Below are 56597 nucleotides of genomic sequence, written 5' to 3'. Positions count from 1 at the left end.
AGTGACTGCGGCGAGCGCGGTGAACACGGTGTTCACCAACTGCACCTTGGTGCCGGAGATACGAGCCAGCAAAGGATCGACCACCATATCTTGCAGGCTGCCGTAGAACACCACGCTGGCGGCGACGACGAGCACAAAGACGATAGAGGTGGCCCACACATCGAATTGGGTGACGGCGGTAATCGAGCCGAAGAGATAGGACTCGAAGCTACGGCCACTCGGCGCCAAGTCGGCGAGGATCACGGCCACACCAAGACCGGCACTGAGGGTCACGGCCGTGGCCATGTCGCCGTACTGCGGGAACTTCTTACGCATCAGCTCGATGCCGAAGGCACCGATAACGGCGACCACAATAGCGCCGACGACGGGGCTGAAGCCCGCGATCAGGCCGAGGGCCACGCCGGCAAGCGAGGTGTGGGAGAGCGCATCGCCCATCATCGCGGTGCGACGTGCCACCATCACGATGCCGATCAAGGGAATGGATATCGAGAGCAGCAGGCCCACCAGCAGGGTGCGGCGGACGAACTCGAATTCGAAGAAAAGCTCAAGCATCGATCAACTGTCCTTCCTCGATGCGCCGGATGCGATCAATGGTGACATGGCGGCGGATTTCGTCGAGATCGTGCGTAACCATGAGCACGGTGAGGCCATGCTCCTTACGCAGCTGCTCAATGAGAGTGAGGAACTCGACACGAGAGCCGGCGTCGACGCCAGAGATCGGCTCATCCAGGATGAGTAGATCGGGCTGGGTAATGAGCGCGCGAGAGATGAGCACCCGCTGCTGCAAACCACCGGACAGCTCTGAGAAAGGTACATCGACGATCTTCTCCAGCCCCATAGAGCGGAGAGTCTCCTCGGCCTTGGCCCGTTGCTTCTTCCGAGCGAAGGTGAACATTCCCATTTCCCGAGTCAGGCCTTGGGCCACCAACTCGCGGGAGGTGATGGGAAAGGAGATCTTCTCGGTGGTGGTGGCCTGCGGCACATACCCGACGCGGTGGAGCTGATCCCCCTTCGCCGAGGGCGCGCCGAACAACGTCGAGGTGCCCTGGGTAGGCTTATAGGCGCCGATGAAGATCTTCAGGGCGGTGGACTTGCCGCAGCCGTTCTCGCCGGTGAGACACACAGCCTCGCCATTATTGAGGGTGAAGTTCACCCCTTTGAGGACGGGAAAACGGCCGAAAGAAAAGTGCAGGTCCTTGGTTTCGATAACTGCGGTGCTCACTGCTTTTCCCCCAATGATTCGTAGAGGTTTTCTAGGTTCATGCGCATATAACCCGTGTAGCCTTCGTCGCCTCCGCCGTACTCCATGGAATTCAGCGGCAGCGCCCGACCATCGACTTCTTCGGCCACCACATTCGCGGTCTTGGGGTCTGTGCCGTCTTCGTAATACACAACGTCGATGCCTTGCGCACGGGCGAAGCGAATGGAATCGGTGAGCACTCGGAGGCTCGGAGCCGAGTTCGTCGTCAGCCCCTGCAGCGGATGCTGGGTGAGTTGATAATCACGTGCGAGGTACGCGAAAGCATTGTGGGCGGTCACGAAGTCGCGCCGCGGGGCGTCGAGCAGCTTCTCCTTGAACTGTGCCTCCATGGTGGTGAGTTCACGCACTAGGTTGGACTTGTTCTTCTCGATCTCTTTTTCATGATCGGGGATCAGCTTGCCTAGTTCCACGTTGATGGCATTCGCATAACGCTTGGCGTTGACCACCGATAGCCACGAGTGCGGGTCGAAGCTCACGGTGTCCGTTTCGGAGGAACCACCGTCGACTACATCGATGAGCTCAAGTTCACGCCCGTCATCGTCTACGAAGCTGTACTCCAGCAGGGACTCTGACACACGATCGGATACAAACACCCACTCCCCCGAGTCGGGAAAGTTGAAGGTGACCTCGCCGGATTGATGCCCCATCTGAATGTCGTAGACCTGGCCGGGGATGACGTCGGTGGCAGCCCGCTGCTCCAGCGACGCCCCCTTATCGTTCATCACCTCGCGGCCTTTGTCGATGTAGTCCTGCTTGCTCAGGCCTTCCTCGAAGGGGAAGAAGGCACCGCGCAGCGAGCGCTCGTGGGTGTGACCAAAGACCATGGTGTAGTTCCTCGAACTATCGATGGTGCCGCGGCCCATGTACTGGAACTCGCCGAGAGCAGCTGCACCTTTGTAGTTAATGAGGTCTACGTAATCGGACAATCTCAACACTGGCAGGTTAGGCAGAATGTCGCGAATCTGCGGTAACCACGGCTCCATATTGGCACCGTTAACCACCAGCATGTCGGCCTCAGAGAGGGCTTTGATATTTTTCGGTGTGGGCTCCCAGAGATGCGGGTCTTGGCCTTGGGGCAAAAAGCTACGCACCTCGGCGTGATCGCCGGCGATCTCGGAAACGAGGCTGTATATGGGATAAAACGACGCGTAGATCAGCGGAGTATCGCCTGAAAGGCCTGAAGACGACTCGTCGCCCCCGCCGTTCGTTGCACTAGGCGAAGCCGCGCAACCAGCGAGAGCGACAAGCAAACTGAGGAGCAGAAGGATTCTTTTCATCACTTCAATGCGTGCCTAAACGGCACAACCTCCATCAATTTTAGTGAGCGTGCTCCAGAAGCTCTTCTTGGATCTGTGCTTGGGTAGCGCTGTCTGGGTTCACGAAGGTCGGGAAGTTCTCGGAGTCGAGAAGGGCATCCTTGTCATCGCCGAAACGAGCGTGGAAGTGCTCGAGGGTCTCCTCACCGTGCTTCGGCATGAGCAGAACGTACTTGTTCTCGGCGTCACCCTTGGCCTCGAAAACGTACCAAGTGAAGTCTTTACCGTTGAAGCTCTTATCCACGGACTCGAGGAACTCGTACTCGACCGGCTCCTCGGAGGGGTTGTCCAGTTCGTCCTTGGTCTTGACGAAGGTCATGGTGTCGCCATCGACAACTAGGCCCTCGTAAGGCAGACCATAGGACTCCTGCAGCTCTTTCTTGAGCTCGTCGACGCTCTCGCCGTGCTCTTCAGCAGCCTTGGCGAAGCCTTCCTCCATGTCGGGGTCCTCGATGTAGCTGCCGAGGCTGCGGTAGGTGCCATCCCAGTCAGCGAGGGTGGCCTTGGCGGCCTCGGTGGCATCCGAGGCCGCCTCGGAGGCGGTCTCGCTAGCCTCGGAGACGGCGGAGGTAGCGGATTCGGTTGCGGACGACACAGTGTCCTTCGCCTCCTCGCTGGAGCAGCCAGCGAGCGCCAGGGAACCGGCGGCGGCGATTGCGAGGATGGAGCGGGAAAGCTTCATGAGAGCCCTTTCCTTTTTGTGCACAATTACGGTTTACATCGCGCCACTGTCCAAAAAATCACTTTTTGGACGCGGCTCGAGACAAGGTTCAATTGATTGAACCAAGCTGAGCTTAGGCTAAAGCTACATGGAGAAGAGTGTCAATAGATTACCCCCTAGTGGGGCGCTACCCCGCCTATCCTCGAATTTTATTCGTGATCTAGCTCGCCTTGCCGGTGAATTCACCCGAGCTTAAGCTGTGAACGTCCACCCACCGCGGCGGGTAGGAAGAATGGCTAGGCATACACTATCTATTGCGGCCTTCGGCACACCCAATAAGAGAAAGGCGTCCCCCGTGGAACCCTCCACAATAACGGTCCACAGCACTCGTGCTTATCGCGGCGAGCGACCGCGGGGGCGCGGCTGGGTACACGCCGTGGCCACCGTGCTGGGAATCATTGCCGCCAGTGTGTTGGCTACCTATAGCTGGATCATGCTCACCCCAGCCCAAGCGAGCGGCGTGATGATTTATGGGGCGGGCATGGTGGCCCTGTTTAGTGTGTCGGCGACCTACCATCTTGGGCCGTGGCGACGCCCAGGCACCGTGATGTGGTGGCGCCGTGCCGATCATTCCACTATCGCCGTCTTTATCGCCGCCACCTACACCCCCATGTTGTTGTTGAGTGTCGACTCCCCTCTCGCTGAGTGGATGCTCGTGGCCGCGTGGGCCGGCGCCGCCGCCGCGGTGGCACTGAATATGGTGTGGATCAACCATCCCCGCTGGCTGGATGTGGCAGTGTATCTCGTCTTAGGCTGGCTCGTGGTTCCTATCCTCCCGCAACTTCTTGCGGGCACGGGATGGACTGTGGTGTGGCTTCTTGCCGCCGGTGGCGTGATCTATTCCGCGGGGGCTGTCATCTATGGGCTCAAACGCCCAGGCCGCAACGCCCGCTATATCGGCTATCACGAGTATTTTCACGCCGCTACAGTGGTGGCCGCGGCGCTGCACTATGCGGCGGTGTGGCTGGTGGTCATGAACCACGCTGCCGCACTCTGCGCTTAACGCTGCGGGCGCAGGGTGAAAAAGGCCATCGTCGCGGTAGCGCCCATGAGCACCACGGCGATCGCGGAGGTCACCACCACGCCGGAATCGAAGGCGGCCCGCGCCGAGACAGCGAGCGCCTCCCCCGCCTCACCGCCGATGGACTCTGCGGTGGCAATAGCGCCGCCGAGAGTATCGCGGGCGGTAGCGGCCGCGGAGCCGGAGATGGCGTCGGGCACATCCACATTGCTGCGATAGACAGCATTGACCACCGAGCCGAGCACCGCGGTACCAAGCACGGCCCCCACCTCATAGGCGGTTTCCGAGATCGCGGATGCCGCCCCGGACTTCTCCGGCGGCACAGCGGAGAGAATGAGGTCATTGGAAATAGTCTCCGCCACGCCCACGCCGATGCCGATCACCATGAAGGCGAGCACGAGCCCCAGGTCGGAGTGAGAGTGGCCCGAGAAAAGCACCATGAGATAGCCGACCGCGTTCATCAGCAGTCCGAAGGTCACCAGCAGATGAGCGTCGATACGCATGGATGCCCTCACCACCAGTAGGCCGGCGATGATCGTCGCGATCATTCCCGGCACAAGCAAGAGCCCGGCCACCATGGGGCTGTGCCCACTCACCAGCTGGAAGTGCTGGGAGATGAAGTACAACAGCCCCACCAGCGACAGAATGGCAAAGAGGTTGGCCAGCACGGCGCCGGAAAATTGACCCAATCGGAACAGACGCATGTCGAGCATCGGACTCGAGCTGCCCAGCTGTCGGCGCACAAAGAGCACACCGCAGAGCACGCCGGTGGTGGCGAAGAGGATTGGTTGCCAGCTGAAGCCGGAGGTGCCGATGTTTTTGATCGCCAACACGATCGGCCCCATGGTGAAAAACGCCAGCACAATGGAGACAACATCCAGCGCCCCCGGATTCGGGTTGCGAGATTCGGGGATCCACAGTGGCCCCAGCACGATCAACGGCACGAGCACTGGGATTGCCATCAAAAAGACGGAGCCCCAGTAGAAGTGCTCGAGCAACACGCCACCCACAACTGGGCCGATGGCGGCGCCACCGGAAAACCCCGCGGCCCAAATCGCAATGGCGAGGCGACGCTCCGTGGGATCACTAAAGATATTACGAATTAAGGAGAGCGTGGCCGGCATGATCATCGCGCCGAATAGCCCCATGCCCGCGCGAGATGCCACCAAGAGGGCGGCGCTCGGGGCGAGGGCGGCCACCACGGAGATCAGCGCGAAGCCGGAGCAGCCGATCAACAGCATGAGGCGCCGACCGACGCGATCGCCGATACTGCCCATGGGGATGAGCAGTCCAGCCAATACCAGCGGGTAGATATCCACCAACCACAGCAGCTGGGTGCCCGTGGGCGTCAGCTGCTCGGAAATATTTGGCAGGGCGAAGCTGAGGACCGTGTTATCGATGGAGACAAGCAGCACTGGCAGCATGAGCACCGCCAGCGCCTTCCATCTATCTCTCTGTTCTGGAGTCATAGCGCTACACAATCTAACAGACCCAGACTAAACCGTCCAGCCGGTACAGTTTTGCTGGTAAAGAGCACCTTACTGCGCTAGTATGACGGCATGTCCGCACGCGAAGCTGTTCTCGACGCCTATGAAACGCTGCTCATTGAACGCGATGATCAGGCCGCCACAATCAAGGCCATCGCGCAGGCCGCCGGCTGTTCCAAGGGCGGGCTGCTCTACCACTTTCCCAGCAAGCAGGCGCTCGCAGACGGTCTCATCGACAGGCTGAAACGCCGCACCAGCAATGATATTGAGACGATGCGCACCGCCGAGGAGGGCGCGGTGAACTATTACCTGCGCACCTCCGCCGTCACCAATGACCATTTCGGCCGCACGCTCATGGCCGTCACGAAGATCGGCGCGAGCCACAGCGGCACCGTGGAGAATGCACTATCGCTGGTGCAAGAACGCTTCCTCGCCGAGCTGCGGCACTACTGCCCCAACGAGACTGTGGCCATCGCCGTGCTGCTGCTGGGCGATGGCCTGTACTACAACGAAATCAACTCCGGATTCTGCTGCACGGCGAAACGCGACGTGACACCTGAGGTTCTCGCGGCTGCCGCTACGCTTATCGACGCCACCTCGCCGGATTAATCCTCGTTTAGGCGGGGGCGTTGATGTAGATATTCTCCAGCAGCTGGTCCCGTAGCTCTGGCTGCACCGGCTCGCCTGATTCATCGATCACGGTGGCCACGAGGCTAATCGAGCGCTCCCCGAGCGGCACCACGATCATCTTCGCCTCCTGCACGACCTGCACATCCAACATGGCGGTGTTGTAGGTCATGTTCTTCGCAGGATAGCCGCAGACCTCGGGGGCGTCAGCGACCTGGAGGTCACCATCCTGGGAGAGCATGTTCAGGGTGTCGGTGTATTGCTGGAAGGCCTCCTCTGGGCCGACCTCGACGGTGCCGCCCACAATGCTGGCGGTGACCGAGCCAGAGCTCATGGACAGCAGAATGGAATCGGCCTCGGCCTCTGGGTGGCGCTCCCAGCCCTCGGGCAGGGGCATCGCCACGGTATAGCCGGTATCGCCGACGGTAACCTCGGCGCTCGGCCCCTCGATCGGGGCGCATGTGCCGGCGGTGTCTGCGGGCACATCCGCCGCGGCGGGAGCCTCCTCGCTGGCGGAGCTAGAGGCCGCGGCGGGGGACTCCGCGGCAGAATTATCGGCATCCGAGCCGCAGGCGGCGAGCGGCATGATGAGTGCGGTGGTGGCTAGAGCGGCGAGGGAGATTTTGAGGCAACGCATAGTTGAGTATCGTAGCGTGCCGAGCGGACACGGACAGGGCCAAGCCCCGCCCACGGTGGCTATGAGTGCGAATGCACACCGTGAACGGGGCTTGTATCTATCCCCTCACACACTGTCCCGTGCGGAGATTAATCCTCCTCGGGGACCTCCCAGTTATAGGAGCGTTCCACAGCACGGTTCCAATCGCTGTAGAGACGATCAACCTCTTCTTGCGGCATGGAGGGGCTCCATGTCTTCGCCTCAGAGGACTGGTCCTTCAATGCGGCCAGGTCTTCCCAGAAGCCGACCCCCAGGCCGGCAGCGTAGGCCGCGCCGGTAGCGGTGGTTTCCACGTTCTTCGGGCGCACCACCTTGGTGCCCAGAATGTCGGACTGGAACTGCATGAGCAGCTCGTTCATGGTCATGCCGCCGTCGACGCGCAGGTTGGTGATCTCCACTCCGGAGTCGGCCACCATGGCGTCGGCCACCTCACGGGTCTGGTAGGCAGTGGCCTCCAGCACGGCGCGGGCGATGTGCTTGCGGTTGGTGAAGCGGGTCAGGCCCACGATCACGCCGCGGGCATCGGAGCGCCAGCGCGGGGCGAATAGCCCCGAGAAGGCGGGCACGATGTACACGCCGCCATTGTCCTTGGCCTCGCGAGCGAGATTCTCCACGGAGGGCGAGTTGGGGATCAGCTGCAGGTTGTCCCGCAGCCACTGCACCAGGGAGCCACCCATGGATACCGAGCCCTCCAGCGCGTAGACGGGCTTTTCGCCCTCGAGCTGGTAGCAGACGGTGGTGAGCAGGCCGTTTTCGCTCAGCTGCGGCTTGGTGCCGGTGTTGAGCAGCAGGAACAGGCCGGTGCCATAGGTGTTCTTGGCATCGCCGGCGCGGAAGCAGCCCTGGCCGAACATGGCAGCCTGCTGGTCGCCCAAGATGGCCTTAATCGGCACCCCGGAGAGCGAGCCGCGGGCACGGATGGAGCGGAAGTCGCCCACGGAGGGACGGATCTCGGGAAGCATGGACAACGGAATACCCATAGCCTCACACAGCTCCTCGTCCCACTCCAAGGTTTCCAGGTCCATGAGCAAGGTACGGGAGGCGTTGGTGACATCGGTGGCGTGCAGTGCCTCTGCCCCATCGTCGCCCTCGGCGCCGCCGGTCATGTTCCACAGCAGCCAGGTGTCGATGGTGCCGAAGAGTAGCTCGCCCTTCTCGGCACGCTCGCGGGCACCCTCGACGTTGTCGAGAATCCACTTCACCTTCGGGCCGGCCGGATAGGAGTTGATGAGCAGGCCGGTGCGCTTCTGCCACTTATCGGCAGTGTCCTCACCGATCAGCTTGCGGCAGATCTCGGTGGTGCGGGTGTCCTGCCAGACGATGGCGTTGTAGATGGGCTCACCGGTGTTCTTGTCCCAGACAACGGTGGTCTCGCGCTGGTTGGTGATACCGACGGCCAGCACGTCCTGGACAGAGATGTCCTGGTTCGCCAGGGCGCGGCCGACGGCGCGGCGGGTGTTGTCCCAAATCTCCTTGGGGTCGTGCTCCACCCAGCCCTTCTGCGGGAAGTACTGCTTGTGCTCGTACTGGCCTACAGAGACCTGGTTGGCGTCGTGATCGAAAATGATGCAGCGAGTCGAGGTCGTACCTTGATCAATCGCGGCAATGTATTTGGTGGACATAGTGTTCTCCAGGGGTGATGGGGGGAAGGTGGACTACATGACGGTGGCCATGAGGCCAACGACGACGGCTGCAATCATCGGGGCGACAACAGGAACCCAGGCGTAGCCCCAGTTCGCGTCGGCCTTGCCCTTGATGGGCAGGAGGAAGGCGTAGGCGATACGAGGACCAAGGTCACGAGCCGGGTTGATGGCATAACCGGTGGGGGTACCAAGGGACATACCGATGGAGACCACCACGAAGGCCACGGCGAAGTAGGTCATCGGGCCGAGCTCGCCACCGGTGGGACCCCAGGCGATGAAGGCCAAGAGCACGAAGGTTGCCATGAACTCGGTGAATGCGTTCCAGCCGTTCTTCGGATGGGCGGGGCCGGTGAAGAAGATGCCACCGGTCACGCTGTTCGCATCGGTGTTCTCGCCGTTGTCGTCCAGCGAGTTGGCGTCGAAAAGCTGCTTGAAGGTGAGGTAGCAGAGCACTGCTCCGAAGAGACCGCCGAGCATCTGACCGACGATGTAATAAGGAACGAGCTCCCACGGGGTGGCACCATTGAGCGCAAGCATCACAGTGACGGCCGGGTTCAGGTGGCCTCCGGAGACATTGGCCACGGAGGCACCGATAAACACGGCCATACCCCAACCGAGGGCAATGAGAAGCCAGCCAGTGTTCCGGGCGCCGGAGGTGCGCAGCGTATTGACGGCGCACACTCCATTACCGAGGAGCAGGAGCAGTGTGGTGCCGAGGAATTCCCAGCCCAGCGCTTGGGTTGCTGTGATCATTAGATATCTACGCTTTCGTCGATGTTGGTTCGGGGATCGCCGGCCTTGATCATGTAGTCGGTGGCAGCGGCATCGGTGAGAGCCTTTTCGGCGTTGAGCTCGGCATCGACGCGGCCACGGAAGCTCTCCAGCTCTGCTTCCACAGTTGCGTCATCCCAGCCAAGGTGCGGGGCGATGAAGGTGGCAACAGCCTCGGCCGCGACGGTGCCGCGGTCGTCGTATTCCATGGCCACGCGCAGGCGGCGGTTGAGCACGTCCTCCAGGTGCAGCGCACCCTCGTGGGTGACGGCGTAGAGCACCTCTGCCCAGATATAGCCCTCTGCACCCTCGATGGGCGTGAGCAGGTCCTTATCCTCGGCGGCCGGGGCCAGCACTTCTTCATAGAGGGAGCCATAGCGGCCGAGCAGGTGCTCGATGGTCGCGGCGGGCAGCCCGTGGCGAGCGGCCAGAGCGTCCACTTGGTTGACGAGCGCATGGTAGCCATCGGCGCCCAGGATCGGGGTCTGATCGGTGATGGACTCCGGAACCTGCTTCGGGATGTCGCCGATCGCGAGATCCACGGCATCCTTACCGATCACACGGTAGGTGGTGTACTTACCGCCGGCCACGGAAATCAGGCCTGGCAGGTCGCGGGCAACAGCGTGGTTGCGGGAGAGCTTGGTGGTGGTATCGGAGGAGCCGGCCACCAGCGGGCGCAAACCGGAGTAGACACCCACGATATCGCCGTGGGTGATCGGGGTGCGCACCCGCTCGTTGAGCTCGCCCAAGATGTAGTCGATGTCTTCCTTAGTGGGGGCCGGGTCCGGGCGGCCCTCAGTGTACTCAGTGTCGGTGGTGCCGACGATCCAGTACTCGCCCCACGGGATCACGAAGAGCACCGACTTCTCGGTGACGAAGCAGAGTGCAGCGTCGGATTCGATCTTGTCCTTCGGCACCACAATGTGCACGCCCTTGGATGCGTGCACGGAGAACTTACCCTCCACCCCGGCCATCTTGTGGATGTCGTCATTCCACACGCCCGTGGCGTTGATGAATACGGAGCCGTGGACGCTGGTCTCACGGCCAGTGTCGGTGTCACGCAGGGTAGCGCCAACGACGCGGCCGTGCTTCTTCTCGAAACCGACCACCTGGGTGGAGGTGCGGATGGTGGCGCCGTACTCGGCGGCGGTGCGCAGCACCGTCATGGTGTGGCGGGCGTCGTCGACAAGCGTGTCGTAGTAGCGGATACCGCCGACAACAGCATCTTCCTTCAGCGCCGGGACCACCTTGAGGGCGCCCTTGCGGGTGTAGTGCTTCTGCATGGGGACGGTCTTGGCGCCACCCATGAGGTCATAGAGGGTGAAGCCGCCGAACATCATGACCCGCTCCCACACGCGGTTGGTCAGTGGGAAGAGGAACTTCAGCGGCTTGACCTGGTGCGGAGCCAGAGTGGACATATTCAGCTCGCGCTCGCGGAGGGATTCTGCCACGAGGCGGAAGTCCAGCATCGCGAGATAACGCAAACCGCCGTGGAACATCTTGGAGGAACGAGAGGAGGTGCCAGAGGCAAAGTCGCGGGTCTCGATCACCGCGACCTTGAGACCACGGGTGGCGGCGTCGAGGGCAGCACCTGCACCCACCGAGCCTCCGCCGATGATGACGACGTCAAATTTCTCTGAACCGAACTTCTCCCAAGATTCCTCGTAGTACTCGGGGTTGAGTGCCTGCTTCGATGTGGAAGCCATGTGAAATTCACGACCTTTCCGGCCCGTCGACGCCTCGTGTTGCACTCACCAACAGGTGAGCTTCGGCGCATCGGTGGAGGCCAACAATGGGTTGAGGTGAGGACGCAGTGCGGGAGTTAGGAAAGTTCTAACACTCTCATCACCAAGAGCACTGAGCCCTGATGTCAAAGTCCAGAGTAACAGCGCCCACCCCACCCCAAAAGGGTGCTTTTTATTAGCAGGACAAAGCAAGTCCCACACAAAGGGACATAAGTGCAGTTCGCAGGCATATATGCAGTGGGCTATGTATATCTTAATGTGATTTGTAGCACATTATCCCAGTAACTTACGGCGCCGTCACTACCCCCTTTCGGGGCCTGTTTTTTTAGCGATAAGTGGCCCCAAAACTACGGAATAGTAACCGACTCCTAGCAGGACTTTTAGAGAATTCATCCCATGTCCATTCCCATAAGCTACGGAATGGTAATGAGTTATACCCCCGCGAATTTGAAAATGACCACCACCCCACAGGAAACAAAGCTACTAATCGGTAAGCGGGCATATATGTCCTGTCATTTTGCGCCCATTTACCCCCAGCGGCCTCCCCCAAAACCGAACCCTTTATGTCTATTACAGCCATCACCGACCCCTCCCCCAGAAGGGCCGGTGGGCGCGGCCTCCCCCAGCGCTAGAAGGCCGGCTTGTCCCGCTTGTGATAGCCCATACGGGGCTGGAAGCCCTGCGGGCGGCGTCGTTGCGCGACGGCGTCGGCGATGAGCAGCCGGAAGCGCGGCGCCACGGAGGAGGGCAGCTGGGCGATGCTGAACCAGCCCACCGCACTGGATTCGTCATCGCCCACGGCCGGCTCGTCCTCGCCCACCACCTCGAGTCGGAAGGCGATATCGATATAGGAGGCGACATCTCCATTGGGATAGGTCACCGGCCCCACCGCCCCGCACCCAAGAAGAGCGGCTACTCGGGTATCAAGGCAGGCCTCTTCTTTGACCTCGCGCACGGCCGTGGTGGTGGGTTCTTCTCCTGCATCGGCGATGCCGGTCACCGGCGTCCACATGTCATTGTCCGCGCGGCGGACGAGCAATACTTCGGGAGCATTGAGGAAGTTGCCGGTGGTGGACTCGCGTAACACGATCGCGGTCACCCCTGGTAAAAGCAGCGGCTCGTGGCCGATTTTTTCACGAAGACTGAGAATATAGTCAGGTGTAGGCATATCACCTGACTCTACCCGCACACGCTGCACGGATAGCCGGTGCGCCCGTGCCCTCACCCGCTTCAGGGGAGACTTCCGCCGCCGGAGCGGGGTTGAAGTTTTGCTCACTGCAGCAACCCCCTAAGCTGGGTGAGGTGCACTACATTTCTACTCGCGATACCTCGGCTACCCCGTATTCCTTCACCGACATTCTCCTCGGCGGCCTCGCTCCCGACGGCGGGCTCTTTTTGCCCGAAAGCTACCCGCAGCTCAGCGACGAGCAGCTCACTCAGTGGCGATCCGTACTGAATGAGCAGGGCTATGCCGCCCTCGCTTTCGAGGTGCTGCAGCTGTTCGTCGATGACATTCCCGCGGAGGATCTGCGCGGTATCTGCGAGCGCGCCTACACCACCCCGAAGTTCTCGGCCCCGGAGATCGTTCCGGTGCGCACCCTCGGCGATGACCTGCTGCTCGGACGCTTGTCCATGGGCCCCACGGCCGCTTTTAAGGACATGGCCATGCAGCTGCTGGGCGAGCTCTTTGAATACGAGTTGGCCCGGCGCGGGCAGTCCCTGAATATCGTGGGTGCCACCTCTGGCGATACCGGATCCTCGGCGGAGTACGCCATGCGCGGGCGCGATAATATCCGCGTGTTCATGCTCACCCCCGCAGGGCGTATGACCCCCTTCCAGCAGGCCCAAATGTTTGGCCTGCACGATGACAATATCTTCAATATCGCCCTCGATGGCGTCTTCGATGACTGCCAAGACGTGGTCAAGGAGATCTCCGCGGATGCCGACTTTAAATCCACTCGATCGATCGGTGCGGTGAACTCCATCAACTGGGCCCGCCTCATGGCCCAGGTGGTCTACTACGTTTCCTGCTGGATCCGCGCTACGTCCTCCAATGAGCAGCAGGTGTCCTTCTCCGTGCCCACCGGCAATTTCGGTGATATTTGCGCCGGCCATATCGCGCGTTCGATGGGCGTTCCCATCGACAAGCTGATCGTGGCCACGAACGAGAACAATGTTCTGGAGGAGTTCTTCCGCACCGGCGATTACCGGGTGCGCAGCGCCGCCGAAACCCAGGCCACCTCTTCGCCGTCGATGGACATCTCCAAGGCCTCCAACTTCGAGCGCTTCATCTTCGATCTCCTCGACCGGGATGCGGCGACCACCGCGGAGCTCTTTGGCACCCAGGTAAAGCAGGGCGGTTTCTCGCTCAGCGAGTATCCCGCCTTTGCCCGCGCCGCAGCGGAGTATGGCTTCCTCGCCGGCACGTCTACCCACGCTGATCGCCTGCGCACCATCGCCCGCGTGCACCGCGACTATGGGGTGCTCATCGACCCCCACACCGCGGATGGTGTGGCCGCCGCCGAGCAGAACCGCGAGTCCACCGACTCCCCCATCATCTGCCTAGAGACGGCGCTGCCGGTGAAATTCGCCGAGACCATCACCGAGGCCATTGGCTCTGCCCCAGAGCTGCCGGAGCGCTTCGCCGGGATTGAAGATGTGGAGTTCCGCGTCTTCGACATGCCCAATGATGCCCAGCGCGTCAAGGACTTCATCGACGAACGCCTCGCCTAGCGCCGCGCAGCAAACATTAGTCTTGCCTAAAGCACCCTTGTTAGTATGCAAGGGTGCTTAAGTTTATGCTGCGGGCGGTCGGTGTGATCGCCACCGGATGCGGAATCATCGGCATAGTATTGCCGCTGTTTCCCACGACGCCGTTTTTGCTCCTCGCAGCGTATTGCTTTGCCAAAAGCTCTCCGCGGATGCACGACTGGCTGCTCTCCCACCCGCAACTCGGCCCCTATATCACCAACTATCAATCTGGGGCGATGAGCAAAAAGCACAAGATTTTCACCCTCACCACGATATGGCTGGCCGTGGCCTTGGCCATCTGGCGCGTGGATCATGTGCTCGTCTACACCCTGTTCCCCTTGGGCGCGCTGGGCATGACCTGGCATATTTCGCGGCTGACTACCGCCCGCTAAAACCACCACCGGCCCACCCCTCGAGTCTGCACTGAGGTGGTGGGCCGGTGTGGCGCGAGGTGGCGTCGATAAGCGAGAAGCAGCTAGTGCTGCACCGCCTTAGCAGCGCCGATTCCGGTGAGCGCGCGCACTTCCATCTCTGCCGCTTTGCCCTCGAAGTTATCGGGCTTACCGAGGTAGGTGCCGATAATGCCGAGGAGGAAGCCGGCAGGGATCGCGACGATCGAGGGATTGGTAATCGGGAAGATCGCGAAGTCCGCATTCGGCAACATGGCCGTCTCCGTGCCGGAGAATGCCGGGGAGAGCACGATGAGAATGACGGAGGTAAGCAGGCCGCCGTACATGGAGAACAGGGCGCCGGTGGTGTTGAAGCGCTTCCAGTAGAGCGAGTAAATGATGGTGGGCAGGTTGGCTGCGGCGGCGATACCGAAGGCCAGGGCGACCAGGAAGGCGATATTTTGGCCCATGGCACCAATGCCCATGACGATGGCGAGCACGCCGATGACCACCACGGTGATGCGCGAGACTCGCACCTGCTCCTCTTCGGTGGCCTGCCCCTTACGGATCACGTTGTTGTAGAGGTCGTGTGCCACCGAGGCCGAAGCGGTGATGGCCAGACCGGCCACCACGGCGAGGATGGTAGCAAAAGCGATGGCAGAGATCACGGCCATGAAGATCGTGCCGCCGACCCGCGCCGAGAGCAGCAGCACAGCGGAGTTCACTCCACCGGGTGCGGCCTGGATCTGCTCAGGCCCCACCAGCGCGGCGGCGCCATAGCCCATGAACACGGTGAGCAGGAAGAAGAGCGCGACGATGCCGATGGTCCACGCCACCGAGCGGCGCGCCTCATGGGCGGTGGGCACGGTGTAGAAACGCATGAGCACGTGCGGCAGGCCAGCGGTGCCGAAAACAAGCGCCATGCCGAGGGAGACGAAGTCCAGCTTGGTCAGCGTGGAGGCGCCATACTTCAGGCCCGGCCCGAGGATGTCCTCGCCCTTGGGGTGATTGGCCACGGCGGATCCGAGCAGCTCATTGAAGCCGCCCTTGACGGCGACGAAGGTCAGCAGGGTGATGAGGATGGAGCCGCCCACGAGCAGCACCGCCTTGATCATCTGCACGTAGGTGGTGCCCTTCATGCCGCCGACGAGCACGTAGACGATCATGAGCACACCGACGATGGCGACCACGCCCGACTGCGCGACCTTGCCCTCGATGCCCAGCAGCAGGGCGACGAGTCCGCCGGCGCCGGCCATCTGGGCGATGAGATAGAACAGCGAAATAGACAGCGTCGAGATCGCAGCCGCGGTACGCACCGGCCCTTGCTTCAGCCGGAAGGAGAGCACATCGGCCATGGTGAAGCGGCCGGTATTGCGCAGCGGTTCGGCCACGAGCACGAGCGCCACCAGCAGGGCCACGAGGAAGCCCACCGAGTAGAGGAAGCCGTCATAGCCATAGAGGGCAATGGCGCCGGTGACGCCGAGGAAGGCGGCGGCGGAGAGATAGTCGCCGGCGATGGCGAGGCCGTTTTGCTTGCCGGAGAAGGAGGCGCCGCCGGTGTAGAAATCGGAGCCCTTCTGCGAGGTCTGGCGGGTCACGCGAATTACGATGCCCATCGTGGCCACGATGAACGCCACGAAGATGGAGATATTGAGCACCGGGTTGCCGGTGCTGATCGCTTCAGTCGCGAGCACTGTTGTGGAGTGAGTCATAAGTAGTCCTTGGTATCTGCTAGGAGGGGGCGGCGCTAGTGCTGCCGGGGTTCACTGAGGCGGTCGTTCATCTGCTCGCGGATCAGCGCGGAGGCGGGATCCAGCGTGTTATCGGCGAAACGCAGATAGGCCCAGGTAACAATCCCGGCGGTGAGGAACTGGGCGATGCCGAGGACCATGCCGAGGTTGATATAGCCGAACACCTTGATGGTCACCACGTCCACCAAGAAGGTGGCGGTGACAATGTAGAGCAGATACCAGGTGATGAAGGCGACGAAGACGGGGAAGACGAATCCACGGAAGGTGCTACGCAGGCGTGTGAAGTCTTCTGTGTGGGCGGTCTCGATGAAATCCTGCTCGGTGGGAGTCCGGGGCACGACCGGATCCCTACCGTGCGAGGAGGGGGATGGGGACACAGGCATGGGTGTCTCGCTTCCTATTGTCAAAGGTTGGGCTCATATCGACCGACATTGTGATCCACCACGCGCCTCCATGCACGTGACGTGGAGCTCATAATGTGCGGCCTTTGTGAAGTGAGACACTACAGGCAGATGTGAAAACTGTGAAGCAACTTTCCTTTCTCATCCGAGCGCAACACCCCCGCAAAAAAATGAGCCTCGCCTAAACTTCTTTGCATGTCTGCAAAAGTGCGACACACCACCATCGCAACCCATGCCGCAAGCGACGGAGTAAATAGACTAAAAAATACTTTGATTCATCAATAATTTACCCGCATGGGGGTAACCATGTCGCATTTCGCGCCCGATACACCCCCTTCCCCAACGTAAGTTATGTAAAGTTCTTCACATTTTCTCGCCCGCCTACCCCCTATTGGGCGATGGTTCCAGAGCGAGCCGCGGCGCGGCCGCCACTACCCCCGCTGTGGCGGCGCCAGCCCGGCGCTAGTACCGAATCAAACCGATATCGGTGACTACTTCAAAGCACTCATCCCCGCTGAGGGAGGATTGGTCCACCTGCGAATCGGGGTCGATGATCACCACGCGGTGGCCCTCCTCGCGCAGCCGCCGCAGCCCCTCGAGCAGCATGCGCAAGGCCACCGGCGCCAGGGAGATGACGCGAGAGATATCCACGGCGAAGATCGGGCCGCGAATCTCGCGGGTGCGCATGGCGTGCAATAAGGCCTCGCCGGCCGAGAAGTTGAGCGTTCCCTGCAGCTTGAGAAGGGAGATATCTCCCTCTTGGACCAGCTCGCGCACCGCGTTCACGCCACGCCGGTCGGTGGACATCAAGTGCAGGCCCCAATCGCGGGAGAGCCGCTGGAATACCTTGCGCCCCAGCACCGAGTTGCCATTGACGTCGAGCGGCGGGGAGAAGGTGGCGATGCCCAGCTGTCCGGGCAGACAGCCCATCATTCCGCCCGAGACCCCCGATTTAGCGGGAATGCCCACGGAGGTCATCCACCGCCCGGCGGCGTCATACATGCCGGCCGAGGCCATCACGGCCAAGGCTTGGTGGCAGACGTCCTCGCTCACGACCTGCTCGCCGGTGAGCGGCTGCACTCCACCATTGGACAGGGTGGCGGCCATGACCGCGAGATCCCGCACGGTGACGTTGATGGAGCACTGATACACATAGGACACCACGGCGTCATGGGCGTCGTCGCCGATAATGCCGTAGGAGCGCAACATGTGCGCGATGGCGAAGTTACGATCCGAGTTGTCCAATTCCGAATAGGCCACCGCCATGTCCACGCTCAACTCGCGGCCGGCCAGCCGAGAGAATTGGGCGAGGATCTTCTCCACGCGTTCTTCAATGGTGGAGTCCACGCCATTAATCAGCTGATTAATAGCGATCGCCCCCGCGTTGATCATGGGATTAACTGGGCGGTTGGTGGGCGTATCCAAAGACAGTTCATTAAACGCCTCGCCGGAAGGCTCCACGCCCACGGTCTCTAAGACGGTCTGCAACCCACATTCTTCGAGGGCGAGGGCATAGGCAAAGGGCTTGGATACTGACTGCATGGAGAATTCGTGCTCGGCATCGCCGACACAATAGATGCGACCATGCGAGGTGCACAGGCCGATGGCCTTGCGCTCCGGATCGGCCTGCGCCAGCACGGGAATATAGTCGGCGACCGTGCCTTCCGCGTCATAGTCGATGGACTCGAGGGCGAGCGATAGGTAATCGTGAATCGGGGTAGACATACTTCAGCTCCAAAGCCTTCCTTATCGCTGCGGCCACAGGCGGACAGACTCGACACTACCAACGCTCGGCCCCTGCCTAGGACCCGCCTGCCAGCGGCGCTCTTCCCAGCACTATCGTGGTGGATGATGAACACCTCTGATGCCGCGTCCTCCGCGTCCTCCGCTGGCGCCACCGACCCCACCGACCCCACCGCTGCCGTCAGCCAGCGCCAGGCGATCGTGGTGTGGCTGGCCGCCGTCGTGGTCTACATCGTGGCCATCATGGGCCGCGGTTCCTTTGGTGTGGCCAGTGTCGAGGCCTTCGAGCGTTTTTCCGCCTCCGCCAGCGGGCTCGCGGTGTTCACCGCGGTGCAGATGGGGGTGTATGCCCTCGCCCAGATTCCCACCGGCGTGCTGATCGATCGTTTCGGTGCCCGTCGCCTGCTCGTCGCCGGCGCCCTCGTCATGGCCGGCGGCCAGTTGGTGCTCGCGCTGAGCACGAGCTTTACGGTGGCTATCATTGCCCGGGTGCTGGTGGCGATGGGCGATGCCACCGCATTTTTGTCGGTGATGCGCATTATTCCGCAGTGGTTTCCCTTGCACCGGGCACCCATTTTCACGCAGCTGACTGCCGCGTTGGGGCAGGTGGGCCAGTTCCTTTCCGCGGTGGTGTTTCTCGGTATCCTCCACGCCGCGGGCTGGGAAGTGGCCTTCATTTCCGCGGCGGCGGCGGGCGTGCTGGTGGCGCTGGCGGCCTGGGTGGCTATTCAGGAGCCGCCCCGCCGGCTGGTGAGTTCCACCCAGCCGCTACGGGCCCGCCTGCGTATCGTGGCCACCCATCCGGCCTGCTGGCAGGGCTTCTTCATTCACGGCATCGGCCTATTCCCGCAGGTGGTCTTCACCCTCACCTGGGGCATGCCGCTGATGACCCTCGGCATGGGGATCAGCGCCCATGTCGCCGGCTGGGTGCTGGTGGTCAATACCGTGGTGCAGGTTCTTGCCGGCCCGCTCCACGGGTTCATCTCGGCGCGCTTCGGGGCGAATCGCTGGATACTGGCGCTGGTGAGCTCGGGCATCACGATGGCGCTGTGGGCGCTCTTTTTCGCTAGTGCCTCCCCGCGCGGGGTGGCGTGGATCGTGGTGCTCAATGTGGTGATGGGCGCGCTCGCCCCAGTGGCCAATTATGGCTTCGACCAGGTGCGCGAGGCCGTGCCCCACGAGGTACTCGCCACGGGCACGGGCTTGGCCAATATGGGCGGCTTCACCGCCGGCATGATCGTCGCCCAGGGCTATGGCATGCTTCTCGACGTCGCCACCACGGACAGCACCCACTACACGTGGGGCGATTTCCGCTTCGCTGGGCTCGCCGCCCTCATCGTGTGGGCGCTGGGCGCCAGTGCTTTGGTGTGGGCACGCCGCCGCGAGCGCCGCTAGCGCGGGCTGGGGCCACTACGGCCCCGCAGCAGCGCATCCACCACGCTGTGCACCGCCTGGTCGCCTAAGGTTTGGCGCACGGCGTCATAGACCTTGCCGGCGTCGAAGCTCGTACCGCGCGGAAATTCGATCCTCTCCTCGCCCTCATCTCCGGTGGGCGGGGTCGCCGCTGCGGGTTCGGCATCCTCCACCTCCTCCGCGTCCACCACATCCTCGGCGGCCGAGGCGGCGGCGGGAGCACCGGGCACGCCGTTGTGCTCCACATAGATCTCGCGGTTGTCCTCATCGATCACGAGATACTCCTCGGGATCGACCCCGAGGTTACGGAGGGTATCGGCGAACTCGATGAGATCAGCGACGGTAGGGCTATCCATATCGAGCCCGATACGCATGGAAATATTCATTGCACTGCTCCTTCTAGGCGCTACGTGCACCCCAGTGTAGCGATCTAGAAACGCTCATTCCCCCGGGGAATGCGCCGCATCTGCTGGGGTCGCTGCTGGCCGCCACCGGAGAAAGACCCCATGGGGCCGAATCGGTGCTCCATCCCCTCCGAATCGGCAATCTCATCACTGATGGTGGACTCGCCCCAGAACACCTCGTCCACCACCTGCCGGGCGCGGCGGGTCTTTTTCAGATAGTCCTCCAAAAATTCCTGGTAATTCATGGGGTTCCAGCCGGCGGCCGCCGCGGTTTCCGCGAGCTGCGGCCCAGGCTGCGGCAGCTGATCGGTGCGCTTGCCCCGCACCAGCACCAGCGCATTGCGGGCGCGGGTGGCGGCCAGCCATGCGGAGCGCAGAATCTGTACCTTCTCCGCGTCCACGATGCCCTCATGTTCCATCACATCCAGCGCCTCCAAGGTGGAGGTGGTGTGCAGGGCTGGGTGCTTGTGCGCCTCGAGCATGCTCACGAGCTGCACCGTCCACTCGATATCGGTGAGCGCGCCCCGCCCCAGCTTGGTGTGGGTTTTACGATCCGCGCCGCGCGGCAAGCGTTCATTGTCCACGCGCGCCTTCATGCGGCGCACCTCGCGCACGGTCTTTTCATCCACGCCCCCAGGGGGATAGCGGAACTCGTCGATGGCGGCGAGGAACTGCACGCCCAGCTCCTTATCGCCGGCAATGTCGGTGGCCCGCAGCAGCGCCTGTTTCTCCCATACCGCGCCCCACGAGGAGTAGTAGCGCTGATAGCTTTCCACGGTGCGGGCCACGGCCCCCGATTTCCCTTCGGGGCGCAGGCCCAAATCCACCTCGAGGGAGGGATCGCTGGAGGGCTTGCTCAGCCGGCGGCGCATGCGATCGACGATGCGCTTAGCCCACATCAGTGCCTCATTCTCCCCCACCGACTCCACGGGCTCGGCCACAAACATCACATCGGCATCGGAGCCATATCCCAGCTCCTTACCGCCCAATCGGCCCATACCGATCACCGCGATGCGGGCAAGGGGTTTCTCCACCTCGCCCTTGTGCACGGAGCCGCGGATCTCGGCGGCGAGGGCGGCGTCGAGCACCGCATCCCAGATCTCCGAGAGGCTCGCGCACACCGTCTGCACGTCGATCAGCCCGAGAAGATCCGCGGAGGCGATACGCGCCAGCTCTACTCGACGCAAAGAGCGGGCCACGGTGATCGCCCGGTCGGGATCATCGTGCCGGGCCGCGGCCGCACGCAGTGACTTGGCAATGGTCTCCGGCGATTGCTCCAAAAGCCGCGGCCCCTTGGCGGAGTCGCTAAAGAGCTTGAGCACCTCGGGGGCGGAGACCACCAGATTTGCCGCATAGGGCGAGGTCCCCAGCACTTTCATCAGGCGCTGCCCCACGATCCCCTCATCGCGCAGGGTACGCAAGAACCACGTGCGGTCATAGGCCGCATCCGAGAGCTTGCGATAGTTGAGCAAACCTTGGTCCGGGTTGGCGGTATCGCCCAGCCACTCCATCAGGGTGGGCAGCAGCATCGCCTGGATCTTGGCCTTGCGGGAGGAGCCCGAGGCGAGCGCCGTGAGATGCTCATAGGCCCGATCCGGGAATTGATAGCCCAGGGCGGCCAGCTGCAGCTTCGCAGATTCCTTACTCAAGGTGAGCGTGCCGGTATCGAGGGCGGCCACCGAGCCCAGCAAGGGGCGGTAGAACAGCCGCGTGTGCAGCCCACGGACTTGGATGGAGACGCGTTTGAGCTTCTTCAACAGGGTTTCCGCGCTGGTTCCGCGCCCCTCGCCGCGCAGCCCGGCAGACCGCGCCAACCACCGCAGGGCGGTGGTGTCCTCCGGCTTGGGCAGGGCATGTGTGCGCCGCAGGCGCTGCAACTGCAGGCGGTGTTCGATGGTGCGGAGAAACTCATAGTCCTCGATGAGCACCTTGCCGTCTTCTCGGCCCACATAGCCGGCGTCGATAAGCGCCTCGAGTGCAGACACGGTGGCCTTGGTGCGCAGGGTCTCATCCACGCGGCCATGCACCATCTGCAGCAGCTGCACGGCAAATTCCACATCGCGCAGCCCGCCGCGGCCGAGTTTGAGCTCGCGCTCTTGCATATCGGAGGGCACATTATTCAGCACCCGAGAGCGCATGTGTTGCACGCCCTCCACAAAATTATCCCGCTGGCTGGCCTCCCACACCATGGGCTCGAGCGCCTCAACATAGCGGCGTCCCAGCTCCATATCGCCGGTGAGGGGGCGGGCCTTGAGTAGTGCCTGAAATTCCCAGGTTTCCGCCCAGCGCTTGTAGTAGCTCACATGTGATTCGAGGGTGCGCACCAGCGCCCCCTGCTTGCCCTCAGGGCGCAGGGCGGCATCGACCTCGAAGAAGGCCTTGCCACCGATGCGGATGAGTTCGCTGGCCAGGCGGGTGGCCTTCGGGGTGGCGGGTTCGGCCACGAAGATCACATCGACATCGGAGATATAGTTCAATTCCCGCGCCCCGCACTTGCCCATGGCGATCACCCCGAGCGCGCAGTCCAGGGGATCCACGCCGTAGACCCCAGCGGCGGCCACGGCGAGCCCAGCGGTGAGCGCAGCATCGGCCGCATCAGACAGCCGCGCCGAGACCGTCTTAAACGCCACCATCTCCAATCCGGAGCGGCGGCTGGTCTCGGGATAGGTGCCGGCGAGATCCGCGGCGGCAATGCGCATGATGATGCTGCGATAGGCCACCTTCAGCGCTCGCTCGGCCTCGGTGCCCACCATGCCGGCCACATACATGCCCACCTCGGAGCAGTTCTCGGCCGCGGGCTGGGCGGAGACATCCTCGGCGAAGCGGGCGGGACGGGCATCCACCGCACCGAGCATGAGGCGCAGCATCTCCTCCTTGGTGGGCATCGGCTCTTTGAGGCTGCGCCACGTCTCCGGATGGGCCACCAGATGATCGCCGAGCGCGGTGGAACCGCCGAGCAGCGCGATGAGCCGGACCCGCAGCTCGCGGTGCTCGCGCATACTGCGATCAAACTCGGCGCGTTCCGCATCGTCGAGGTTGGCGACCAAGCGAATGAGGGTATTGAGCGCCAGATCCGGGTCGGCGGCACCGGAGAGCTGCCGCAGCAGCTCAAGGGACTCCTCGTTGTACCACCCCAGCTCCTTGAGGTCATCGGCGGCCGTGGGGCGTTGGAGGGACAAACTGGCTGGGGTGGGCAGGCTAGTGCGCATGATCTTTATCCTCGACTGCGGGCGGTGGAATGCTCGATCTTAGTAGTGCAGATTGGTGCGCAATTCCCACGCGCTGATCTGGCTTTGATAGTCCCGCCACTCGCTCCACTTGCTGCGCAGGAAGAACTCGAAGACGTGCTCGCCCAATACCTCGGCGAGGAACTCGGACTGCTCCATCATGTGCAATGCCTGGTCCAGGCTGGCCGGCAGGTCCTGATAGCCGAGGGCACGGCGCTCCCGGCGGGTCAGCTGCGAGATATCGTCCTCGGCCGGATCGGGGAGCTCATAGCTTTCTTTAATGCCGCGCAGACCGGCGGCAAGCAGCACCGAATAGGCCAGGTAGGGGTTGCAGCCGGTGTCCGGGGAGCGCACCTCGATGCGCCGGGAGGAAACCTTTGTGGGGCGATAGGTGGGCACCCGCACCATGGCGGAACGATTCGACACTCCCCACGTGGCCGCGGTGGGGGCCTCATTGCCAAACATGATGCGCTTATAGGAGTTCACCCACTGGTTGGTGACCGCGGAGATCTCCGGGGCGTGGTAGAGGATGCCGGCGATGAACTGCTTCGCGGTGCGCGAGAGGTTGTACATGTCATCGGAGTCGTGGAAGGCATTGGTATCGCCCTCGAAGAGCGACATGTGGGTGTGCATGGCCGAGCCGGCGAAATCCCGGAAGGGCTTCGGCATAAAGGTGGCCTTCACGCCGTGGTGGGCGGCCACATCCTTAATCAGGTAGCGGAAGGTCATGATGTTATCCGCCATATTCAGCGCCTCGGCATAGCGGAGATCAATCTCCTGCTGACCCGGCGCGGTCTCGTGGTGCGAGAACTCCACGGCGATACCCATGGACTCGAGAGCGGCCATGGCATCGCGACGGAATCGTGGTGCATCGTCGTAGGTGGCGTGGTCGAAGTAGCCGCCATTATCGGTGGGGACGGGCTCTTTGCCATCGGTATCGAGGCTGCGCACCATGTAGAACTCAATCTCGGGGTGCAGCAGCGCCCGGAAGCCTTCATCGGCCAGCCTTTCGGTCTGGCGTCGCAGCACCTGGCGAGGATCCACCCAGGAGGGCTGGCCATCGGGCATGACGATGTCGCAGAACATGCGGGCGGTGTTTTCCAGCCCTTCGCCGTAGGAATCCGGCAGCATCTGGAAGGTGGAGGGATCGGGCTTGGCTAGGGTGTCCGATTCAGAGATGCGGGAAAAGCCCTCCACGGCGGAGCCGTCGAAACCGATGCCGTCTTCGAGCGCGATCTCGAGCTCTGCGGGGGCGATAGCCACGGACTTCAGGTAGCCGAGGATATCGGTAAACCAGAGGCGCACGTAGCGGATGTCTCGTTCTTCAATGGCGCGGAGCACGAATTCCTGTTGGCTGTTCATATATTCCAACCTACTTGAGTTCGGCGCTCGAGTTGGTCCAGTATCCTGCCCTGATCTACAGCCGCGTCCGGCACACCCCCGAGTGGTGTTTACGCAGCTAACACGGAGCAAAACTGGTAGATATTGGGCATGGGCACTGCCACGAATCTTGAGGTTGAAATAAAGTTCTCCGCCACCGAGGAGCTCGCGGTTCCGGATCTGACGCATGTCTCTGGCTGCGAGGCCGCGCGCGAGACCGTGGTGCACCGTTTATCGGCGGTGTATTTTGACACCCCCGATCTGCGGCTGACGCGGGCGAAAGTGACGCTGCGGCGCCGTACCGGCGGCAAGGATGACGGCTGGCATATCAAGCTGCCCGGCGAGCAGGGCCGGCTGGAGATTCACGCCGATAGTGATCCCGCAGATCCGGAACGCATTCCCGCGGAGATTCTGGCGACGGTGCGGGCCTTAAGCCGCGGCCACAGCCTGGAGCCTATCGCCCGAGTGGATAATGAGCGCCACGAGACGGTGTATGAGGATGCGGCGGGAGAAGCGCTAGCCGAGTTCTGCGATGATCACGTTTCTGCCCACTCTTTCCTGCCCACGGGCACGGCGCGGCGCTGGCGCGAGTGGGAGATCGAGCTCGCCGGGCCGGCGGCAGAGACCAAGCGCGGGGCGAAGTTCTTGCGCAAGGCCAGCAAGGTGGTGCGCGCCGCCGGCGCCAGCGACTCCGATAGCCCCTCCAAGTTGGTAGCGGCGTTGGGCGAGTCGATTACTGCCGCCCCTACTCCCCCGCAGCTGGCCGAGCTACCCTCCTCGTCCCCCGCGGCGGGCGTGGTGGCGGCGCTGGCACAGAATCGCGATCGCATCGTGGAGATGGATCCGCGGGTGCGCCGCGATGAGTGGGATTCGATCCACCAGATGCGGGTGGCCACCCGTGAGCTGCGCAGCCACATGCGCACCTTCGAGGGCATTCTCGTGGGCGAGGCCTATAGCCATATTGAGCAAGAGCTCAAGGCCTTGGCCGGCATCCTCGGCCAGGCCCGCGATGCAGAGGTGGTGGCCGAGCGCATGGTTCACCTGATTGAGGCCGAGGACAGCGGCAAGATCGATGAGACCACCCGCGCCCGCGTGCTCCAGGGTCTCCACCGCGACTATCGCCGCGCCCACGCCCGGGTGGTGAAGGTGCTCGATAGCGAGCGCTATCTCACCTTATTGCGGGATCTCGACGAGCTGCTCGCCCATCCCCCGCTGGCCGCCGACGCGCATGAGGCCGGCGACACGGCCGCCGCGGCTGAGCCGGAGCAGGTGCTGGCCAGCCATCTCGACGGCGCCTACCGCCGCTTGGTGAAACGCCATAAGAAAGCGGTGGCAGTGTGGGCCGACCAGGAGCTGGATCTGCACACCCGCGAAAACGCGGTGCACAATATGCGCAAGGCGGCGAAGAAGCTCCGCTATTCGGCGGATGCCGCCGGCGCGGCCACCTCCTTGAAAACGAAGAAGGTGGTGAAGGCCTGTAAACGCATGCAGTCTGTGCTCGGCGACTTCCAGGACACCGTCACCTCGCGGGATATGATCGTGCGGCTCGCGCTGCGCGCCCGCGCGAAGGGCGAGGACACCTTCGCCTATGGGCTGCTCTATCAAAAAGAACGCCAGCTGGGGCTGCAGGCCCTCAGCGGCTATGAAGAGTCTTTCGACGCCATTCGCGCCGCCTATACAAAGATGCGAGGGCGGCGTCGATAAGCGCTGCGGCTGCTGGTTTTATCCCCAGTCGTCGTCGTTCCAGTCGTCCTCGCGCTCGCGCTCATCGGCGGCCTCGTTGCGCTGCTGCGCGATCTCGAAGGCGTTGTGGGCCTCTTCTTCGGTGGCATAGGGACCCATGCGGTCGTCCCACGATCCCACCTTGTCGGTGGATACTTCTCCGGTGGAGACGTTGTAGTACCACTTATTTTCAGTCATGCTCGCTCCTTAAAACTTTGTGTATTGGGCATTATGCCCATTGTAGGGGTCTTAGCGCCCCCATGTCGGCGCATGCGGGAACGCGCTGTCCTAGAGTGGGTGAGAAGTTATGTTCCCGCGGAGTCCTAAGGAGGAGCCAAGGTGTTGTGGCCGAGCGCACATCCTGATCACGCAGCGGAGGTGGCACGGCTGCACCCCACCGCCGCTCCGGTGGCCTCGGCCCCTGCGACTGTGCCGGTCATTGGCGAATATGGCGATGACACCGGCGGTACCGTGATCATTGCGCACACGATCTATCGCAGCGCGGTAGCCGCCAGCCCTGTCGCAGAGGATGTAGTGCGGGTGCAGGTGCACGCCCGCGATGTGGACGGCACCACCACCACGTTCAGCGAGACCATTGGCTGGTCGCGGGTGGTCGAGCTCATGGATCAGCCGCCCGCTGCCCACGCGGAGCTACGCGCCGCTTATCCGTGGGCATGGCGCTTATCGACGCTCATTGCCAGCCTCGGCTGGCGTCCCTCCGCCGCCTCCGGCCACGCCGGTTTGGAGATCACTGTCTTCACCGATATTCCCGCCGTCGAGGGCTTCGGTCGCTTCGAGGCCACCGAGGCGGCGCTGGCGCTGCTCATTCACAGCGAGTCCACGGCCAAGGATGATGCGCCGGGGCGCACCCGCGTGGTGGACACCTTAGTGCATCATGCCGCCACGCTGGCCCCGCAGCCGGTGCTTCCCGCCCGCTACCATGCGGCGCTGCGTAGCACTGGCGCATCCACGAGGCCGCATCTGGTGGTGCTCGATCACGCCGATGGCTCGGTGACGGCCGCAGCGCATCTCAGCCAGGACGGCGGGCAGCCGCACGTAGTGATCGGGGTATATTCCCCGGGCCAGTGCCCCGCGCCTGCGGAGGCGAGCGCCACCCGCCGTTCCTGCATGGCTGCGGCGTGTTCCACCTTCGGAGTCACGACACTGCGGAGTCTCCCCGATGCCCCGGAGCGCATCCATGACTGGGTGCAGGCGCTGCATATTCACCATTCCCACAGCGATTCCCCCGTGCCGGACTATGTGCCGAGCGCCCGCGAGGCACAGGAGTGGGCCGAGATTTTCGCGGCGGAAGATGAGCGCGCCCAGCACACCGCCATGTTTTTGCGCTCCCGGCGCGAATCCCAGGCCTATGATGCGTTGAATGACTCGGCGGCAGCGCTGGCGGCGCACTGCGCCACCGGCAGCGCCCTCGATGAGCACCTCACCGCGCTGGTGCAGCTCTGCCGCACCCGCGGGGCCGTGGCGGCCCGTCCCTTAGAGTGGGGCGTCTCGCCCGCGGTGCTCGCCGTTGTCCCCCAGTCCCGCGCCCAGCACACCATTGCCGAGCTCAGCGAGGACGGGTGTGTCGTCGTTGCGCTGGGCACCGGAACCGCCGCTTGTATGCACTAGCCCCCATCTACACGAGAGCCTATGATCTTCGACTCCATCCCTCGCGTCCTGTCCATCGCCGGTACGGATCCCACCGGCGGCGCCGGTATCCAAGCCGATATCAAGGCCATCTCCGCGGCCGGTGGTTTCGCCATGACGGTGGTGACCTCCCTAGTATCGCAAAACACGCGCGGGGTGCGCGAGATTTTTACCCCGCCCCGCTCTTTCCTGCGCGAGCAGTTGGAGGCGGTGCGCAGCGATGTGGATATTGACGCCGTTAAGATCGGCATGCTTGGCGATCGCGACACCATCGGCGAGGTGGCGGATTTTCTGGGGCGTATCGACGCCGACATCCCGGTGGTGATCGACCCCGTGATGAAGGCCTCCTCGGGGGATCTGCTGCACGATGAGCGCTCGGCCGATGCCCTCATTGAGCTCCTTCCCCGCGCTGATCTGATCACGCCCAATGCTGGGGAGCTGGCGGTGCTCCGCCAGGCCATGAACGGTGGCGGGCCTTTCCACGCTGGGGAGTGCACGAATCGCGAGGAATCGCTGGCCTATGCCACCGAGGTGGCGCGCACGCTGCACACCGCCGTGGTGTGCAAGGGCGGCCATATTTCCGATGCGGATGCCGGTAACACACTGATCACCCCCGATGGCGCCCAGTGGCATACCCCGGTCGAGCGGATCGATACCCGCAATACCCACGGCACCGGCTGCTCCTTGTCCTCGGCTATTGCGACCCGGCTCGGCGCCGGCGAGCACGCCTCTGAGGCGGTGCACTGGGCCACCGTGTGGCTGCATGAGGCCATCGCGCACGCCGATGAGCTGGAGGTAGGCCACGGCCACGGGCCGGTGCACCACTTCCACCAGCTCTACCGGCAGGCCGGGCTGCTGGGCGAGTAAAAAGAGGGGCGAATGAGCCGGCCTATGAGCCGGATTCTGTTCCCGCGGCTGCTGCCGTGGGCGGTAATCATCCATCTGGACCCGCCATTGCTGACGGGCCTCACGCGGCCAACCCACACGGCTCGAGAAGTCGAGCAACTTCAGCCTTTCACTTGGCTGTCCGTGTGCAGGCACACCAGAGGTGCGCCCTTCGGCCTTGCTCCCGGTGGGGTTTACCTAGCCGCCCGCATCACTGCGGGTGCTGGTGCGCTCTTAACACACCCTTTCACCCTTACCTGCCAGTGCATATCATCCAGTGCAGCTGGGAGGCGGTTTCCTTTCTGTGGCACTATTCCCGCAGGTCGCCCTGGGTTGCCGTTAGCAACCACCGTGCTCTGTGGAGTCCGGACTTTCCTCGACGAGGCGACGTACACGCTTCCGCGCAGTTACGCCCGCCGCGATTACCCAGCCGACTCATTCGCAAGAATCTAGCTTAGCCGGTGAGATTCACAATGCGCACACTCACTGGGCCATCGGCATAAAACTCCACCACGGAGATGGAGGCGAGGTCGAGGTGCAGCCGGTGGAAGAAGCGCTCATCGGCGCCGAGGGCATGCCGCAGCACCGCCTTGATGGGGGTGACATGGGCGACGAGGGCAAGGCTGCGTTCGCGGTGGTTTTCGATGAGCTGCTGCACACCGTCCCACACGCGCTGATCGGCGTCGAGCACGGATTCCCCACCGGGGGCGGCCGTGGTGGGGTCGTTCAGCCAGGTGCTGTGCAGCTGTGGATCGCGGGCGTGGGCGTCGGCGAAGCTCAGCCCATCCCAGTCGCCAAAGTCCATCTCGCGCAGGCATTCGGCGGTCTCCACCGCTGGGCCTTCGATCGTGTCGGCGAGGATCTCGGCGCTGCGCTGGGCGCGGCTCAGTGGCGAGGCCACGATGGCGTCGATGTGCTGGGCCCCATAGAAGCCCTCGCCGTCGAGGCCGGCGGCAATGCGCTGTGCGGCCGCGCGCACCTGCTGTTCGCCGAGCTCCGTGAGCGGGGCATCGGAGTGGCCGGCATAGAGTTTCTGCGCGGACATCTCGGTTTGGCCGTGGCGCAGCAGGATCAGCCGCGTCGGGGTGCTCGTCGCCCCAGTCCAGCGCGCCGCGGTGCTGGGGGCGCTCGGGGCGGGGTCGAGCGGCAGTTCCTGAACAGTGCCGGGCTCGTCGGTGGCGAGCAGCGGATGTACCGCCCGCGGTTGCGGGCGATCCTCCCCGCCGAGCACCATATGCCCCGGCTTCACCCCGGTGCCGTGCAGGTCCATGGCCTCATTAGAGAGCTCATCGGCCCGCTTATTCTTGGCCCGCGGAATCCAGTGATAGCTCACTGCCCCGATCTCCTGGGCCAGGGAGCGCGCCGCCAGTGCCAGCTTCTGCATATCGGCGTGCTTGATCTTCCACGCCCCAGACATCTGCTGCACCACCAGCTTGGAGTCCATGTACACCTCCACCTCGGAGGCGCCAAGGTCGCGGGCGACCCGCAGGCCATTAATCATGCCATGGTATTCGGCCACGTTATTGCTCGCCGAGCCCAGGTATTCCACCACGGTGGCCAGCTCGCGGCTACGGGTGGCGTTGTACACCACGGTGCCGGCCCCAGCGATGCCGGGATTGCCGCGCGAGCCGCCATCGGATTCAATAACCAGCTTCATAGATGCCCCCCTAGCCGCGCTCACGCACCAGGTAGGTGCCACACTCGGGGCAGGTGGGCACGCTATCGCTGGGGGCGGACATGATGGCGGATGCCTGCGCCACCGGCAGGATAATGGAACACCCGCCACAGGTGCGCCCATTAAAGAATGCGGCGCCGAAGGCGGAGGCGCTCGCCGAGAGCAGCCGTAGCGCATCCTCGGGAAGCTCGGCGCGGAGCTCAGTGATGCGCTCCGCATTCGAGGCCTCGGCGGCCTCGGTGGCGTGCTGGGCGGCGGCCACGGCCCGCTCCGCGGCCTCAATCTTGCGGTCCAGCTCATCGGATTCCGCGCCGCTGGCCATGGTATTCATCTCGGCGGCAGCCACCCGCTGCTCTGCCTCTTGCAGGAGGTCCTGCTGCTCGCCCAGCTTCTGGCGGGTGGAGCGGAGATCGTGCTCGAGATCGCGGCGGGTGGCGGTATCCGTTGACGCCCCCAAGGCCTGCACATTGGCCTTTTCGCGGCGGCGTAGCTTGCGGATATCCGCCTCGATCCGGCTCACCGCCCACCGCTGATCCTCGGTGGACATCTGCGAGGCGGCGCGGGCATTGCGCTCCTCGGCGCGCTGGGCGAGCAACGCCTCCAACACCTCGCGCTCGGCCTGCTCTTCTTTTTTCAGCGGGCCGGCTCCGACGCGTTCGCGGCGAGCTAATTCGGCGAGCATGGGCTGCAAGTGCGCAGCTAGGCGCATGATTCTCCTCTAGTGGTGGTGCGGGTGTGCGGACATCGTCCACGGATCGGTACGGATGTCGATGATTGTAGTGTCTAGCCCCGTTTCCGTAGCGATCAGCTCACTGACCTGCGCGGTCCAAGGAAACTCGCTGGCCCAGTGCGCGGTATCGATCACGGCGGGGCCACCGGCGCGCAGATACTCGTCCACGGGGTGATGGCGCAGATCGGAGGTGACGTAGACGTCCACGTCCAATCCGCGCACCGTATCGAGGAAGCTATCCCCCGCCCCAGAGGAGACCGCCACGCGCTGCACGAGCTGCTCGGGGTCGCCGGCGGCCCGAATCCCCCAGGCGGTTTCGGGCAGGGCGTTCGCCACCTGCTGCACAAAATCGGCGAGCCGCATCGGCTCGGGCAGCTGACCGATGCGCCCCAAACCATAGGCCTGCTCAGGGTCGGTGATGCCGGCGAGCTCGACGATATCGAAGGCCACCTCCTCATAGGGATGGGCCTGCTGTAGCGCGTCATGGATGGCCTGGCGGGCCCGGCGCGGGGCCACGCATTCCACCCGCCACTCCGCGGTGCGCTGCAGGGTGCCCACCTCGCCGTCATAGGGATCGGCGCCGTCCTGGGGCTCAAATTGGCCGGTACCGGGGAAGCTATAGGCGCACTTGGCATAGTGCCCGATCTCGCCCGCACCAGCGCTAAATAGCGCCTGCTTGACCTGCTCCAGATGGCTCTCGGGCACCTGCACGCCCCACTTATCCAGCCCGGCGGGATCGATCGGCTTGATGGGCCGGCCGGGGCGAATGCCGACGAGCTCGGCGAGCTTATCGTTCACCCCGGGCCGCGCCGAATCGGCGTTGGTGTGCGCCGCAAAAAGCGCCACCCCGCCGCGGATAAGGGTGTGCAGCACCTGCCCCTTGGGGGTGTCGGCGGCCACCGAGTTCACGCCCCGCAGCAGCAGCGGGTGGTGCACGATGAGCATGTCCACTCCCTGCTCCACGGCGCGCTGGGCCACCTCGAGGGTGACATCCAAAGCGAAGCCCACAGAGCGCACCGGCGCTGCTGGGTCACCGCAGATCAGGCCCACCTTGTCCCAGGATTCCGCCAGATAGGGCGGGTAGGCGCGGTCTAGGATGGTGCGGATATCGGCCACGGTATAGCTCATGGACTCTCCTCATTCGCTGTGGGGTCTCGTCCACCCCAGCGTACGTGCCTAGTCCGTGGTGGTGGCGCAGGCCTGCAGGAAAGCGTCGATAAGCGTGCGCACAGCGGCTTCATCGCGCACCGCGAGCCGCCAATAGCGTTCATCCAGCCCGGGGAAGCTCTGGCAGGGGCGGACACTCATCCCGGCGCGGGCGAGGGCCAGGCGCACCTGCTCGGGGTGGGCGCAGCGCGGCTCGATGAGCATAAAGGGCGCGGGCGAGGTGGGCAGGTGGATCCGCGCATGCGGGGCGAGTAGCGCGCACTGGCGTTGCTTCGCCGCTGCCAGCCGCTGCCGCTCTTCGCGGAGGAACTCCTCGCCGTGGGCGGCGACGCTGAGAAAAGCCCGGTACTGCAGCGTGCTCAGCGGCCAATGCGGACGGTAGCGCGCCCAGCGCTGGAGAAACTCGGGGCTGCCCACCGCATAGCCGCAGCGCAGCCCCGCCAGGGCGAAGGTTTTGGTGAGCGAGCGCAGCACCACATACTCCCCCGCCGTGGCTTGAGTGATCACGCTCTGCTCATCGCCGGCGATATCCATGAAGGCCTCATCTATCACCACGGTGCGCTGCGGGGCGCGCAGCGCGGCGATCTCCTCGACGCTGTAGAGCCGGCCGGTGGGGTTGGTGGGATTGCCGAGCACCACCATGTCGGCCGTCGCGGGAATCGGCGGGAGCGAGAAATCGACGGCGGTCGGACACAGCTCGACCTCATAGCCTTGGTCGAGCAGCTGGGCGGCGGGCTCGGTGAAACCGGGGCTGAGCACCACGGGATGGCGTGGCTCGCACCGCCCCAGCAGCGCAAAGCCTTCCGCGGCACCGTTGAGCAGGAGCACGTTTTCTGGCCGTACCCCGTGCATCGCCGCGATCGCCTCCTGGGCCTGGGCGGCGAGGCCGTGGTCCGGATAGTCGCGCAGATTACCCACCTCGGCGCGCAGCGGCGCGAGCAGCCACTCCGGGGTGCGGGCGGCGACATTCACCGCGAAGTCGAGCTCCGCGGTGGCCGCGGGCACATCGCCGTGGAAGTGCAGATCATAGAGGGACACAAGCTTCAAGCCTAAAGCATGGCGTGGGTGTTTCTGACAGACTGGACAGCATGAGTTCTGGGACATTTCTGCTGCTCGATATTGATGGCACCCTCGTGGATTCCTTTCGCGGCATCCGCCATAGCCTGCTGCTCGCCCTCGACGAGCTAGGCGTGGAGCACCCCAGCGAGGAGTTCCTCTCCACTATCGCTGGTCCGCCGATGGAGCAGACCCTCGGCCGGCTCGGCCTGGATGAGCAGACGGCGCGCCGGGGCCTGCACGCCTATCTGCGTTATTTCGGTGAATCCGGCTGGTCGATGTCGCAGCCCTACCCCGGCGCGCTGGATTTTCTGCGCCGCGCCGCCGCTACCCCAGGGCTGACCGTGGCTACCTGCTCGAGCAAGGGCGAAGGCTTCGCCCGCCAGACTCTGGAGCACTTCGACATGATGGAGCACCTCGCCTTCCTCGGGGCGGCCGAGGAGCACGGCACCCGCCGCACTAAGATTGCGGTGCTCGACTATGTCATGGACCACCTCGAAATCGATCCGCAGCGCGACACAGTGGTGCTGGTGGGCGATCGCATCCACGATTTCGAGGCGGCCCACGCCCGGTCGATCGACTCCATCGCGGCCGAGTGGGGATATGGGCGCCCGGACGAGTACGCGGCGGCCACCCACTCCGCTTCCGATTTTGCAGCCACCGAAAGGATTCTCAGTGACTACTTCAGCTAAGCCCCACATCGTGTTCGTCTGCACCGGCAATATTTGCCGCTCCCCCATGGCCGAGGTCATCCTGCGCGCCGCAGTCGAGGATGCGGGCATGGCCGACGCCGTCGAGATCTCCTCCTGCGGTATCGGCGGCTGGCATAGCGGACAACAGGCGGATCGTCGCGCCCGCGCCGAATTGGCTGCACATGGCTATGATGGTGAGTCCCATCGTGCCCAGCAGCTGAATAGTGCGCTTATCGACGCCGACCTGCTCATCGCTCTCGACCATGGCCACGTCGATGATCTTCTCTCCCAAGGCGCCGCTGCGGAGCGCATTCGTTTATTGCGTTCCTTTGATCCGGACTCCGATCCGGAGGCCATCGTGGAGGATCCCTATTATGGCGGCAGCGAGGGCTTTAGCATCACCCGCAGGCAGATCGAGGCGGCCACCCCGGGCATTGTGGAGTGGGTTCGCCACGCGACTTCGCTAAGCTAAGCACCGTGTCTGGACATAACAGCGCCGAAAGCAGCCGCAGCTCTGCGGGCCTGAAGGCTTTTCTCAATCCTGGCTGGGTGATCGCCGCCGTCCTTGTGGTGGCCTTCACCTATCTCGCTATCGCGGTGCTTGCGCCGTGGCAGTTGGGGAAGAACTCCGATACCAATGAGCGCAATGAGCAGCTGGATGCTGCTTTTGCGGTGCAGCCGGTGGACTACAGCGAGCTGGTGGACTCCAGCGGTCGTATTGATCCGGCAGATGAGTGGCATCGCGCGATTCTGCGCGGGCACTATCTCCCCGAGCACGAGGTGCTTTTGCGCATGCGCCCCGTCGGGGGCGGCCCGGCCTTCAACGCGCTGACCCCCTTCGAGCTGGATTCCGGCGAGGTGGTGCTGGTGAATCGCGGCTATGTGCCGGCCCGCAATACCGAGGTGCCCTCCATTGCGCCCGCGCCCCGCGGCGAGGTGACTATCACCACCCATGTGCGCGTGAATGAACCCACTCCCACTCAGGAGCCGATGTTCGATCAGGGCTATGAGCAGGTGTGGGGCATTAATACCGAGCAGATAGCGGAGCTCACCGGCCTAGCGCTGGGCCGCGATTTTGTGCAGCTCACCGCGGATCAACCGGGGGTGCTCACCGCCCAGCCACTGCCCGCTAAGGAGAGCGGCCCCTATCTCTCCTATGGTTTGCAGTGGATTGCCTTTGGCATCATGGCGCCGCTCGCGCTGGGCTATTTCATCTTTGCCGAGCTGCGGGAGCGCCGCCGCGATGAGGAGGAGACGGAACACGCCTCCGCCTTGGATCCGCTCTCTCAGCCGCAGCCCTATCTCAGCGATATTCCGGCCGCGCCGAGCCCGAAGCGGGCCCGCTATGGCGAGAAGCGCCACAGCGCCTTCCAGCGGCGCGCGGAACAGGACGAAGAGCGCTTCTGAGCCAGCAGCACCGCCCCGAGCGCCGCGAGCGCCTGGGTGCGCCGTGCCAGCTGCACTGCCGCCCGCAGATCCTCAGCCTGCGGCGGCACCCCGGCCCCCAAGTGGGGCCGGTTTTCTGTGCCATGGGCATAGACGGTGGGACCGCCCAAGCGCACCCCGAGATAGCCGGCGGCGGTGGACTCCACCACCCCGGCATTGGGGCTGGGATGCTGCGGGGCCTGCTCCCGCCAAAAACGCAGCGTGGCACGGCCCCGGCCGCGGGTGGCGGCCAAGGCCACGTGCAGGGCCCCATTGATACGGGCGGGGATATAGGCAACGACATCATCGATGACTGCGGCGACGCGCCCGAAGCGAAGGTAGCGCTCGGAGCGATAGCCCACCATGGCGTCGAGAGTGTTAATCGCACGGTGAGCGGCCACCAGCTCGGGGCGGCCGGTGGCGGCGAGCACCAGCGGCACTACGGCGGCATCGGAGGTATTCTCCGCCAGGGATTCGGTGCCGGCGCGGGCCATGGCCGGCAGATCCAGCAGCGCCGGGTCCCTCGAGCAGAGCCAGGGTATCCAGGCACGGGCGGTCTCGCTTTCACCGGCGTCGAGGGCATCGGCCAAGCTGCTGCCGACGCGCTCGAGGGTGGTGCCGCCGAGGCTGGCCCATAGCACCGCCGCCATGGTGAGCTCCGGGGCGCGTTTCGCCGCCGCGTGCGTCGCGAGCACCACGGGGGCGAGAGCCGCGCCCCAATAGAGGGCGCCGCGGGCCACCGAGTCGGCATAGAGGTGGCGCTCCAGCCACAGCGCATAACGGCCGAATAGCGCCACGGGGTGCCCGCGCTGCGGATCGCCAATGATCCGGTCGGCGGCGACCCCAGCGATAATGCCGCAGGCGCCGGCGCGGCCGTGCGTAGGAGCAGTCATAAGCGTCTAGCCTACGACAACCGCCCCCACGCCGTGCAGGGCGTGGGGGCGGTGGCAGGCACTCAGAGCGACTTAGCGCAGCTTATTGGCCACGATGTGGCCCATAGCCTTGGTGCCCTGGACGGTCGGGTGGTTCGGCAGCGGCCCGATCACCGGGTCCGCCACGCCGGCGACCCAGCGATCCTCATTGCGGGGAGCGCAGGTGCCGTGGCCGATGCTCTCGGGGTAGATGTCCACGAAGTTCATGCCAGCGAAGTGAGCGGCATTACGCAGGGAGTCGCGGAACTTCTCCTGCACCTGGGTAGCGCCCGGGGTGGCGATGGGGTGCAGCACGTTCTGCTCGTTGTAGAGGCAGACCTGATCGTTGGTGGCGAACTCGGGGTAGGACACCAGGGAGACGCGAGCGTTCGGGGCCACCTGGCGGATGCGGTTAGCGGTATCGCGCATGGTCTCGCGGAAGAGAGTGGAATCCGGGGTGGGGATATTGGCCATGTCCATGCCGGCATCGACCCACTGCAGGGTATCGAGGCCGCCGTACATCATGGCGACTTCCTTGGTGCCGGGGCCGATGGAACCCTGCTGGATGGCGAGCTCCAGGTAGGCGCGCAGCTGAATAACGGGGGCGCCGCCGGTGCCATTGCAGGACCAGTCAGCGAGGGAGTAGCCGAGTTCGCGGGCAGCGGTCTTGGGCCAGTTATCCATATCGGTGGCGCAGTTCGGCACCAGCGGGCTCTGCGCGGGAGCCAGACCACGCGGGCCACCCTTACCGGCGTTGGCGGTGAAGGAGTCACCGAAGGTCACCATCTCCTTCTCCCCCGAGTGAACCGGCTGGAAGGGCAGGCCCGGTGCCGGCGGCAGAGCCGGAGCGGCAGGAAGACCCGGGATCTGCGGTACCTCCGGCAGCGGTGGCAGCTGGGCGGAGGCAACGTTGGCGGAGCCCAAGCCGATGGTGGCCACGGTCACAGCAGCGACGGTGGCCTTAAGGATGGAGGAGGAGAAACGACGCATAACTCACATTTCCTAAGAATATGCAGTCCCCGCCACGACTAAACTCACCCTCAGCAGAAGCTGAGAATGGCGCTCATCGAGACGGCCGAGACTGCACGGCGGTCATATTGACACCCTCGCCGCAAACCCGTCGGGGATGCAGCACAGAGGGCTTTAAATCACATATTGAGGATAGATCATAGATAATCGTGACACAAACGTTATCTAACACGGCCAGCGACAAAATAGCCGCCGCGCTCTTATATTTTCCTTAGCCTCACCGCGCTCATTCCCCCAGCTCAATACGTCTTTGATTAGTGACCGCGGCGACGGTGACACAGCCGCTATATAGCTGCTTAAAATAAACTTTCTGCAACACCCATTTGGGTTAACAATTCCCAATTTTCACACTCGCCAGATCCGTTACAGCGACGCGGGCCCCAGCATGCGAACGACCCCACCGCGGTAACGCGATGGGGCCGTGAATCTGTGCGCCCTGACGGGCTCGAACCGCCGACCTGCTGGGTGTAAACCAGCTGCTCTTCCAGCTGAGCTAAAGGCGCGCACGCTCACCATTGTGAGCTGTGTGGACACAGTAGCACAGCCCGAGGACAATCCTTAAACAATGCCCTCTAGCTGTGCGAATGAGAAAAGAAAACTAGCGCTTATAGCCGCGCTGCACGAGGCAGGAGCCCTGCCAATCGCCGAGGCGCTCCGCCTTGGTTTGCACCAGTCCGGCGAGCTGCGCGGATTCCGCGATCACGCCCGGCTCGATGGTGCCGGGCTGACCGGCGCCGGGGGTCAGCAGCCACACTGCGCCGCTGTCGGCGAGGGAGCGAAGAGAGTCCACGAGGCCGTCGACCAGGTCGCCATCCTCTTCGCGCCACCACAACAGCACGACATCACAGAGTTCATCAGTGTCTTCTTGGAGGAGCTCAGCACCGATCGCGTCCTCGAGAGCCTCGCTGATCGTGCTGTCCGCATCCTCGTCCCAGCCGACTTCTTGGATAATGTCGCCGGTCTTCACGTCCATCAGCTGGGCATAGCCTGCTCCGCTGTTGTTTACGGCGCCGGGGGCGTCGCCCACTGGTTTGGTTCCTTCCTGAGCTTTAGTTGAGGTCACCCTTCAGAGACTACAGCCCTTGCAGCCTTTTATCTCATCCCAAACTAAAAAAGACCTATCCCCACCCACACGTCCCACCACTACCGCGGGACCGCACCCCCGTCCACTACACACAGTGCGGACCCGATCGCCGCTTCTATTCTCCGGCTGCCATGGGGCCGCCGCGGCGCGGCGCGAGGCGCTTAGCTGCGCAAAGAGCATGGCCAATCTGCAGGCACGGGGCACAAAAAGCGGCGAGATGGCGTCGATAAGCATTGTGCACAAAAGGATCATTGGAGCGCCGTGCCATGCCACCGCGAATTGATCCGTATTCTAGTGAGTAGACATAGTCTCCGCGGACACCCCATCGCGCCGCCGCGCGCCCCCTTTTAGAGGGTGATGGGGCATTCGACGAAGGAACAATTTTTTGACCCTAGGAGGTTTAAGGCATGGCTTCCACCGCCGGCGACAGCTCTCAAGACCAAACAAACTTCTCCCTCATTCGTGATGGCGTCGCATCCTATCTCAATGACGTGGACCCCGAGGAGACCCGCGAGTGGCTGGACTCCCTCGATGGCATGCTCGCGGAGTCGGACATCACGCGTGCCCGCTTCCTGATGCTGCGCCTGCTGGAGCGCGCCAGCGCCCGCCGCGTACCGCTGCCCTCACTGACGTCCACGGACTACGTGAACACCATCCCCACCAGCATGGAGCCGAAGTTCCCCGGCGATGAAACCATCGAGAAGCGCTATCGCCGCTGGATCCGCTGGAACGCCGCCATCATGGTGCACCGCGCCCAGCGCCCCGGCATCGAGGTGGGCGGCCACATTTCCACCTATGCCGGTGCTGCCCCGCTCTATGAGGTGGGCTTCAACCACTTCTTCCGCGGCAAGGATCACCCCGGTGGCGGCGACCAGATCTTCTTCCAGGGCCACGCCTCCCCCGGCATGTATGCCCGCGCCTTCCTCGAGGGGCGCCTCAGCGAGGACGACCTGGATGGCTTCCGCCAGGAAGTCTCCCGTCCCCAAGGCGGCATGCCCTCCTACCCACACCCGCACCTGATGCCGAAGTTCTGGGAGTTCCCCACCGTGTCCATGGGCTTGGGCCCAATGAACGCGATCTACCAGGCCCGCTTTAACCGCTACCTGCAAAACCGCGGCATCAAGGACACCTCCGATCAGCACGTCTGGGCCTTCCTCGGCGATGGCGAGATGGACGAGCCCGAATCTCGCGGTCTCATCCACATGGCCGCCCTGGACAACCTAGACAACCTCACCTTCGTCATCAACTGCAACCTGCAGCGCCTCGACGGCCCGGTGCGCGGTAATACCCAGATCATTCAGGAACTCGAGTCCTTCTTCCGCGGCGCCGGCTGGTCCGTGGTGAAGGTCGTCTGGGGCCGCGAATGGGACAAGCTCTTCGAGAAGGACAAGGAAGGCGCCCTGGTTCACCTGATGAACCACACCCCAGACGGCGATTTCCAGACCTTTAAGGCCAATGACGGCGCCTATGTGCGCGAGCACTTCTTCGGCCGCGATGAACGCACCGCCAAGCTGGTCGAGGACATGAGCGACGAGGAAATCTGGAATCTGCGCCGCGGCGGCCACGACTACCGCAAGATCTATGCCGCCTTCAAGCGCGCCATGGAGACCAAGGATCGCCCCACCGTGATCCTGGCGCACACCATTAAGGGCTACGGCCTGGGCCACAACTTCGAGGGCCGCAACGCCACCCACCAGATGAAGAAGCTCACCGCGGAGGATCTGAAGAAGTTCCGCGATAAGCAGGAAATCCCGATCTCCGATGAGGAATTGGAGAAGGATCCCTACCTGCCGCCGTACTACAACCCCGGCCCAGAGTCCGAGGAAATCAAGTACATGCTGGAGCGTCGCGAGGAGCTCGGCGGCTTCCTGCCCGAGCGCCGCGATAGCTACACGCCGCTGAGCGTTCCGCCGATCGAGAAGCTGAAGTCCGCGCTCAAGGGCTCGGGCAAGCAGAAGGTCGCCACCACCATGGCGATTGTGCGTATCTTCAAGGACCTGATGCGCGATAAGGAGCTGGCTCCGCACTTCGTGCCGATCATCCCCGATGAGGCCCGAACCTTCGGCATGGACTCGTGGTTCCCGACGCTGAAGATCTACAACCCGCACGGCCAGGACTACACCCCAGTGGACCATGACCTCATGCTCTCCTACCGGGAGGCCACCGACGGTCAGATCATGCACGAGGGCATCAACGAGGCCGGCTCCATGGGCGAGTTCATCGCCGCCGGCACCTCCTATGCCACCCACGGCGTGCCGATGATCCCGCTGTACATCTTCTACTCGATGTTCGGTTTCCAGCGCACCGGCGACTCCATCTGGGCAGCGGCGGACCAAATGGCCCGCGGCTTCCTGCTCGGCGCCACCGCCGGCCGCACCACCCTCACCGGCGAGGGCCTGCAGCACATGGACGGCCACTCCCCTGTGCTGGCCTCCACCAACCCCTCGGTGATCTCCTATGATCCGGCCTTCGCATATGAGCTGGCCTATATCGTCCGCGAGGGCATCGACCGCATGTACGGCGAGGGCCGCGGCGAGGATGTGATCTACTACCTCACCATCTACAACGAGCCCACCCCCCAGCCGGCCGTGCCGGAGAACCTCGATGTCGAGGGCCTGCTCAAGGGCATCTATCTCTTCGACGACGCCGAAGATGCCGAGTACTCCGCGAATATCCTCGCCTCCGGTATCGGCATGCAGGCCGCGCTGAAGGCCCAGGAGATGCTGCTCGAGAACTACGATGTCGCCGCCAATATCTACTCGGTGACCAGCTGGACGGAGCTGGCCCGCGATGGCCAAGCCTATGAGCTGGCCGCGCTGCGCCACCCCGATGAGAAGCACGAGAAGCCCTTTGTCAGCCGCGCGCTTGGCGACGCCGAGGGCCCGTTTGTGGCCGTCTCGGACTTCGCTACCGCCCTGCCGGATCAGATCCGCAAGTGGGTGCCCGGCGACTACACCGTACTGGGTGCCGATGGCTTCGGCTTCTCGGACACCCGCCCGGCAGCCCGCCGCTACTTCAATATCGACGCCGAGTCCATCGTGGTCGCCACCCTGGCCGCGCTTGCCCGCGAGGGCAAGGTAGACGAGGACGTCGTGGCCCAGGCCGCACGGGAGTATAAGCTCGACGATCCCACCGAGGCCTAAGACGCACACACGCCCCCGTGCCGCTCACGCGGTATGGGGGCGTTGCTGTGTGTTCCGGAGAAAACTAGTCGAGAGCCTCGATCAACTCATCGATGCAGGCGCTGAGCAGCTCCGGCTGCTCCAGCGGCAGCATGTGGCCGGTATCGGCCACGATCTTCAACGTGGCATAGGGCCACACCTCGTGGATCCGCTCAGACTGGCTGACGGGGGTAAAGATGTCCTTTTTACCCACCAGAATGAAGCCGGGAATCCCCCGCAGATACTGGGCGGCGGCGAGCTCTTCGTGTTCCTGGAGATCGTCGAAGAAGCCCACCAGCGTGGCCAAGGGGGTGTGGCGAATCATTTCCGCGTGGAACTCCACGATGGGGTATTCGATATCGTGCGCCTTGAATACAGAAGTCGCCAGCGCCGGGCCGAGCAGCTCGCTCATGGAGTCGCGATATTTTTGCACCACCTCGGGCGCAGCCTCGACGGCGTTATAGGCCATATCCGCGATCGGCGAGGCCAGCACCTGCGGCACGCCTTGGGCGGAGAAGGAATCGATGGCGGTATCAACGAGCACGAGTCCCTTGATCCGCCCGGCGAGGTGCTCGTGATAGCGGCGCAGCATGTTGAACACGACGAAGCCGCCGAGGGAGTGCCCGACGAGGATGAGCGGCTCGTCCTCGGTGCGGGCGCTGATGGCGGTATAGACATCATCGGCGGCGCCGGAGATGGTGCACAGCCGAGGATCCACCTCCCCCGTCTCGCCGTGCCCGCGCAGATCCACGGCGAGGCTGCGTATCCGCGGATAGCGCTCCCGCAGGTGATCGATCTGCAGAAAGAAAGAATCGGCGGTAAGGGTGAAGCCGTGGACGAACACGACGGTGGCGTCGGGGTCCTGCTCACAGCCGAGCTGATAGTACTGCACCGCGATGTCATCAACATCGACGGTGCCCGTGGCGGTGGGGTTGGTGAGCCCGGGGGCATGCTGGTCGGAGGCGTGGCGATAGCGGCTCTCGCGGAGCTTCTTTCGCCCGCTGGGGGTGAGCCGCCACACCATGGCTTGGGTGAGCTGTTCAAAGCGGCGGGGAACGAGATCCATAAGTGTCCATCCTAGTCGCACCGTTAAGCTAAGAATCATGAGCCAACTAGGAGAACAGCTTGCCCGCGCCTTGGGCGCGCAGCCGGCCGCCACCGAGGAGCCCGAGGACACCTCCGATACCCGTACCCAGATCACCCGTCTCATCGCCCGAGTAAAGGACATGGACCGAGAAGCCGTGGACGTCGATGCCGACTTCACCGCGGATCTGGGCTTCTCGCGGCTCGAGTTGCTGGAGCTGGCGCTGCGGGTAGAACAGGCCACCGGCCTGCAGGTAGGCGACGAGGACGCCTTCACCTTCAGCACCGCCTCTGAAGTGATAGCCGCTGTGGATAAGCAAAACAAGGCACAATAGGAGCTATGACTGCTCATATCTCCTTTTTGACCGACATGGACGGTGTCCTCATCCAAGAGGGCAAGATGATCGACGGTGCCGATACCTTCATCGCCGAACTCGAGTCCAATGAGATCGAGTACATGGTGCTCACCAACAACTCGATCCACACACCCCGCGATCTCGCGGCCCGCCTACGCAACACCGGCCTGGAGATCCCCGAGGAGCGCATCTGGACCTCGGCGCTATCCACCGCCCGTTTCCTCTCCAGCCAGGTGGGCGAAACCACCGCCTTCGTGGTGGGTGAATCCGGGCTGACCACTGCCATGCACGAGGCCGGCTGGATCATCTCAGACAAGGAGCCGGCCTATGTGATCCTAGGTGAAACCCGCACCTACTCCTTCGAGGCGATCACCCGCGCCATCCGCCTGATTCGCGATGGCGCCAAGTTCATCTGCACCAACCCGGATGTCACCGGCCCCTCCCCCGAGGGCATTTTGCCGGCCACCGGCGCCGTGGCCGCGCTGATCACCTCCGCCACCGACCAAAAGCCCTACTTTGTGGGTAAGCCCAACCCGGTGATGATGCGCAGCGCCCTGAATGAACTCGGCGTGCACTCCGAGTCCACCGTGATGATCGGCGATCGCATGGACACCGACGTCAAGTGCGGCCTCGAGGCGGGTATGCGCACCGTCCTGGTGCGCTCCGGCATTTCCGATGATCTCTCGATCACCAAGTTCCCCTACCGCCCCACCAAGGTGGTGGACTCGGTAGCCGATCTAGTGGGTCACACCCTGGATCCCTTCGAGGACGGCTTCTACACCGATGGCGCTAGGAAGTCCTCCACCGCGAGCTCCGGCGAGAAGAAGAACTCCAAGAAGAAGAACTAGGCCGAGACGACTCGCACGCTCGTGCTGACCTGTGCACTGAGGCTATCACCGAGCTCAGTCAGGGCAGTCGCGAGCGTGTCTAATTCCGTGGCTGTGCCGCTGAGTAACTGAGAGCAGCTCACAGTGCGGGTACGCGGGTCACTCTGCCACTGGGTGCACCAATTCGCCTCATAGTCCACGGTGGCGCTGGCTGGCACTGCCGGCTCGGAGCGCAGGTGGGTATGAAACAGCTCCTCCACGGCCATGCGTCGGGAGCGAGGCAGCCCCGCGATATCCACGACGGCGATCTGAATGTCATCCACCCAGGGGCTAGGAAGCGCCCGCACGGCTGGCCGCAGCGCGGCGCGGTGGGCGAAGTGATGGCAGGTAGCGGGGAAGGTCATGGTGCTGGCTCGTTTCTTCTCTGCGGGACCCAGCTCGCCTTATAGCGCGGTGGCGCTGGCGAGCAGGTGGCGTCGATAAGCAATGGGCAACCCCGCGGTGCGGGTGCCCTAAGACGAGGTACGTCTTCCCCAACGACCTCTCATGGTGGCGCGGCGCGGTGACCGCGCGTCTAGAAGCAATAGTGCTGAAGAAGAGCACACCCCAGCAACCCTCAACCACCAGTTGATACCCCCTTTTTCTCAAGTGGTACTTGAGGTTCACAGTGCTCTCTGATGCTGCTCTTAACTCCGCTGCTGTAGTCGGCGCCAAACCCCGTCATTGAACTCGGACCACAGTGGCTTCGCCCACTCGCCGAAGTCGCGGTCGGTGAGCACGACGAGCGCGGTGCGGGCCTCGGGAACGAACCACATATACGTGCCACTAACGCCGAAGTGGCCGATGGTTTCCGGCGGCATAGACGCCCCCGTCCAGTGCGGATCCTTCTGCCCCTTGATCTCGAATCCAAGCCCCCACGGGCAGGGTTTCTGCATGCCGTAGCCGGGCACGATACCGATGAGTTCCGGATACTGCACGGTGGCGAGCTCACGGCTCATCTGCTGAGAGAGTAGGAAGGGCACGAGCAGCTCCTGAGCAAACTTGGCCACATCCGACACGCTCGACTCGATGCCGTGCCCGGGGGATCCCTCGAGCACCGTGGTGGCCATGCCTAGAGGCTCGCACAGGGCCTCGTGGAAATACTCGGGGAAGCTGATCCCCGACTCCTGCTCGAGGAGCTCGGCGAGCAATTCAAACCCATAGGAGGAGTAGATCCGGCGCTCTTCTACCCCGCGCATGCGATCGCCCTCATGAAAACCCACCCCCGAGGCATGCGCCAGAAGATGGCGCACAGTAGAGCCTGCGGGGGCGGGTGCGGGTGCCGGAGTATCGAGGTCGAAGACCCCTTCCTCCACGGCAATGAGGAAAGCATAGGCGGAGAGGAGCTTGCTCACGCTGGCCAGCGGCACCACTTTTTTCATATCACCGACGGTCTCGGTGAGGATGGCGGCGCCGGTCTCGCGATCGAGTTGGACCAGGGCGCCGGCGACGTTATCCACGGGCCACTGCGTGATCTCCTCCAGAAGCTGCATACCCGCCATCGTAATACCTTGGCGGGTAGCGTTTGGCCTTCTTGAGAAGCTAGGCCTTCACGTCCGTGTGGGCGCGCTCCTCTTCGTAGGTAGCGACCTGCTCATTGTCGTAGGTGTGCTCATCGAGGATGCCCTCGCGCTTGGCCACCACGGTGGGCACCAGCGCCTGGCCGGTGACGTTCACGGCGGTACGGCCCATATCCAGGATCGGATCCACGGCGAGCAGGAGGCCAACACCGGCCAGCGGCAGGCCCAGCGTGGAGAGGGTGAGGGTGAGCATCACGGTCGCGCCGGTGGTGCCGGCGGTGGCCGCCGAGCCGATCACGGACACGAACACGATGAGCAGGTATTCCTTCACGCCGAGGTCGATGCCGTAGAACTGCGCCACAAAGAGCGCGGCGATGGACGGATAGATCGCGGCGCAGCCGTCCATCTTGGTGGTAGCGCCGAGCGGCACCGCGAAGCTGGTGTAGCTGCGGGGCACGCCGAGGGCCTGCTCGGTGGTGCGCTCAGTCACGGGCATCACGCCCATGGAGGAGCGGGTAACAAAGCCGAGAGAGGTCACCGGCCACACCTTGCGGAAGAAGGTGCGCACGCTCAAACCGTTGAGGGCGAGAACGCTCGGGTAGATCACGCCGATCACCACGGCGAGGCCGAGGTAGATAGCGAGAACGAAGGCGCCAAGCGAGCCGATGGTATCCCACCCATAGGTGGCCACGGCGCGGGCGATCAGCGCGGCGGAGCCAATCGGCGCCAGGCGAATAATCCACCACAGCACCTTCTGCACCAGCTCCAGCAGGGAGCGGGAGAACTCAATCACGGGTTCGGCCTTCTTGCCCACCTGCACCGCAGCGATACCAAAAGCGATGGAGAGCAGCAGCAGCTGCAGCACGTTGAAGTTCGGGGTGGCGCTGAAGCCGTCCGCCCCCTCACTGACGCGCACGCTCAAGCCGAGCATATTTTCCGGCACGAGCGAGGAGATAAAGCCGAGCCAGGAGCCCACGCTGTCCGGCTCCGCGGCACTGGCGGCATCTACGCTGCTATTAGCACCCGGGCGCAGGACGGTGCCGATAATCAGACCGGCGACCACCGACACCAAGGCCGTGATGGCGAACCAGATGATGGTCTGCCCCGCCAGGCGGGCGGCATTGGTCACTTCCCGCAGATTAGCCACCGAGGTGATCACGGCGGTAACCACCAGTGGCGGGATAAGGAGCTTCAGCAGGCTCACATAGGTCGAACCGACGGAGCTCACGACCTCCGTCAGCCACGAGTCGTCGCCCATACGGCGGGCGAAAAATCCCAGAATGAGACCAATGATGAGGCCGTAAATAACTTGTGCACCGAAGCTGGTTAACTTTTTCCAGGTCGGCGAGGATGTGGCAGTCATAGTCGCTGTCTTTCTTTTTATGCTTGTCGACGCCCACTCGGGGCCGGCGCAGCACCGTGCTGCGCCAAGTCCCACATCCTAAACCGAACCGATCCGTTCAGGCAATAAAGACCGCTTTGTCTATTTCTTTTTCATATAGGTTGACCACGTCTGACGCGCCCGCGACGCCATCGAGCCACGCACCCGGCGGGGATTAGCCAGAGTGCGCGTGCGCATCCACACCTTGCGGGCACTGAGAGTGGAGTTTTGGGGCAGCACCCACCCCATCCAGAAGGCAAAGATGGCCATGAGCGCCCCAGTGAGACCGGCTACCACCATGCCAATACCCGAGAGGCCATAAGAATCAAAGACCACCAGCACGGACGAGGCCACGAGCGCCGGAACGGCATAGAGGGGCTGCCCGCCAAACACGGCGGGCGGATTGCCGGCAAAAACATCGCGGATCATGCCACCGCCCACGGCGGTAATGAGCCCGAGGAACACGGCCGAGGCGACCGGCAGGTCAAAAGCCAAGGCCTTCGAGGTTCCGGTCACGGCCCAGACACCCAAGATGATGGCGTCGGCATGCACGCGAAACATCGTCCACCACCGCGCGTGCAGATCCAACACAAAAGCAATGAGCGCCCCAACGCCGGCCATGGGCAGATAAATGGGATTAGTGATGGCTACCGGGGCACCTTGCTGGATGAGGACGTCGCGCAACATGCCACCACCGAGAGCCGAGAATACGGCGAGAAAGAAAAAACCCACCACGTCGAAACCACGCTGGCGGGCGATCGTGCCGCCGATGACCCCATTGAGCACCACGCCGATAAGATCCAGCACGGCCCACAAGGTGAGAATGGAGGAGGAAACCACAGCAGTCATCGATACTTTTTCCTTACCCCAGACACGAAAAAAGCTCCCCCAGTTGGATTCGAACCAACAACCCTTCGATTAACAGTCGAATGCTCTGCCGTTGAGCTATGGGGGATTGTGTTTTCAGCTTGGGCCTGTAGCGGACCTCGCTGGCAACGAGATGTAACTATAGCCCGCCCCTACAATCACAAGCAAACTCGCTGCTTATTCCAATTTTTAAGCCTTAAGAAGAGCAACTATCACCACACCGAAACGACGGGTTATAATGACCCTCGCGCCTGAGGCTCCGCACTCGAAGGCGCGTGGGGCTGTAGCTCAGTCGGTTAGAGCCGCGGACTCATAATCCGCTGGTCCCGGGTTCGAGCCCCGGCGGCCCCACCACTAAACTTCTTTCACATGTGCACCACCACCCCCACTGGCCCCACCCACTGGCCGTGGGGGTGGTGTATATAAAGCCTGCTCGCTCGCCTCTTAGGCGGCCCTGTCTTGGTTTTGGCCCGCAACTCCCTAAAGTGTAGGTAAGCAATAGCTTTTTATCATTTTGTAACCTTGCGCTTAATACGAGCGATACACCTAGATGAGGCGTTCAGCCCAGCGCCATATATCCCAGAGGAAAGGCCCGAAAAGACGATGTCTCAACGTCCCACACGCGTGAGCGCAGCCACCCATGTAGATCAGTTCGTGCGCAGCATTAAGCCCCTGAAGAAGACCGGTGTACTCCGCAATCGCTCGCTCAGCGGCTGGAAGGATACGCTCACGGCTGTGGGCCGCTGGGGACTCAGCATTACCTCGCTCGTGGAACAGTCCACCGTCGAATTTGGCGATCGCACCGCCATCATCGACGATTTCGGCGATCTCACCTTCGCCGAGCTGCGCGAGCAGGCCCGAAACATGGCCATTAACCTCGCCCTCAACGGGGTGAAGGAGGGCGACATGATCGCCATCCAGGCCCGCAACTCCCGCGGCATCATCCTGCCGCTCGCCGCCGCCGGCTATATCGGTGCCCAGCCGATGATCGTCAATCCGGCATCCTCCACCACTCAGATCACCAATATTTTCAACACCTATGGCGCGGACGTGTTCATTGTGGACGCCGAATACGCCGAGGTGGCCTATGCCAACCCGGATGTGCCGCACTATGTGGTCGAAGGTGCGGTGGCCGCCGAGGGCGAGGAGCAGGTGGACATTTCCAGCAGCCCCACGATCGCGGAGCTGACCTCCACTCCCGCCCAGAGCTTCACGCTGCCGAAGCGCCCGAAGCCGCAGAATACCGTGATTATGTCCTCCGGCACCCGCGGTATCCCCAAGGGCGTCGTCATGCCCATCCCGCTCACCCCGAAGGCACTGGCCGGCGTGACGCGCGTGATCCCGTGGCGAATGAACATGACCATTCAGGCCACCGCCTCGATCTTCCACGCCTGGGGCTATGGCAACCTGCTGGCCGCACTCATCACCGGCAGCACCCAGATCCTGCGCCGCCACTACGACCCGGTCGAGGCCGTGGCCGATTGCGAGCGCTACAAGGTCAACGCCATCATCTCCTCCGCCGTATTCTTGCGCGGCTTCGTGGCCGAAGCGAAGAAGACCGGCGCTAAGATTGGCCCCTTCGAGTTCATCGCGAACTCCGGCAATGCCGTGCCCGCCTATCTGGTGGAGGAGCTCGTGGATGCCTTCGGCCCCGTGCTCTACAGCCTCTATGGCTCCACCGAGCACTCCCAGATCTCGATTTCGACCTCCGAGCAGATGCTGGCTGATTCCTCCAATGCCGGCCGCCTCAACCTGGGCACCGTGCTGAAGATCTTCAAGGAGGACGGCTCCGAGGCCGGCGTCGGCGAGTTGGGCGAAATCTACTCGGCTAACTCCATGACCATGGTGGGCTTCCTCTCCGATAAGTACACCCCCTCTACCCACGATGGCCTGCTGGCCACCGGCGACCTAGGCTACCTGGACGAGGACGGCTTCCTGCACTTGGAAGGCCGCGCCGATGACATGGTGATCAAGGGCGGCGAGAACGTCTTCCCCCGCGAGGTCGAGGAGTATCTCGGGGCGCTCGATGAGGTCGCCGATGTGTATGTCTCGGGCAAGCAGGACGATGTGATCGCCCACCTCGAGGCCTGGGTGGTCAAGTCGGACTCTGCCACGGAGCTCACGAAGGACGAGCTGCGTGAGAAGGTGCGCGTGGCCTTGGCCGAGCACAATGTGCCGGAGTACATCTTCTGGGTGGATGATCTGCCGCGTAATGACAGCGGCAAGGTGGTGCCCCGCTGGCTGCCGGACCCCGCCACCCTGGACCAAGACCAGAGCTAGCGCGACCCCGACCGTCCTGACCGCCTCTTGCTACAGTGGTTCGATACACGTTGCGCATAGGAAAGGACAGGAATGATTCAGTTCGTTGTCGGCGCTGCCGCCGGTTATGTCTTCGGCACGAAAGCAGGCCGTAAACGTTATTCCCAGATCAAAAACGCCTATCAGGCGGCGGTGAACTCCCCCGCCTCGAAGGCGGCGGTCAACGCCACGCGGAAGGCCATCGCCAATAAGCTCGATCCGCAGCCGCGGATGCGCGAGGTAAAGAACCTGCGCTCTGATAGCCAGTCTGTGCTGGAGCCGGACGAGGACTAGTAGCGGTTCGCCCGCTCCAGCAACTGGCGGCGCTGCTGTTCCAGCGCCACCACATCCGCGAAGAGGCTGTCATAGGCCTTTTCGTCTTTCGTGGGGTTCATTCTTTCCAACTGCCCTTTGAGCTGCGCGATAATCTGCCCCACGCGCACCTCCTGCAGGCGCGAATACACCGAGTCCGCGTAGCGCACCAGATGGGCGGCATCCACTCGGATGGTTTCCACGGCCAGCTCAGAGACCAAGCCGCGGCCGTGAATATCCGGAATCTCCCCTGCCACCGCTGCGAGCCAGTCCACGCCCTCGTGATCCCCGCCCGCCTGCAGGACCTTATCCACGGCTTGTTTCACCGCCACATACGAGGGGTGAGTGAAGGTGGAATCATCAAAGGCCCGCATATAGGGCAGCGCGATCTCGGGGTGCTGCAGCGCCAATTTAATCGCCTCCCGCTCCGGCCAGAGACGGCTATCGCGCGGATCCGGCCGCGGCACCCGCGGCTCCTCCTGCGGGGCCGCTGGTGTGCGTCGCTTTGGCTGCTGCTGCGGACGTGGGGCCCGCGCCTGTTCCCGCACCCGCCGAACCACCTCGTCGATGTCGCGCCAGCCTAGCCAGCCGGCAAGCTGCCGGGCGTACTCGTCCCGCAGGGAGTGGTCGTGAATATCGGCGATGACGGGGATCGTGCGTCTTAAGGCCTGCAAGCGCCCCTCGACGGAGTCCAAGTCATAATCCTCGATGATCGAGCGCACCACGAACTCGAACATGGGCTCACGGTTGGCCACGAGCTCGCGCACCGCAGCATCGCCCTTCTCCAGGCGCAGGTCGCAGGGGTCCAGCCCCTCCGGCGCCACCGACACATAGGACTGACCGGTGAATTTCTGATCGCCATCGAAGGCGCGCATCGCAGCCTTCTGCCCGGCCTCATCGCCATCGAAGGTATAAATCAGCTCGCCGCGGAAGTAAGAATCGTCCAGCATGAGCCGGCGCAGCATCTGCAGGTGTTCCTCGCCGAAGGCGGTGCCGCAAGCCGCCACGGCCGTCTGGATACCGGCGGCATGCATGGCCATCACGTCCGTGTAGCCCTCCACCACCACCGCCTGGTGGGAGGCGGCGATATGCTTTTTGGCCATGTCCAGCCCGAAGAGCACCTTGGACTTCTTATACAGCAGGGTATCGGGGGTGTTCATGTACTTGCCCAGCTTGTCATCGTCGAAAAGCTTGCGGGCACCGAAGCCGATGACATCCCCGGCCAAGTTTTTGATCGGCCACAGCAGGCGGCGGTGGAAACGATCGATCGGGCCGCGGCGGCCCATCTTGCCCAAACCTGCGGCCTCAATCTCGGTGACGTCGAAGCCCGTGCGCAGCAGGTGCTTGGTCAGGGTGTCCCAGCCCGCCGGCGCATAGCCGCAGCCGAACTCGCGAGCGTGCTCGGAGCTGAATCCGCGCTCGGTGAGGAAGTCGCGGGCGGTCTGCGCCTCGGCGGAGCCCAGCTGCTCTTGATAGAACTCGTGGGCGATCTTATTCACCAATATGAGCCGCTGCCGCGTGCCCACATCTTCCCGCCGGCCCGGTCCCCCGCCCTCATAGGAAATCTGGTAGCCAATTTTCTCCGCGCAGGCCTCCACGGCCTCGGGGAAGCTAAGGTGCTCCATCTTCATGAGGAAGGAGAAGACATCGCCGCCCTCACCGGAGGAGAAGCAGTGAAAATAGCCGCGGGCTGGGCGCACGTGGAAGGAAGGTGTTTTCTCATCCTTGAAGGGCGATAGCCCCTTCAGCGAGTCCACACCAGCGGGCTTGAGCTGCACATAGTCGCCAACGATCTCGTCGATCGGCGTGGCCTCTCTGATCGCTTGAATGTCCCGCTCAGGGATACGTCCTTTACCCATGGCCCCTACATTAGCGTGCGGCTGAGACACGAATCATGCCACCGCAGATGATCTCTATCAACGGAGGCTAATACACTACGTGTTTATGGCTGATGAACGTTCTTCGGGGCCGCGCGGCTCCCTGCGTCGGGTGGCGCTGTCCGTTGGCGCCGTCCTCCTCGCCGGTCTCGGCGCCTATATCGGGCTCGATGGCTCAGAGCCGTCCACCGATAGCAGCGCCAGCGCCAGCGGCGATACCTGCGCGCTCGACACGCTGCCGCCGGAGGCCGCCGAGGTGGTGGAACGCATCGAGGCCGGCGGCCCCTTCGACTACCCCGAGAACGACGGCACCCACTTCGGTAACTATGAGCAGCTGCTGCCGCAGCGCGCCCAAGACTACTACCGCGAGTACACGGTGGAGACCCCAGGGCTCAATCATCGCGGGCCGCGGCGCATTGTCACCGGCGGAGACAAACCCGATGTGTGGTACTACACGGCCGATCATTATGAGAGTTTCTGCACGATGACGGGAGTTTAGGCATGCAGCTAGTGGCAGTGGATTGTCGGCGCGCACGCAGTCGCGGCGAGTTGATTGCGCTGATCTCTGATGCGCTCAGCGCCCAGCCGCATCAGCGGGCCAGCAACCTTGACGGGCTGCATGATGCGTTCAAGGAGCACCCAGTCACCCACCTGCTGCTGCGTGGGGTGCGGCTGAGTGCGGCCGAGGTGAATCCGATCGAGACGGTGGCCCGCGCCGCCACGGTGACGGTGGTGTGCCGCTGAATATGAGTGTCTCCCATCCCGATTATTTGCGGCGTTTCCAAGACTGCGCCGACGCGGCCGCCAGCCAGGTCATCCGCTCTTATTCCACCAGCTTCGGTTTGAGCAGCCAGTTGCTCGCTCCGGCGGTGCGCCGCGATATCCACAACCTCTATGCCGTTGTGCGTATCGCCGATGAGATCGTCGATGGCACCGCCACGGTGGCGGGTATGAGCCCCGCAGAGATCCGCGCCGAGCTGGACCGCTATGAGGCGGCGGTGCTGGCTGCCCCCGAGCGCGGTTTCCACACTGACCCGGTGCTGCACGCCTATGCCGCGACCGCCCGCCGCTGCGATTTCCAGCGCGAGCACATGGCCGCCTTCTTCGCTTCCATGCGGCAGGATCTGGACCGCAGCGAGCACACCCCCGAGAGCCTCGCCCGCTATATCTATGGCTCGGCTGAGGTGATCGGATTGATGTGTGTGCAGATCTTCCTCGCCGGCCGGGAGGTGTCGGCCGCGGATCGGGACACGATGGAGCGCGGCGCCCGCAGCCTCGGCGCGGCCTTTCAAAAAATCAACTTCCTGCGGGATCTCTCGGAGGACAGCGCCAGCCTCGGTCGCGCCTATCTGGGCGAGCTAACGGAGGAGTCCAAGGCCGCACTCATCACCGAGATCCGCGAGGATCTGCAGGTCTCTTATGCGTCGATCCCGCTGCTGCCCACCTCCTCGGCGCTGGCAGTGCGCTCGGCCACTAATCTTTTTGCCGCCCTCAGCGATGAGCTGGAGCAGGCCCCTGCCGAGCAGCTCTACCGGCAGCGGCTGCGTCTGAGCCCCGCCCGCAAGGCGGGCATCATTGCCCGCTCCCTCGCCCAAGGTGCACTCCACCGGAAAGGCCCCCATGTACCCCACTAGTGCCCTCGTGATTGGTGCCGGCGTCGCCGGACTGGCCACCGCCGCGCTCTTAGCCCGCAGCGGCATGCAGGTAGATGTGGTGGAAAAGAATGACGAGGTGGGCGGCCGTGCGGGGCTGCTCGTGGAGGACGGCTATCGCTGGGATACCGGCCCCTCTTGGTATCTCATGCCGGATGCCTTCGACCACTTCTTCGAGCTCATGGGCACCTCGACTGCCGAGCAGCTGGACCTGCGGCTGCTCGATCCTGGCTATCGGGTGTTTATCGATCCCTATGAGCCGCTCGATGTGCCCTTCGGCTGGGACGCCGCGGTGCAGCTCTTTGAGTCCCTCGAACCGGGGGCCGGCGCCGCGCTGGAGACCTATTTGGATCAGGCCGAAGACGCCTATGGCATCGCCATGCAGCGTTTCCTCTACACCACCTTCTCCTCGCCGGGGCCGCTGCTCGATTCCAGCGTGCTGCGACGACTCGGCACCCTCAGCTACTTGCTGAGCACCTCGCTGGATAAGCATGTGCGGCGGCGTTTTAGTGATCCGCGGCTGCACCACATTCTCACCTACCCAGCCGTGTTTCTCAGCTCCCGCCCTGAGCGCACCCCGGCGATGTATCACCTGATGAGCCACACCGATCTCACTCAGGGGGTGCGCTATCCCATGGGTGGTTTCGCGGCCGTGATCGACGCCCTCTACCGCCTTGCCCGTGACGCGGGGGTGCGTTTCCATCTCTCTACCCGCGTCACCGCCATCACCCATGAGGGGAAGCGGGCCACAGGGGTGCGCATCCTCGACGCCCAGGGTCGTGCCGCCACGCTGACTGCGGACGCGGTGGTCTCCGGCGCGGATCTCCACCACACCGAAACCACGCTGGTGCCCGAGCGGCTGCGCAGCTACTCGGAGCGCTCCTTCGCCCGGCGCGATCCCGGTATCGGCACGGTGCTCGTGCTGGCCGGGGTGGATGGCCCGCTGGAGCAGCTCGAGCACCACAATCTGCTCTTCTCCCGTGACTGGACCCCGGATTTCGATGCGGTCTTCTCCGGCCCCCACCCGGATCGCCCCTTGGGTGCGTCGCAGTCGATGTATGTGTGCCGCCCCTCGGCCACGGATCCGAGCGTCGCCCCAGCGGGCAAGGAGAATCTTTTCCTGCTGGTTCCGGTGCCCGCCGATATCAGCCTCGGCCACGGCGACGCCTATGGGCACTCCCCCAGCGCGGCGGTGCAGGCTATTGCGGACTCCGCTCTGGCGCAGCTGGGGGACGCCATCGGCGAGCCGGCGCTGCGTTCCCGGGTGGAGGTGCTGCGCACGATTGGCCCAACGGATTTCTCGGATCGCTATCACGCCTGGTGCGGCGGCGCGATCGGCCCCGCCCACACGCTGCGCCAGTCGGCTTTTCTGCGCGGCGCTAATGCCTCCTCCGAGCTCCGCGGCCTCTACTATGCGGGTGCCACCACGGTGCCCGGGGTGGGTGTGCCGATGTGTTTGATCTCGGCGGAGAACGTGCTCAAGCGGATCCGCGGGGATCGCTCGGGCGGGCCCTTGGCCTCCCTCGAAGGGGAGAATACCTAGCAGTAGAACACGGAGATATCGGCGGCGTTGCGGGCGGTGCGTTCGAGCCGGGATTCTGTCATGGACGCGATCTGATCCACGAGCACCCGCTGGCGTTGTTGCTCGTTCTCGGCCTGGGTGTACCAGGCGGCGAACATCGGGTCGAGCGAGCCGGGCGCGCTGAGATGCAGGTAGTCGTACACCCGGTAGATGAGGTTGCGCTGCCGGGTTTGGCGGCGCTGATGCTGGTCTTCTTCCATCACGTATAACACGGCGATGGTTTTGAGCATGCGCACCTCGGCGGCCACCTCGGCGGAGACCACCAACTCGCCGTGGTGCCGGCCCAAGGGCGCCCCGTCGTGGGCGTGGAGTGTGGCGCTAATCGCGGCGCCCACATAACGGCCGACCAGCTGCGAGGTCATGGCTTTTAATCGGGTGAGGGCGCGCAGGGAGCCATCGAAGTCGGCGGCGTGGGCCACACAGGAGAGCTGACGTAGCCGGTCGGCGGCGTCGATAAGCTCCTCGGGGCTGCCACCGAAGGCGTGGGCTCCTTGTTGGGCGAGGGCGGCGAGTTCCACCAGATCCCAGAGCACGCCGAGGCGGATGCGTCCGGAGAGGATGCCGTCTTCCACATCGTGCACGGAGTAGGCGACGTCATCGGAGAAGTCCATCACCTGGGCTTCCATGCATTTTCCTTGCCCGCTCACTCCGGCTCGGGCCCAGCGCAGAATCTCGCGATCCTCATCGTAGGCACCGTATTTGCGGCGGCCTTCGCTGGCGGTCCAGGGGTATTTGCAGGAGGCGTCGATGGCGGCGCGCGAGAGGTTCAGCCCATAGCTATTCCCGGCAGCGTCGAGCACCTTCGGCTCGAGGCGGGTGATGATCCGCAGGGTTTGGGCATTGCCTTCGAAGCCGCCGGCGTCTTGGGCGACGGTGTTGAGCGCCACTTCCC

General features: G+C 63.6%; 51 protein-coding genes, 3 tRNA genes and 1 other RNA gene (2 of these 55 running past the window's edge). 21 read left to right on the top strand and 34 right to left on the bottom strand.

The annotated features are described in order from the left end of the window. The 4 genes in view from GBB14_RS08500 to GBB14_RS08485 are tightly spaced (at most 40 nt apart) and all read right to left on the bottom strand, a layout consistent with a single transcriptional unit that may run on beyond the window. On the bottom strand, window positions 1-552 hold the 5' portion of the coding sequence (locus tag GBB14_RS08500) for a metal ABC transporter permease (protein WP_151529223.1). 309 nt of this gene lie to the left of the window's left edge; 552 of the gene's 861 nt are visible here — the first part of the coding sequence; it begins with the start codon at window positions 550-552; its stop codon lies off the left edge, out of view. Then, window positions 545-1222: a metal ABC transporter ATP-binding protein gene (locus GBB14_RS08495; RefSeq protein WP_192796123.1), complete on the bottom strand. Its 678-nt coding sequence runs from the start codon at window positions 1220-1222 to the stop codon at window positions 545-547. The genes GBB14_RS08500 and GBB14_RS08495 overlap by 8 nt, the downstream gene beginning before the upstream one ends. Beyond that, the gene (locus GBB14_RS08490) at window positions 1219-2538 is read right to left on the bottom strand and encodes a metal ABC transporter solute-binding protein, Zn/Mn family (RefSeq protein WP_151529221.1); all 1320 of its coding nucleotides are present in this window, start codon (window positions 2536-2538) and stop codon (window positions 1219-1221) included. Before GBB14_RS08490 ends, GBB14_RS08495 begins: the two co-directional genes overlap by 4 nt. Before the next feature lie 40 nt (window positions 2539-2578). After that, window positions 2579-3259, bottom strand: a complete 681-nt coding sequence (locus GBB14_RS08485; protein ID WP_151529220.1) for a ZinT/AdcA family metal-binding protein — start codon at window positions 3257-3259, stop codon at window positions 2579-2581. Window positions 3260-3593: 334 nt separating this feature from the next. On the opposite strand from GBB14_RS08485, the gene GBB14_RS08480 reads away from it, so the two are divergent. Further along, a complete protein-coding gene (locus tag GBB14_RS08480; RefSeq protein WP_225976646.1) occupies window positions 3594-4301 on the top strand; it encodes a hemolysin III family protein in 708 nt (235 codons plus the stop codon). On the opposite strand, the gene GBB14_RS08475 is transcribed toward GBB14_RS08480, so the two are convergent. Continuing rightward, window positions 4298-5788, bottom strand: coding sequence for an MFS transporter (locus tag GBB14_RS08475; protein WP_151529218.1), 1491 nt, complete (start codon window positions 5786-5788; stop codon window positions 4298-4300). The two genes, GBB14_RS08480 and GBB14_RS08475, sit on opposite strands and share 4 nt — an antisense overlap. A 90-nt stretch (window positions 5789-5878) precedes the next feature. Between GBB14_RS08475 and GBB14_RS08470 the strand changes: the two genes are divergently transcribed. Further along, window positions 5879-6415, top strand: coding sequence for a TetR/AcrR family transcriptional regulator (locus GBB14_RS08470; protein WP_151529217.1), 537 nt, complete (start codon window positions 5879-5881; stop codon window positions 6413-6415). Window positions 6416-6422: 7 nt separating this feature from the next. Here GBB14_RS08470 and GBB14_RS08465 read toward each other — a convergent pair whose 3' ends face one another. The 5 genes from GBB14_RS08465 to GBB14_RS08445 all read right to left on the bottom strand — a co-directional run bounded on the left by GBB14_RS08465 (window position 6423) and on the right by GBB14_RS08445 (window position 12436). After that, a complete protein-coding gene (locus GBB14_RS08465; RefSeq protein ID WP_151529216.1) occupies window positions 6423-7070 on the bottom strand; it encodes a hypothetical protein in 648 nt (215 codons plus the stop codon). A gap of 128 nt (window positions 7071-7198) precedes the next feature. Continuing rightward, complete coding sequence (glpK, locus tag GBB14_RS08460) at window positions 7199-8731, bottom strand: glycerol kinase GlpK (protein ID WP_151529215.1); 1533 nt, start codon at window positions 8729-8731, stop codon at window positions 7199-7201. 33 nt (window positions 8732-8764) lie between these two features. Next, a complete protein-coding gene (locus GBB14_RS08455; RefSeq protein WP_151529214.1) occupies window positions 8765-9505 on the bottom strand; it encodes an MIP/aquaporin family protein in 741 nt (246 codons plus the stop codon). After that, window positions 9505-11229 carry a glycerol-3-phosphate dehydrogenase/oxidase gene (locus tag GBB14_RS08450; RefSeq protein ID WP_151529213.1) on the bottom strand — a complete coding sequence of 575 codons (1725 nt, stop codon included), beginning with the start codon at window positions 11227-11229 and terminating at the stop codon, window positions 9505-9507. Before GBB14_RS08450 ends, GBB14_RS08455 begins: the two co-directional genes overlap by 1 nt. Window positions 11230-11896: 667 nt before the next feature. Continuing rightward, window positions 11897-12436, bottom strand: coding sequence for an NUDIX domain-containing protein (locus tag GBB14_RS08445; RefSeq protein ID WP_151529212.1), 540 nt, complete (start codon window positions 12434-12436; stop codon window positions 11897-11899). 134 nt (window positions 12437-12570) lie between these two features. Between GBB14_RS08445 and thrC the strand changes: the two genes are divergently transcribed. Beyond that, entirely contained in the window at window positions 12571-14001 is a 1431-nt protein-coding gene (gene thrC, locus GBB14_RS08440; RefSeq protein WP_151529211.1) for a threonine synthase, read from the top strand. Window positions 14002-14054: 53 nt separating this feature from the next. Next, window positions 14055-14411 (top strand): YbaN family protein, encoded by a 357-nt coding sequence (locus GBB14_RS08435; RefSeq protein WP_225976647.1) that lies wholly within the window; start codon window positions 14055-14057, stop codon window positions 14409-14411. An 83-nt stretch (window positions 14412-14494) separates the two neighbouring features. On the opposite strand, the gene GBB14_RS08430 is transcribed toward GBB14_RS08435, so the two are convergent. From GBB14_RS08430 to GBB14_RS08420, 3 genes are all read right to left on the bottom strand, one after another. After that, the gene (locus GBB14_RS08430) at window positions 14495-16120 is read right to left on the bottom strand and encodes a cation acetate symporter (RefSeq protein WP_151529210.1); all 1626 of its coding nucleotides are present in this window, start codon (window positions 16118-16120) and stop codon (window positions 14495-14497) included. Window positions 16121-16155: 35 nt separating this feature from the next. Then, complete coding sequence (locus GBB14_RS08425) at window positions 16156-16497, bottom strand: DUF485 domain-containing protein (RefSeq protein ID WP_225976648.1); 342 nt, start codon at window positions 16495-16497, stop codon at window positions 16156-16158. A 525-nt stretch (window positions 16498-17022) separates the two neighbouring features. Continuing rightward, window positions 17023-18285: a glutaminase gene (locus GBB14_RS08420; RefSeq protein WP_151529208.1), complete on the bottom strand. Its 1263-nt coding sequence runs from the start codon at window positions 18283-18285 to the stop codon at window positions 17023-17025. 123 nt (window positions 18286-18408) lie between these two features. On the opposite strand from GBB14_RS08420, the gene GBB14_RS08415 reads away from it, so the two are divergent. Further along, window positions 18409-19698 carry a nitrate/nitrite transporter gene (locus tag GBB14_RS08415; RefSeq protein WP_225976649.1) on the top strand — a complete coding sequence of 430 codons (1290 nt, stop codon included), beginning with the start codon at window positions 18409-18411 and terminating at the stop codon, window positions 19696-19698. Here the strand turns inward: GBB14_RS08415 and GBB14_RS08410 are convergent. Genes GBB14_RS08410 through glnA form a run of 3 tightly spaced genes read right to left on the bottom strand, consistent with a single transcriptional unit; the run spans window position 19695 to window position 24709 of the window. After that, entirely contained in the window at window positions 19695-20102 is a 408-nt protein-coding gene (locus GBB14_RS08410; RefSeq protein ID WP_151529207.1) for a hypothetical protein, read from the bottom strand. The two genes, GBB14_RS08415 and GBB14_RS08410, sit on opposite strands and share 4 nt — an antisense overlap. 44 nt (window positions 20103-20146) lie before the next feature. Continuing rightward, window positions 20147-23329 carry a bifunctional [glutamine synthetase] adenylyltransferase/[glutamine synthetase]-adenylyl-L-tyrosine phosphorylase gene (locus GBB14_RS08405; protein ID WP_151529206.1) on the bottom strand — a complete coding sequence of 1061 codons (3183 nt, stop codon included), beginning with the start codon at window positions 23327-23329 and terminating at the stop codon, window positions 20147-20149. A 39-nt stretch (window positions 23330-23368) separates the two neighbouring features. Continuing rightward, complete coding sequence (gene glnA / locus GBB14_RS08400; protein WP_151529205.1) at window positions 23369-24709, bottom strand: type I glutamate--ammonia ligase; 1341 nt, start codon at window positions 24707-24709, stop codon at window positions 23369-23371. A gap of 129 nt (window positions 24710-24838) precedes the next feature. Here glnA and GBB14_RS08395 point away from each other — a divergent pair, with 129 nt between their 5' ends. Further along, a complete protein-coding gene (locus tag GBB14_RS08395; protein ID WP_151529204.1) occupies window positions 24839-26431 on the top strand; it encodes a CYTH and CHAD domain-containing protein in 1593 nt (530 codons plus the stop codon). Between the two features lie 18 nt (window positions 26432-26449). Here the strand turns inward: GBB14_RS08395 and GBB14_RS08390 are convergent, their stop codons facing one another. Then, window positions 26450-26647, bottom strand: a complete 198-nt coding sequence (locus tag GBB14_RS08390; protein WP_151529203.1) for a hypothetical protein — start codon at window positions 26645-26647, stop codon at window positions 26450-26452. Between the two features lie 141 nt (window positions 26648-26788). Here GBB14_RS08390 and GBB14_RS08385 point away from each other — a divergent pair, with 141 nt between their 5' ends. Together GBB14_RS08385 and thiD are read left to right on the top strand one after the other, a co-directional pair. Further along, entirely contained in the window at window positions 26789-28078 is a 1290-nt protein-coding gene (locus GBB14_RS08385) for a hypothetical protein (RefSeq protein ID WP_151529202.1), read from the top strand. 21 nt (window positions 28079-28099) lie between these two features. Continuing rightward, complete coding sequence (gene thiD, locus GBB14_RS08380) at window positions 28100-28963, top strand: bifunctional hydroxymethylpyrimidine kinase/phosphomethylpyrimidine kinase (protein WP_151529201.1); 864 nt, start codon at window positions 28100-28102, stop codon at window positions 28961-28963. A gap of 9 nt (window positions 28964-28972) precedes the next feature. Here thiD and rnpB read toward each other — a convergent pair. The 5 genes from rnpB to cobC form a co-directional block, all read right to left on the bottom strand. After that, window positions 28973-29419: RNase P RNA component class A (rnpB, locus tag GBB14_RS08375), an RNA gene on the bottom strand. A 16-nt stretch (window positions 29420-29435) separates the two neighbouring features. Next, window positions 29436-30638 (bottom strand): bifunctional RNase H/acid phosphatase, encoded by a 1203-nt coding sequence (locus tag GBB14_RS08370; protein ID WP_151529200.1) that lies wholly within the window; start codon window positions 30636-30638, stop codon window positions 29436-29438. A gap of 10 nt (window positions 30639-30648) precedes the next feature. Beyond that, window positions 30649-31365 (bottom strand): C4-type zinc ribbon domain-containing protein, encoded by a 717-nt coding sequence (locus GBB14_RS08365; RefSeq protein WP_151529199.1) that lies wholly within the window; start codon window positions 31363-31365, stop codon window positions 30649-30651. Window positions 31366-31374: 9 nt separating this feature from the next. Beyond that, window positions 31375-32514, bottom strand: a complete 1140-nt coding sequence (locus GBB14_RS08360; RefSeq protein WP_151529198.1) for a Nif3-like dinuclear metal center hexameric protein — start codon at window positions 32512-32514, stop codon at window positions 31375-31377. Window positions 32515-32562: 48 nt separating this feature from the next. Further along, window positions 32563-33591, bottom strand: coding sequence for an Rv2231c family pyridoxal phosphate-dependent protein CobC (gene cobC / locus GBB14_RS08355; RefSeq protein ID WP_192796122.1), 1029 nt, complete (start codon window positions 33589-33591; stop codon window positions 32563-32565). Window positions 33592-33641: 50 nt separating this feature from the next. On the opposite strand from cobC, the gene GBB14_RS08350 reads away from it, so the two are divergent. From GBB14_RS08350 to GBB14_RS08340, 3 genes are read left to right on the top strand one after another with little or no spacing between them, the layout of a single operon-like run. Next, complete coding sequence (locus GBB14_RS08350) at window positions 33642-34301, top strand: HAD hydrolase-like protein (protein ID WP_151529196.1); 660 nt, start codon at window positions 33642-33644, stop codon at window positions 34299-34301. Then, complete coding sequence (locus tag GBB14_RS08345; RefSeq protein WP_225976650.1) at window positions 34285-34773, top strand: low molecular weight protein-tyrosine-phosphatase; 489 nt, start codon at window positions 34285-34287, stop codon at window positions 34771-34773. The genes GBB14_RS08350 and GBB14_RS08345 overlap by 17 nt, the downstream gene beginning before the upstream one ends. A gap of 5 nt (window positions 34774-34778) precedes the next feature. Continuing rightward, window positions 34779-35708 carry an SURF1 family protein gene (locus GBB14_RS08340; RefSeq protein ID WP_151529194.1) on the top strand — a complete coding sequence of 310 codons (930 nt, stop codon included), beginning with the start codon at window positions 34779-34781 and terminating at the stop codon, window positions 35706-35708. Here the strand turns inward: GBB14_RS08340 and GBB14_RS08335 are convergent. From GBB14_RS08335 to GBB14_RS08320, 4 genes are all read right to left on the bottom strand, one after another. After that, window positions 35645-36619: a CobD/CbiB family cobalamin biosynthesis protein gene (locus GBB14_RS08335; RefSeq protein ID WP_151529193.1), complete on the bottom strand. Its 975-nt coding sequence runs from the start codon at window positions 36617-36619 to the stop codon at window positions 35645-35647. The two genes, GBB14_RS08340 and GBB14_RS08335, sit on opposite strands and share 64 nt — an antisense overlap. Window positions 36620-36691: 72 nt before the next feature. Beyond that, a complete protein-coding gene (locus GBB14_RS08330) occupies window positions 36692-37627 on the bottom strand; it encodes a GDSL-type esterase/lipase family protein (protein WP_151529192.1) in 936 nt (311 codons plus the stop codon). Window positions 37628-38096: 469 nt separating this feature from the next. Next, a tRNA-Val gene (locus tag GBB14_RS08325) sits at window positions 38097-38169 on the bottom strand. Between the two features lie 95 nt (window positions 38170-38264). Beyond that, complete coding sequence (locus GBB14_RS08320; protein WP_151529262.1) at window positions 38265-38639, bottom strand: DUF3052 domain-containing protein; 375 nt, start codon at window positions 38637-38639, stop codon at window positions 38265-38267. Between the two features lie 518 nt (window positions 38640-39157). Between GBB14_RS08320 and aceE the strand changes: the two genes are divergently transcribed. After that, complete coding sequence (gene aceE / locus GBB14_RS08315) at window positions 39158-41893, top strand: pyruvate dehydrogenase (acetyl-transferring), homodimeric type (protein ID WP_151529191.1); 2736 nt, start codon at window positions 39158-39160, stop codon at window positions 41891-41893. 64 nt (window positions 41894-41957) lie between these two features. On the opposite strand, the gene GBB14_RS08310 is transcribed toward aceE, so the two are convergent. After that, entirely contained in the window at window positions 41958-42977 is a 1020-nt protein-coding gene (locus GBB14_RS08310) for an alpha/beta fold hydrolase (protein WP_151529190.1), read from the bottom strand. Window positions 42978-43014: 37 nt separating this feature from the next. Here GBB14_RS08310 and GBB14_RS08305 point away from each other — a divergent pair, with 37 nt between their 5' ends. Together GBB14_RS08305 and GBB14_RS08300 are read left to right on the top strand one after the other, a co-directional pair. After that, on the top strand, window positions 43015-43329 hold the full coding sequence (locus tag GBB14_RS08305) for an acyl carrier protein (protein WP_192796121.1): 315 nt from the start codon (window positions 43015-43017) through the stop codon (window positions 43327-43329). 5 nt (window positions 43330-43334) lie between these two features. After that, window positions 43335-44198, top strand: coding sequence for an HAD-IIA family hydrolase (locus GBB14_RS08300; protein ID WP_151529188.1), 864 nt, complete (start codon window positions 43335-43337; stop codon window positions 44196-44198). On the opposite strand, the gene GBB14_RS08295 is transcribed toward GBB14_RS08300, so the two are convergent. The 5 genes from GBB14_RS08295 to GBB14_RS08275 form a co-directional block, all read right to left on the bottom strand. Continuing rightward, entirely contained in the window at window positions 44195-44581 is a 387-nt protein-coding gene (locus GBB14_RS08295; RefSeq protein ID WP_151529187.1) for a hypothetical protein, read from the bottom strand. The genes GBB14_RS08300 and GBB14_RS08295 overlap by 4 nt on opposite strands. A gap of 282 nt (window positions 44582-44863) precedes the next feature. After that, on the bottom strand, window positions 44864-45709 hold the full coding sequence (locus GBB14_RS08290) for a serine hydrolase (RefSeq protein ID WP_151529186.1): 846 nt from the start codon (window positions 45707-45709) through the stop codon (window positions 44864-44866). A 49-nt stretch (window positions 45710-45758) separates the two neighbouring features. Continuing rightward, window positions 45759-47099: a dicarboxylate/amino acid:cation symporter gene (locus tag GBB14_RS08285; RefSeq protein WP_151529185.1), complete on the bottom strand. Its 1341-nt coding sequence runs from the start codon at window positions 47097-47099 to the stop codon at window positions 45759-45761. A 120-nt stretch (window positions 47100-47219) separates the two neighbouring features. Beyond that, window positions 47220-47966 carry a trimeric intracellular cation channel family protein gene (locus GBB14_RS08280; RefSeq protein ID WP_151529184.1) on the bottom strand — a complete coding sequence of 249 codons (747 nt, stop codon included), beginning with the start codon at window positions 47964-47966 and terminating at the stop codon, window positions 47220-47222. Window positions 47967-48000: 34 nt separating this feature from the next. Continuing rightward, a tRNA-Asn gene (locus tag GBB14_RS08275) sits at window positions 48001-48072 on the bottom strand. Window positions 48073-48261: 189 nt separating this feature from the next. Here GBB14_RS08275 and GBB14_RS08270 point away from each other — a divergent pair. The 3 genes from GBB14_RS08270 to GBB14_RS08260 all read left to right on the top strand — a co-directional run bounded on the left by GBB14_RS08270 (window position 48262) and on the right by GBB14_RS08260 (window position 50576). Continuing rightward, window positions 48262-48338: transfer RNA gene (locus GBB14_RS08270), tRNA-Ile, on the top strand. Window positions 48339-48587: 249 nt separating this feature from the next. Beyond that, window positions 48588-50264, top strand: coding sequence for an AMP-binding protein (locus GBB14_RS08265; protein WP_151530495.1), 1677 nt, complete (start codon window positions 48588-48590; stop codon window positions 50262-50264). Between the two features lie 72 nt (window positions 50265-50336). Continuing rightward, entirely contained in the window at window positions 50337-50576 is a 240-nt protein-coding gene (locus GBB14_RS08260) for a hypothetical protein (protein WP_018019019.1), read from the top strand. Here the strand turns inward: GBB14_RS08260 and dnaG are convergent. After that, entirely contained in the window at window positions 50573-52453 is a 1881-nt protein-coding gene (gene dnaG / locus GBB14_RS08255) for a DNA primase (protein WP_151529182.1), read from the bottom strand. The two genes, GBB14_RS08260 and dnaG, sit on opposite strands and share 4 nt — an antisense overlap. Before the next feature lie 85 nt (window positions 52454-52538). On the opposite strand from dnaG, the gene GBB14_RS08250 reads away from it, so the two are divergent. From GBB14_RS08250 to crtI, 4 genes are read left to right on the top strand one after another with little or no spacing between them, the layout of a single operon-like run. After that, the gene (locus GBB14_RS08250) at window positions 52539-52970 is read left to right on the top strand and encodes a ribonuclease domain-containing protein (protein WP_151529181.1); all 432 of its coding nucleotides are present in this window, start codon (window positions 52539-52541) and stop codon (window positions 52968-52970) included. A 2-nt stretch (window positions 52971-52972) separates the two neighbouring features. Then, window positions 52973-53215: a hypothetical protein gene (locus GBB14_RS08245; protein ID WP_151529180.1), complete on the top strand. Its 243-nt coding sequence runs from the start codon at window positions 52973-52975 to the stop codon at window positions 53213-53215. 2 nt (window positions 53216-53217) lie between these two features. Further along, window positions 53218-54105 carry a phytoene/squalene synthase family protein gene (locus GBB14_RS08240; protein ID WP_151529179.1) on the top strand — a complete coding sequence of 296 codons (888 nt, stop codon included), beginning with the start codon at window positions 53218-53220 and terminating at the stop codon, window positions 54103-54105. Further along, window positions 54092-55666, top strand: coding sequence for a phytoene desaturase family protein (gene crtI, locus GBB14_RS08235; protein WP_151529178.1), 1575 nt, complete (start codon window positions 54092-54094; stop codon window positions 55664-55666). Before GBB14_RS08240 ends, crtI begins: the two co-directional genes overlap by 14 nt. Here the strand turns inward: crtI and GBB14_RS08230 are convergent. After that, on the bottom strand, window positions 55663-56597 hold the 3' portion of the coding sequence (locus tag GBB14_RS08230; RefSeq protein ID WP_151529177.1) for a deoxyguanosinetriphosphate triphosphohydrolase. Its footprint extends 328 nt past the window's final position; the window shows 935 of its 1263 coding nt (coding positions 329-1263); the start codon falls outside the window, past its right edge — the gene reads right to left on this strand; the stop codon is at window positions 55663-55665. The genes crtI and GBB14_RS08230 overlap by 4 nt on opposite strands.

The sequence above is a fragment of the Corynebacterium sp. 51B genome, assembly GCF_008930785.1.
GTDB lineage: Bacteria > Actinomycetota > Actinomycetes > Mycobacteriales > Mycobacteriaceae > Corynebacterium > Corynebacterium megadyptis.
Note: the sequence above shows the minus strand (reverse complement) of the source record. Positions and strands in the feature narration are given on the sequence as shown.

Excerpts from the sequence above, each read along its gene's own strand:
- GBB14_RS08405 (WP_151529206.1), bottom strand. The coding sequence starts at position 23,329 with ATGCGCACTAGCCTGCCCACCCCAGCCAGTTTGTCCCTCCAACGCCCC.
- GBB14_RS08415 (WP_225976649.1), top strand. The coding sequence starts at position 18,409 with ATGATGAACACCTCTGATGCCGCGTCCTCCGCGTCCTCCGCTGGCGCC.
- GBB14_RS08485 (WP_151529220.1), bottom strand. The coding sequence starts at position 3,259 with ATGAAGCTTTCCCGCTCCATCCTCGCAATCGCCGCCGCCGGTTCCCTG.
- GBB14_RS08475 (WP_151529218.1), bottom strand. The coding sequence starts at position 5,788 with ATGACTCCAGAACAGAGAGATAGATGGAAGGCGCTGGCGGTGCTCATG.
- GBB14_RS08370 (WP_151529200.1), bottom strand. The coding sequence starts at position 30,638 with ATGAAGCTGGTTATTGAATCCGATGGCGGCTCGCGCGGCAATCCCGGC.
- crtI (WP_151529178.1), top strand. The coding sequence starts at position 54,092 with ATGTACCCCACTAGTGCCCTCGTGATTGGTGCCGGCGTCGCCGGACTG.
- GBB14_RS08430 (WP_151529210.1), bottom strand. The coding sequence starts at position 16,120 with ATGACTCACTCCACAACAGTGCTCGCGACTGAAGCGATCAGCACCGGC.
- GBB14_RS08245 (WP_151529180.1), top strand. The coding sequence starts at position 52,973 with ATGCAGCTAGTGGCAGTGGATTGTCGGCGCGCACGCAGTCGCGGCGAG.
- GBB14_RS08305 (WP_192796121.1), top strand. The coding sequence starts at position 43,015 with ATGAGCCAACTAGGAGAACAGCTTGCCCGCGCCTTGGGCGCGCAGCCG.
- GBB14_RS08330 (WP_151529192.1), bottom strand. The coding sequence starts at position 37,627 with ATGCGTCGTTTCTCCTCCTCCATCCTTAAGGCCACCGTCGCTGCTGTG.
- GBB14_RS08455 (WP_151529214.1), bottom strand. The coding sequence starts at position 9,505 with ATGATCACAGCAACCCAAGCGCTGGGCTGGGAATTCCTCGGCACCACA.
- GBB14_RS08265 (WP_151530495.1), top strand. The coding sequence starts at position 48,588 with ATGTCTCAACGTCCCACACGCGTGAGCGCAGCCACCCATGTAGATCAG.
- GBB14_RS08290 (WP_151529186.1), bottom strand. The coding sequence starts at position 45,709 with ATGCAGCTTCTGGAGGAGATCACGCAGTGGCCCGTGGATAACGTCGCC.
- GBB14_RS08395 (WP_151529204.1), top strand. The coding sequence starts at position 24,839 with ATGGGCACTGCCACGAATCTTGAGGTTGAAATAAAGTTCTCCGCCACC.
- glpK (WP_151529215.1), bottom strand. The coding sequence starts at position 8,731 with ATGTCCACCAAATACATTGCCGCGATTGATCAAGGTACGACCTCGACT.
- GBB14_RS08365 (WP_151529199.1), bottom strand. The coding sequence starts at position 31,365 with ATGCGCCTAGCTGCGCACTTGCAGCCCATGCTCGCCGAATTAGCTCGC.
- GBB14_RS08445 (WP_151529212.1), bottom strand. The coding sequence starts at position 12,436 with ATGCCTACACCTGACTATATTCTCAGTCTTCGTGAAAAAATCGGCCAC.
- GBB14_RS08350 (WP_151529196.1), top strand. The coding sequence starts at position 33,642 with ATGAGTTCTGGGACATTTCTGCTGCTCGATATTGATGGCACCCTCGTG.
- GBB14_RS08250 (WP_151529181.1), top strand. The coding sequence starts at position 52,539 with ATGGCTGATGAACGTTCTTCGGGGCCGCGCGGCTCCCTGCGTCGGGTG.
- GBB14_RS08450 (WP_151529213.1), bottom strand. The coding sequence starts at position 11,229 with ATGGCTTCCACATCGAAGCAGGCACTCAACCCCGAGTACTACGAGGAA.
- GBB14_RS08320 (WP_151529262.1), bottom strand. The coding sequence starts at position 38,639 with ATGGACGTGAAGACCGGCGACATTATCCAAGAAGTCGGCTGGGACGAG.
- GBB14_RS08470 (WP_151529217.1), top strand. The coding sequence starts at position 5,879 with ATGTCCGCACGCGAAGCTGTTCTCGACGCCTATGAAACGCTGCTCATT.
- GBB14_RS08285 (WP_151529185.1), bottom strand. The coding sequence starts at position 47,099 with ATGACTGCCACATCCTCGCCGACCTGGAAAAAGTTAACCAGCTTCGGT.
- GBB14_RS08260 (WP_018019019.1), top strand. The coding sequence starts at position 50,337 with ATGATTCAGTTCGTTGTCGGCGCTGCCGCCGGTTATGTCTTCGGCACG.
- GBB14_RS08465 (WP_151529216.1), bottom strand. The coding sequence starts at position 7,070 with ATGCGTTGCCTCAAAATCTCCCTCGCCGCTCTAGCCACCACCGCACTC.
- aceE (WP_151529191.1), top strand. The coding sequence starts at position 39,158 with ATGGCTTCCACCGCCGGCGACAGCTCTCAAGACCAAACAAACTTCTCC.
- dnaG (WP_151529182.1), bottom strand. The coding sequence starts at position 52,453 with ATGGGTAAAGGACGTATCCCTGAGCGGGACATTCAAGCGATCAGAGAG.
- GBB14_RS08390 (WP_151529203.1), bottom strand. The coding sequence starts at position 26,647 with ATGACTGAAAATAAGTGGTACTACAACGTCTCCACCGGAGAAGTATCC.
- GBB14_RS08300 (WP_151529188.1), top strand. The coding sequence starts at position 43,335 with ATGACTGCTCATATCTCCTTTTTGACCGACATGGACGGTGTCCTCATC.
- GBB14_RS08490 (WP_151529221.1), bottom strand. The coding sequence starts at position 2,538 with ATGAAAAGAATCCTTCTGCTCCTCAGTTTGCTTGTCGCTCTCGCTGGT.
- GBB14_RS08240 (WP_151529179.1), top strand. The coding sequence starts at position 53,218 with ATGAGTGTCTCCCATCCCGATTATTTGCGGCGTTTCCAAGACTGCGCC.
- thiD (WP_151529201.1), top strand. The coding sequence starts at position 28,100 with ATGATCTTCGACTCCATCCCTCGCGTCCTGTCCATCGCCGGTACGGAT.
- GBB14_RS08280 (WP_151529184.1), bottom strand. The coding sequence starts at position 47,966 with ATGACTGCTGTGGTTTCCTCCTCCATTCTCACCTTGTGGGCCGTGCTG.
- GBB14_RS08335 (WP_151529193.1), bottom strand. The coding sequence starts at position 36,619 with ATGACTGCTCCTACGCACGGCCGCGCCGGCGCCTGCGGCATTATCGCT.
- GBB14_RS08420 (WP_151529208.1), bottom strand. The coding sequence starts at position 18,285 with ATGTCTACCCCGATTCACGATTACCTATCGCTCGCCCTCGAGTCCATC.
- GBB14_RS08295 (WP_151529187.1), bottom strand. The coding sequence starts at position 44,581 with ATGACCTTCCCCGCTACCTGCCATCACTTCGCCCACCGCGCCGCGCTG.
- GBB14_RS08410 (WP_151529207.1), bottom strand. The coding sequence starts at position 20,102 with ATGAATATTTCCATGCGTATCGGGCTCGATATGGATAGCCCTACCGTC.
- GBB14_RS08360 (WP_151529198.1), bottom strand. The coding sequence starts at position 32,514 with ATGAGCTATACCGTGGCCGATATCCGCACCATCCTAGACCGCGCCTAC.
- GBB14_RS08310 (WP_151529190.1), bottom strand. The coding sequence starts at position 42,977 with ATGGATCTCGTTCCCCGCCGCTTTGAACAGCTCACCCAAGCCATGGTG.
- glnA (WP_151529205.1), bottom strand. The coding sequence starts at position 24,709 with ATGAACAGCCAACAGGAATTCGTGCTCCGCGCCATTGAAGAACGAGAC.